43 protein-coding genes and 3 tRNA genes (1 of these 46 running past the window's edge) are annotated in these 57671 nt (G+C 65.7%); 27 read left to right on the top strand and 19 right to left on the bottom strand.

The genetic code is table 11. From position 1 onward, the window contains the following. Positions 1 to 80 precede the first annotated feature (80 nt). The 3 genes from N0B71_RS27540 to N0B71_RS27530 all read left to right on the top strand — a co-directional run bounded on the left by N0B71_RS27540 (position 81) and on the right by N0B71_RS27530 (position 422). Positions 81 to 156, top strand: a tRNA-Val gene (locus N0B71_RS27540). A 15-nt stretch (positions 157 to 171) separates the two neighbouring features. After that, positions 172 to 248 (top strand) — tRNA-Asp (locus N0B71_RS27535). 97 nt (positions 249 to 345) lie between these two features. Then, positions 346 to 422: transfer RNA gene (locus N0B71_RS27530), tRNA-Asp, on the top strand. Between the two features lie 252 nt (positions 423 to 674). Here the strand turns inward: N0B71_RS27530 and N0B71_RS27525 are convergent. Next, a complete protein-coding gene (locus N0B71_RS27525; RefSeq protein ID WP_259756263.1) occupies positions 675 to 1712 on the bottom strand; it encodes an AraC family transcriptional regulator in 1038 nt (345 codons plus the stop codon). Next, positions 1709 to 2827: a carbon-nitrogen hydrolase family protein gene (locus N0B71_RS27520; RefSeq protein WP_259756261.1), complete on the bottom strand. Its 1119-nt coding sequence runs from the start codon at positions 2825 to 2827 to the stop codon at positions 1709 to 1711. Before N0B71_RS27520 ends, N0B71_RS27525 begins: the two co-directional genes overlap by 4 nt. Positions 2828 to 3043: 216 nt before the next feature. Between N0B71_RS27520 and N0B71_RS27515 the strand changes: the two genes are divergently transcribed. The 3 genes from N0B71_RS27515 (at position 3044) to N0B71_RS27505 (ending at position 7801) form a co-directional block, all read left to right on the top strand. Then, positions 3044 to 5077, top strand: coding sequence for an NADPH-dependent 2,4-dienoyl-CoA reductase (locus N0B71_RS27515; protein ID WP_259756260.1), 2034 nt, complete (start codon positions 3044 to 3046; stop codon positions 5075 to 5077). A 308-nt stretch (positions 5078 to 5385) separates the two neighbouring features. Continuing rightward, on the top strand, positions 5386 to 6846 hold the full coding sequence (locus tag N0B71_RS27510; RefSeq protein ID WP_259756259.1) for a chromosome partitioning protein ParA: 1461 nt from the start codon (positions 5386 to 5388) through the stop codon (positions 6844 to 6846). Between the two features lie 10 nt (positions 6847 to 6856). After that, the gene (locus tag N0B71_RS27505; protein ID WP_442964636.1) at positions 6857 to 7801 is read left to right on the top strand and encodes a 1-aminocyclopropane-1-carboxylate deaminase/D-cysteine desulfhydrase; all 945 of its coding nucleotides are present in this window, start codon (positions 6857 to 6859) and stop codon (positions 7799 to 7801) included. On the opposite strand, the gene N0B71_RS27500 is transcribed toward N0B71_RS27505, so the two are convergent. Then, positions 7789 to 8727 carry a DUF1853 family protein gene (locus N0B71_RS27500; RefSeq protein WP_259756258.1) on the bottom strand — a complete coding sequence of 313 codons (939 nt, stop codon included), beginning with the start codon at positions 8725 to 8727 and terminating at the stop codon, positions 7789 to 7791. The two genes, N0B71_RS27505 and N0B71_RS27500, sit on opposite strands and share 13 nt — an antisense overlap. A 113-nt stretch (positions 8728 to 8840) precedes the next feature. On the opposite strand from N0B71_RS27500, the gene N0B71_RS27495 reads away from it, so the two are divergent. The 10 genes from N0B71_RS27495 (at position 8841) to N0B71_RS27450 (ending at position 23883) form a co-directional block, all read left to right on the top strand. Further along, the gene (locus tag N0B71_RS27495) at positions 8841 to 9728 is read left to right on the top strand and encodes an NAD(+) kinase (RefSeq protein ID WP_017519352.1); all 888 of its coding nucleotides are present in this window, start codon (positions 8841 to 8843) and stop codon (positions 9726 to 9728) included. After that, a complete protein-coding gene (locus N0B71_RS27490; protein ID WP_259756256.1) occupies positions 9728 to 10708 on the top strand; it encodes a metallophosphoesterase in 981 nt (326 codons plus the stop codon). The genes N0B71_RS27495 and N0B71_RS27490 overlap by 1 nt, the downstream gene beginning before the upstream one ends. Before the next feature lie 14 nt (positions 10709 to 10722). Continuing rightward, entirely contained in the window at positions 10723 to 11571 is an 849-nt protein-coding gene (locus tag N0B71_RS27485) for a rhomboid family intramembrane serine protease (RefSeq protein WP_442964697.1), read from the top strand. Between the two features lie 178 nt (positions 11572 to 11749). After that, complete coding sequence (locus tag N0B71_RS27480) at positions 11750 to 12010, top strand: YeaC family protein (RefSeq protein WP_259756253.1); 261 nt, start codon at positions 11750 to 11752, stop codon at positions 12008 to 12010. Continuing rightward, positions 12010 to 12837 carry a DUF2797 domain-containing protein gene (locus N0B71_RS27475; protein WP_259756252.1) on the top strand — a complete coding sequence of 276 codons (828 nt, stop codon included), beginning with the start codon at positions 12010 to 12012 and terminating at the stop codon, positions 12835 to 12837. The genes N0B71_RS27480 and N0B71_RS27475 overlap by 1 nt, the downstream gene beginning before the upstream one ends. 303 nt (positions 12838 to 13140) lie before the next feature. Then, positions 13141 to 15798, top strand: a complete 2658-nt coding sequence (gene pepN, locus N0B71_RS27470; protein WP_259756251.1) for an aminopeptidase N — start codon at positions 13141 to 13143, stop codon at positions 15796 to 15798. Between the two features lie 487 nt (positions 15799 to 16285). Then, entirely contained in the window at positions 16286 to 18253 is a 1968-nt protein-coding gene (locus tag N0B71_RS27465; protein ID WP_259756249.1) for a DUF1302 domain-containing protein, read from the top strand. Positions 18254 to 18309: 56 nt separating this feature from the next. Next, complete coding sequence (locus N0B71_RS27460) at positions 18310 to 19677, top strand: DUF1329 domain-containing protein (protein ID WP_259756248.1); 1368 nt, start codon at positions 18310 to 18312, stop codon at positions 19675 to 19677. 727 nt (positions 19678 to 20404) lie between these two features. Further along, the gene (locus N0B71_RS27455; RefSeq protein WP_259756246.1) at positions 20405 to 21487 is read left to right on the top strand and encodes a WD40/YVTN/BNR-like repeat-containing protein; all 1083 of its coding nucleotides are present in this window, start codon (positions 20405 to 20407) and stop codon (positions 21485 to 21487) included. Positions 21488 to 21501: 14 nt separating this feature from the next. Then, on the top strand, positions 21502 to 23883 hold the full coding sequence (locus tag N0B71_RS27450) for an efflux RND transporter permease subunit (RefSeq protein WP_259756244.1): 2382 nt from the start codon (positions 21502 to 21504) through the stop codon (positions 23881 to 23883). Positions 23884 to 24015: 132 nt separating this feature from the next. Here N0B71_RS27450 and N0B71_RS27445 read toward each other — a convergent pair whose 3' ends face one another. Further along, the gene (locus N0B71_RS27445; RefSeq protein WP_259756241.1) at positions 24016 to 24813 is read right to left on the bottom strand and encodes a cyclase family protein; all 798 of its coding nucleotides are present in this window, start codon (positions 24811 to 24813) and stop codon (positions 24016 to 24018) included. Between the two features lie 112 nt (positions 24814 to 24925). Between N0B71_RS27445 and N0B71_RS27440 the strand changes: the two genes are divergently transcribed. Continuing rightward, the gene (locus N0B71_RS27440) at positions 24926 to 25342 is read left to right on the top strand and encodes a carboxymuconolactone decarboxylase family protein (RefSeq protein ID WP_259756239.1); all 417 of its coding nucleotides are present in this window, start codon (positions 24926 to 24928) and stop codon (positions 25340 to 25342) included. 498 nt (positions 25343 to 25840) lie between these two features. Here N0B71_RS27440 and N0B71_RS27435 read toward each other — a convergent pair whose 3' ends face one another. The 8 genes from N0B71_RS27435 to N0B71_RS27400 form a co-directional block, all read right to left on the bottom strand. Beyond that, the gene (locus tag N0B71_RS27435) at positions 25841 to 26929 is read right to left on the bottom strand and encodes an alpha/beta hydrolase fold domain-containing protein (protein ID WP_259756238.1); all 1089 of its coding nucleotides are present in this window, start codon (positions 26927 to 26929) and stop codon (positions 25841 to 25843) included. A 37-nt stretch (positions 26930 to 26966) separates the two neighbouring features. Next, complete coding sequence (locus N0B71_RS27430; protein ID WP_259756237.1) at positions 26967 to 28610, bottom strand: BatD family protein; 1644 nt, start codon at positions 28608 to 28610, stop codon at positions 26967 to 26969. Next, positions 28607 to 30367 (bottom strand): VWA domain-containing protein, encoded by a 1761-nt coding sequence (locus N0B71_RS27425; protein ID WP_259756236.1) that lies wholly within the window; start codon positions 30365 to 30367, stop codon positions 28607 to 28609. The genes N0B71_RS27430 and N0B71_RS27425 overlap by 4 nt, the downstream gene beginning before the upstream one ends. Next, positions 30364 to 31398, bottom strand: a complete 1035-nt coding sequence (locus tag N0B71_RS27420; RefSeq protein ID WP_259756234.1) for a vWA domain-containing protein — start codon at positions 31396 to 31398, stop codon at positions 30364 to 30366. The genes N0B71_RS27425 and N0B71_RS27420 overlap by 4 nt, the downstream gene beginning before the upstream one ends. Beyond that, positions 31391 to 31888, bottom strand: coding sequence for a DUF4381 domain-containing protein (locus N0B71_RS27415; protein ID WP_259756232.1), 498 nt, complete (start codon positions 31886 to 31888; stop codon positions 31391 to 31393). Before N0B71_RS27415 ends, N0B71_RS27420 begins: the two co-directional genes overlap by 8 nt. Beyond that, on the bottom strand, positions 31885 to 32829 hold the full coding sequence (locus N0B71_RS27410; RefSeq protein WP_259756231.1) for a DUF58 domain-containing protein: 945 nt from the start codon (positions 32827 to 32829) through the stop codon (positions 31885 to 31887). The genes N0B71_RS27415 and N0B71_RS27410 overlap by 4 nt, the downstream gene beginning before the upstream one ends. A gap of 1 nt (position 32830) precedes the next feature. Beyond that, positions 32831 to 33790 carry an AAA family ATPase gene (locus N0B71_RS27405; protein WP_184589183.1) on the bottom strand — a complete coding sequence of 320 codons (960 nt, stop codon included), beginning with the start codon at positions 33788 to 33790 and terminating at the stop codon, positions 32831 to 32833. 61 nt (positions 33791 to 33851) lie between these two features. Next, positions 33852 to 34724, bottom strand: coding sequence for a DUF1353 domain-containing protein (locus N0B71_RS27400; RefSeq protein ID WP_259756230.1), 873 nt, complete (start codon positions 34722 to 34724; stop codon positions 33852 to 33854). A 308-nt stretch (positions 34725 to 35032) separates the two neighbouring features. On the opposite strand from N0B71_RS27400, the gene N0B71_RS27395 reads away from it, so the two are divergent. Continuing rightward, a complete protein-coding gene (locus N0B71_RS27395; RefSeq protein WP_259756228.1) occupies positions 35033 to 39895 on the top strand; it encodes an NAD-glutamate dehydrogenase in 4863 nt (1620 codons plus the stop codon). A gap of 443 nt (positions 39896 to 40338) precedes the next feature. Here the strand turns inward: N0B71_RS27395 and N0B71_RS27390 are convergent, their stop codons facing one another. Beyond that, positions 40339 to 40554, bottom strand: coding sequence for a hypothetical protein (locus N0B71_RS27390; RefSeq protein WP_259756227.1), 216 nt, complete (start codon positions 40552 to 40554; stop codon positions 40339 to 40341). A 199-nt stretch (positions 40555 to 40753) separates the two neighbouring features. Between N0B71_RS27390 and N0B71_RS27385 the strand changes: the two genes are divergently transcribed. Then, positions 40754 to 41284, top strand: a complete 531-nt coding sequence (locus N0B71_RS27385; protein ID WP_259756226.1) for a hypothetical protein — start codon at positions 40754 to 40756, stop codon at positions 41282 to 41284. Here the strand turns inward: N0B71_RS27385 and N0B71_RS27380 are convergent. Continuing rightward, the gene (locus tag N0B71_RS27380) at positions 41275 to 41487 is read right to left on the bottom strand and encodes a helix-turn-helix domain-containing protein (RefSeq protein ID WP_259756225.1); all 213 of its coding nucleotides are present in this window, start codon (positions 41485 to 41487) and stop codon (positions 41275 to 41277) included. The two genes, N0B71_RS27385 and N0B71_RS27380, sit on opposite strands and share 10 nt — an antisense overlap. A 121-nt stretch (positions 41488 to 41608) precedes the next feature. On the opposite strand from N0B71_RS27380, the gene N0B71_RS27375 reads away from it, so the two are divergent. After that, positions 41609 to 42022, top strand: coding sequence for a helix-turn-helix domain-containing protein (locus tag N0B71_RS27375; protein ID WP_331496133.1), 414 nt, complete (start codon positions 41609 to 41611; stop codon positions 42020 to 42022). Positions 42023 to 42029: 7 nt separating this feature from the next. On the opposite strand, the gene N0B71_RS27370 is transcribed toward N0B71_RS27375, so the two are convergent. After that, the gene (locus N0B71_RS27370; RefSeq protein ID WP_259756221.1) at positions 42030 to 42911 is read right to left on the bottom strand and encodes a DUF6685 family protein; all 882 of its coding nucleotides are present in this window, start codon (positions 42909 to 42911) and stop codon (positions 42030 to 42032) included. Between the two features lie 146 nt (positions 42912 to 43057). On the opposite strand from N0B71_RS27370, the gene N0B71_RS27365 reads away from it, so the two are divergent. Together N0B71_RS27365 and N0B71_RS27360 are read left to right on the top strand one after the other, a co-directional pair. After that, positions 43058 to 43279 carry a DUF2835 domain-containing protein gene (locus N0B71_RS27365; protein ID WP_259756219.1) on the top strand — a complete coding sequence of 74 codons (222 nt, stop codon included), beginning with the start codon at positions 43058 to 43060 and terminating at the stop codon, positions 43277 to 43279. A 53-nt stretch (positions 43280 to 43332) separates the two neighbouring features. After that, positions 43333 to 44358: a quinone-dependent dihydroorotate dehydrogenase gene (locus tag N0B71_RS27360; protein ID WP_259756217.1), complete on the top strand. Its 1026-nt coding sequence runs from the start codon at positions 43333 to 43335 to the stop codon at positions 44356 to 44358. 102 nt (positions 44359 to 44460) lie between these two features. On the opposite strand, the gene rmf is transcribed toward N0B71_RS27360, so the two are convergent. Beyond that, complete coding sequence (gene rmf / locus N0B71_RS27355; protein ID WP_081519407.1) at positions 44461 to 44679, bottom strand: ribosome modulation factor; 219 nt, start codon at positions 44677 to 44679, stop codon at positions 44461 to 44463. 483 nt (positions 44680 to 45162) lie between these two features. Between rmf and rlmKL the strand changes: the two genes are divergently transcribed. Both rlmKL and N0B71_RS27345 read left to right on the top strand, forming a co-directional pair. Then, positions 45163 to 47346, top strand: a complete 2184-nt coding sequence (rlmKL, locus tag N0B71_RS27350) for a bifunctional 23S rRNA (guanine(2069)-N(7))-methyltransferase RlmK/23S rRNA (guanine(2445)-N(2))-methyltransferase RlmL (RefSeq protein WP_259756215.1) — start codon at positions 45163 to 45165, stop codon at positions 47344 to 47346. 101 nt (positions 47347 to 47447) lie between these two features. After that, entirely contained in the window at positions 47448 to 49859 is a 2412-nt protein-coding gene (locus N0B71_RS27345) for a sensor domain-containing diguanylate cyclase (RefSeq protein ID WP_259756214.1), read from the top strand. Positions 49860 to 49897: 38 nt separating this feature from the next. Here N0B71_RS27345 and dacB read toward each other — a convergent pair whose 3' ends face one another. Beyond that, entirely contained in the window at positions 49898 to 51334 is a 1437-nt protein-coding gene (dacB, locus tag N0B71_RS27340; protein ID WP_259756212.1) for a D-alanyl-D-alanine carboxypeptidase/D-alanyl-D-alanine endopeptidase, read from the bottom strand. Between the two features lie 246 nt (positions 51335 to 51580). Between dacB and N0B71_RS27335 the strand changes: the two genes are divergently transcribed. After that, the gene (locus tag N0B71_RS27335) at positions 51581 to 51928 is read left to right on the top strand and encodes a YggL family protein (RefSeq protein WP_259756211.1); all 348 of its coding nucleotides are present in this window, start codon (positions 51581 to 51583) and stop codon (positions 51926 to 51928) included. Here the strand turns inward: N0B71_RS27335 and N0B71_RS27330 are convergent. Continuing rightward, the gene (locus N0B71_RS27330; protein ID WP_259756210.1) at positions 51909 to 52325 is read right to left on the bottom strand and encodes a response regulator; all 417 of its coding nucleotides are present in this window, start codon (positions 52323 to 52325) and stop codon (positions 51909 to 51911) included. The two genes, N0B71_RS27335 and N0B71_RS27330, sit on opposite strands and share 20 nt — an antisense overlap. Positions 52326 to 53128: 803 nt before the next feature. On the opposite strand from N0B71_RS27330, the gene N0B71_RS27325 reads away from it, so the two are divergent. Together N0B71_RS27325 and N0B71_RS27320 are read left to right on the top strand one after the other, a co-directional pair. Further along, a complete protein-coding gene (locus N0B71_RS27325; RefSeq protein ID WP_017519319.1) occupies positions 53129 to 53755 on the top strand; it encodes a response regulator transcription factor in 627 nt (208 codons plus the stop codon). Between the two features lie 65 nt (positions 53756 to 53820). Further along, positions 53821 to 57402, top strand: coding sequence for a transporter substrate-binding domain-containing protein (locus N0B71_RS27320; protein ID WP_259756208.1), 3582 nt, complete (start codon positions 53821 to 53823; stop codon positions 57400 to 57402). A 13-nt stretch (positions 57403 to 57415) separates the two neighbouring features. Here the strand turns inward: N0B71_RS27320 and N0B71_RS27315 are convergent, their stop codons facing one another. Then, on the bottom strand, positions 57416 to 57671 hold the end of the coding sequence (locus tag N0B71_RS27315; RefSeq protein WP_259756207.1) for a deoxyguanosinetriphosphate triphosphohydrolase. Its footprint extends 1076 nt past the window's final position; the window shows 256 of its 1332 coding nt (coding positions 1077–1332); its start codon lies beyond the right edge, outside the window; the stop codon is at positions 57416 to 57418.

Genomic DNA, 57671 nt, shown 5'->3' with positions numbered 1-57671 from the left:
TGAAGAAAATGAAAAAAATTTCAATCAGGGCATTGACTTAGGTTCTGCCGGCTGTAGAATGCGCCCCACTTCGAGACGAAGGGTGATTAGCTCAGCCGGGAGAGCATCTGCCTTACAAGCAGAGGGTCGGCGGTTCGATCCCGTCATCACCCACCACTCTCGCAGTTACGCGCAGCGGTAGTTCAGTCGGTTAGAATACCGGCCTGTCACGCCGGGGGTCGCGGGTTCGAGTCCCGTCCGCTGCGCCATTTCCCCCCTCCTTGGTTCCTAACCCGAACCGGCTTGTCGAGTGATTCACTCCAGGCGCCAGGAGGTTGCTGTACCGGACGAAAGTCCAACCGACACGCAGCGGTAGTTCAGTCGGTTAGAATACCGGCCTGTCACGCCGGGGGTCGCGGGTTCGAGTCCCGTCCGCTGCGCCATATTCGAAAGCCCTCAGGTAGCGATACCTGAGGGCTTTTTCGTTCTCGCCCGAAAAATCCTACTGCTGCGCTGTAAGACGCTGTCACAGCCCGTTCACCTTTGCCGTCTAGCTTTTTCCCCATGGTCTTTGCTAAAACCCGATCAAACGGTCAGGAGAAAAGCCAATGGACGACTATCAGGAAGAACTGCTGGAACAACATGCCGTGGAACAGGATCTGCCGGAGCCGGCCGACGACGCCACGGAGATGTGATCAGGCGCTGTGGCGCTGGGCGCGGCGGAATTCCCCGGGAGTCTGCCCGCTCCAGCGCTTGAAGGCGCGCTGGAAGGCCTCCGCGGAGGCGAAGCCGAGCAGGTAGGCGATCTCGCCGAAGGCCAGGTCCGTGTCGCGGATGTAGATCATCGCCAGGTCGCGGCGGGTATCGTTGAGGATGCTGCGGAACTGCGTACCTTCCTCGGCCAGCTTGCGCCGCAGTGTCCAGGTCGGCAGCTTTAGCCGCGCGGCCACTTCCTCCAGGTCCGGTTCGCGGCCGTTGAGCATCGGGCCCAGCAATTGGGCGACGCGCTCGCGCAGGCTGCGCGTACGGGTCAGCTGCTCCAGTTCCTTTTCGCAGATATCCAGCAATTGCCGCCAGGTACTCGGGCAGTGGTCCGGGTTGGCGCGCGCCAGCGCTGCCTGGTCCAGGCGCAGTTGGTTGTGCTGCGCAGCGAACTCCACCGGGCATCCGAGCAGTTCTTCGAAGCGCGAGGCCCAGGCGGGCGCCGGGTACTCGATCTCGATCTTCTCCGGGCGCAGCGGCTGCGCGCCGATGCTGCCGAGCATGCTGACCCATCCAGCCAGGACCGAGTCCACCACGAAGCGGTTATAGGCGTTGTACGGGCTGATGGAATAGAAGCGCAGCCAGGCGCCGCCGGCATCCTCGATGAAGCTGCTCTGGCCGCGGTAGTTCTGTGCGTACAGCGGCTCGAAGCGGATCAGCGCTCGGGCGGCGGCGCGCAGGTTGGGGGCCTGTGCGGCGGTGACGCCGGCCAGACCGCTCTGGCTCGGCCGGCTCAAGCGCCCCATGCGCAGGCCCAGGGCCGGGTCGCCACTCTGCTGGATGGCCGCGTGGCCCAGGCGCATGTAGCGGGGGATCGACAGGCGCGCGCCGGGTTCGCCCAGGCGCGCCACGTCCAGGCCGTATTGTTCCAGCAGCGGCTGCGGGGCGACGCCGCTTTCCGCCAGCGCGTCGGCGAGGCTGTGAACGAAGCCCACCGAGAGGTCGCCAAGGCGCATCGTCGCGCGGGTCATAGCCAGAGGTTGATCAGGCGCGCGCCGGGGCCGTCAGGCGCCAGGGCATGGCCGTCGCCGTCGACGACCAGGCTGCGGCCGTCGCTGCCCAGGTCCCAGAGGTGCCCCCGCAGGAATACGGTGATACCGGCATGGGCGCCGCTTGCCTTGAGCCGGCCAGCCAGGGCCAGGCGCTCCCAGGCTTCGCCTTCGGAGAGCGCGCCGGGCTTGAGGCTGACGTCGCCGGGCGTGGCGCCGCCGTTGTAGCCCTTCCACGGCTTGCTCCAGCTGCCGTTGCCGGTGAGGAAGGCGGGCACCGCAATGATGTCGGGCTTGTTCGATGCCAGCGCGCTGTAGCTCGCCGGGTACCAGCTGTCGGCGCAGACCAGCACGCCCAGGCGGCCGGCCGGGGTCTGCAGCACTTGCAGATCGTCGGCATCGCCGCCGCGGGTGAAGCCTTGCTCCGCATCGATGGGGAACAGCTTGCGCTGCGGCTTGCCCAGCGGCAGGCCGTCGCTGCCGAAGACCTGGGTGACGTTGTAGAGCCGGCCATTGCCGGTGCGGATCTGCCCCTCGACGATGCGCGGGTTGGGCAGCACGATGGAGCCGGCGACGATGGTCACGCCGAACTCCTTCGCCAGGGAGCCGAACAGCGTCTGGTAGTCGTGGGCCATGTCCACCGCCTTCATGCGGAACAGGGCGTCGGCCATGCGGTCCTCGCCCTTGGCGCCGAGCCAGCCGCGCGCCAGTTTCAGCGGGTTGCTGGCGGCCATCCATTCCATGGCCTCGGTGAGGTGTTCGGTCTGGTAGACCTCGGGCTTCTCGCCGGCGGCCACCAGCCAGGTGCCGATGTGCTCGGGGAATACCACCACGGTGCGCGGGTTGATCAGCCCCTCGTCGCGGGCCTTGGCCAGGTAGGCATGGAACTTCAGGCGCAGGCGCTCGACGCTCTGGTAGTCCTGGGTGAACAGCTCCGGCTGCACGCCCAGCAGGTTGCCGCGCTCGGCCGGCTGGCCCTGGTTGAGCACGACCTGGCTGCGCAGGTCGGACAGGTAGTGGCCCACCGGGCGGCGCTCCGCCCAACCGGCATAGCCGGCGAAGAGGATCACCAGGACGAGGAAGATCAGCTTGCGCATAAAGGACGGGTACTCATGGAATGCACCACAGGGTAGGGGTTGGGCCGGGCGTTGCCAAGCTGGGGTGTCATCTTGGGTCAGTAACTTGTCATTTTCGATCATTGAGCGGCGAGGGTGCGCTCCTTAGAGTCTGCCCCATACCGACCGCGCCCCATGCCCCGCCGTTCCGCGAGCGCAGGCTGAGGGCGCGGCATCATCGTGAATGCCGGAGGAATCATGACCGCCACTTACCCGCACCTGCTCGCACCGCTGGACCTGGGCTTCACCACCCTGCGCAACCGCACCCTGATGGGCTCCATGCACACTGGCCTGGAGGAAAAGCCGCAGGGCTTCGAGCGCATGGCGGCGTACTTCGCCGAGCGCGCCCGTGGTGGCGTCGGCCTGATGGTCACCGGCGGCATCGGCCCGAACGAGGAGGGCGGTGTGTATGCCGGCGCGGCCAAGCTGAGCACCGCCGAGGAAGCCGAGAAGCACAAGATCGTCACCCAGGCGGTGCACGAGGCGGGCGGCAAGATCTGCATGCAGATCCTCCACGCCGGCCGCTATGCCTACAGCCCCAAGTCCGTCGCACCCAGCGCCATCCAGGCGCCGATCAACCCGTTCAAGCCGCGCGAGCTGGATGAAGAGGGCATCGAGAAGCAGATCGCCGACTTCGTCAACTGCTCCAGCCTGGCCCAGGTCGCCGGCTACGACGGCGTCGAGATCATGGGTTCCGAAGGCTACTTCATCAACCAGTTCCTGGTCGCCCACACCAACCACCGCACCGACCGCTGGGGTGGCAGCTACGAGAACCGCATGCGCCTGCCGGTGGAAATCGTCCGCCGCGTGCGCGAGGCCGTGGGCCCGAACTTCATCATCATCTATCGCCTGTCGATGCTCGACCTGGTGGAAGGCGGCAGCACCTGGGACGAGATCGTCCTGCTGGCCAAGGCCATCGAAAAGGCCGGCGCGACGCTGATCAACACCGGCATCGGCTGGCACGAGGCGCGTATCCCGACCATCGCCACCAAGGTGCCGCGCGCGGCCTTCACCAAGGTCACCGCCAAGCTGCGCGGCGAGATCGGTATTCCGCTGATCACCACCAACCGCATCAACACCCCGGAAGTCGCCGAGCAGGTACTGGCCGAAGGCGACGCCGACATGGTGTCGATGGCCCGCCCGTTCCTCGCCGACCCGGACTTCGTCAACAAGGCCGCCGAAGGCCGCGCCGACGAGATCAATACCTGCATCGGCTGCAACCAGGCCTGCCTGGACCACACCTTCGGCGGCAAGCTGACCAGCTGCCTGGTGAACCCGCGCGCCTGCCACGAGACCGAGCTGAACTACATCCCGACCACCCACGTGAAGAAGATCGCCGTGGTCGGCGCCGGCCCCGCCGGCCTGTCCGCTGCCACCGTGGCGGCCGAGCGCGGCCATGACGTCACCCTGTTCGACGCGGCCGGCGAGATCGGCGGGCAGTTCAACGTCGCCAAGCGCGTACCGGGCAAGGAAGAGTTCTACGAGACCCTGCGCTACTTCAAGCGCAAGCTGGAGACCACCGGCGTCGACCTGCGTCTGAACACCCGCGTCAGCGTCGACGACCTGGTCAAGGGCGGCTTCGACGAGATCATCCTGGCCACCGGCATCGTGCCGCGCACGCCGGCCATCCCCGGGATCGACAACGCCAAGGTGATCAGCTACCTGGACGCCATCCTCGAACGCAAGCCGGTCGGCCAGCGCGCGGCGGTGATCGGCGCCGGCGGCATCGGATTCGACGTGTCCGAGTACATCACCCATGCCGGAGAATCCACCAGCCTGGATCGCCATGCCTTCTGGCAAGAGTGGGGCATCGACGAGAAGCTGGAGGCCCGTGGCGGCATCGCCGGCATCCAGGCGCACCCGCACGCCGCGGCACGCCAGGTGTTCCTGTTGCAGCGCAAGAAGTCCAAGGTCGGCGACGGCCTGGGCAAGACCACCGGCTGGATCCACCGCACCGGCCTGAAGAACAAGCAGGTGCAGATGCTCAACAGCGTCGAGTACCTCAAGGTCGACAACGATGGCCTGCACATCAGCATCGCCGGCGGCGAGCCGCAGGTGCTGCCGGTGGATACGGTGATCGTCTGCGCCGGCCAGGAACCGCTGCGCGAGCTGCACGACGGCCTGGTGGCGGCCGGCCAGCGCGTCCACCTGATCGGCGGCGCCGACGTGGCGGCCGAGCTGGACGCCAAGCGCGCCATCAACCAGGGCTCGCGCCTCGCCGCCGAGCTGTAAAGTGAGGCGGCCCATGGCCGGTCCAGCTTCGCGCTGCGTCGGCTGAGGGCTGGATCACAAATCCGGGCCCGGAAAAGTTCCCTTCCGGGCCCGGATATCCTTTCGAAAATCCAACCGCGTCACAGAATTATCCAGCCAGTTAACCGCCCGGCACCACTGCCGGATCGGGTGCCAACCGAGTCACATTGCCTGCGACATTAATTCCCCTAGACTTGCTCGGATGTCGGGATTTTCCCGCCGTCTGGGTGCTGCATTTCTGACAGACCCTTTTCTCAGACTTCCTCCCGCACTAGCCCAGAGGTCAATCGATGAGCATGCAGAAGAAGCCTCAAATGGTGGAAGCCGTGGTCTTCTTCAATGACCGTGGCGTCTGCAGGGAAATGCTCTATCCCGAATTCGAGGCGCTGCTCGACAACGTCGTGCAGATGCCGGAATACGCCGATCAGCAGATGCAACTCGCCTACGTGCTGATCAACCCGCGCCTGCTGGTCAAGGCGGTGGTGTTCTTCTACCTGGATTTCGACGAAAAGGGCGAGGCCGACCGCGGCTGGAACCTGCCGCTACGCAACCTCGCCGACCGCGCCGGGCGCGGCCCCGACATGGGCGCCGGGCCGATCCGCCTGGCATGCCGCAGCCAGTGCCCGGTGTCCTGGCACCAGATGCACCTGTGGGACCCGACCCTGGAGGCCGGGCAGAATCACCTGGTGCAGCTGCGTGAGGCGATCAAGCGCAACAACCTGGGCGTGCTGGTGGAAGAGGAACCGGCCGCCGTGGAACCGGCGCGCCTGCAGATGGCCGACGAGCACCAGTGGTACGCCCCCACCGATGAGTCCCGCGAGGAGGCCGAGAAGCTGGCCCGTGCGCTGCTCGAGGAGCATCAGCAGAAGACTGCCGAACTGCTCGGCCAGCACGAGAGCCGCCTGTCGCAGATCAGCCAGCAGCACGAGCAGGAGCTCAACCGCCTGAAGCTTGGCGCGCAGGAGCAGGTCAAGGTCCTGCAGGCCGAACTCGCTGCGTTGCGCGAGGGCCTGAAGCGCGAGGAAACGATCAACGCCGGCCTGCGTCGAGAGCTGGACGGCCAGGCCAATGGCTTCCAGCGCGGTCGCGAGGAACTGACCGCGCAGCTGCGGCACATCGAACAGAGCGGGCGCGACGAGCTGGAGCAACTGCGCCAGCAGATCGAGGAAGAAGCCCGCACCCGCATGGCCAGCCTGGAGGCGCGCTACAAGGAGCAGATCGCCGTCCGTGACGTCGAGCTGGGCTACCGCAACGAGCTGGACCAGCAACTGCAGCAGGAAAACCAGCAACTGCGCCAGGAGGCCGCGCATTTGCGCGAGGAAACCGCGCAGCTGCGCCAACTGGCTGCGCAACTGCAGCAGAGCGCCGAAGGGTTGCGCCTGGAACTGGATGCCCTGGCCGCCAAGGCAGCCGACGGCTCGGTGCTGGAGCGCCTGGCCGGGATGGGAGTGATCTTCGTGGTGTACCATCCCGGCGCCGGTCATCTGACCCTGTCGCTGCAGGATGTCGCCCGTTACCAGGAAAACCCCATGGCCTTCGCTGCCGCCAAGTGCTTCGTCGCCGAAGACCAGTACCGCAGCTGGCTTGCCCACTACCAGCAACCCGCCTGCGAAGGACGTCTGTCCAACGGCGAGCGCTGCGCCATGCCCATCGACCGGGTGGAGACCCCCGGCCGCTTCGTCGAGGGCGACAGCAACTGCTGCTCCCGGCACAAGACCGCCGGCCGACTGCGCAGCGTCACCACCGGCTGACCGGGGCGCCTTGCAGTTTCCCGACTGGCGCCCCGACGCACCGCTGCACCGCCTTCACCTGGAATGGCTCGACCGCGCCGGCGTCGAGCTGGCGCTGTTGCGCCTGGACCAGGTGGATGCGCTCGTTTCGGGCAACAAGTGGTTCAAGCTCGCGCCCTACCTCCGACAGGCCGCCGATCTTGGGCTGAAGGGCGTGATGACCCTGGGCGGCGCCCATTCCAATCACCTTCACGCGGTGGCGGCTGCCGGCGCGCGGTTCGGCTTCGAAACCGTCGGCTTGCTGCGCGGGGACGAACAGGACAACCCCACGATCCGCGACCTGCGTCAGTTCGGTATGCACCTCCACTGGCTCGGCTATGGCGGCTATCGCCGGCGTCATGACGCCGATTTCTGGGAGCCCTGGCGCGCGCGCTATCCCCGCCTGCTGGCGGTCGGCGAGGGCGGCGGCGGGTTGCCCGGCGCGCGGGGCTGCTCGTCGTTGGTGGCGCAGGTTCGCCAGCGGCTCGGCGATCTCGGCTGGGGCGATTACCAGCAGCTCTGGGTCGCCTGCGGCACCGGCACGACCCTGGCCGGCCTGGTGCTGGGCGAGCGCGGTGCGCATCCGGTGATCGGCGCCCTGGCGGTGCCGCCCGGGCACGGCGTCGAATCCCAGGTGCCTGAGCTGTTGCACGAAGCCGGTGTCGCCGACGCCGGTTATCGCCTGATCGACGCCAGCCGTGGCGGCTTCGCCAGGGTCGACGCGACGCTGGCGCGTTTCATCCTCGCCACCGAGGCCGCGGGCGGCGTGCCGCTGGAGCCGTTGTACACCGGCAAGCTACTGCTCGCGCTGCACGATGAAGTCGCCGCCGGACGCCTGGCGCGCGGTACGCGCATCGTCGCGATCCACAGCGGCGGCTTGCAGGGGCGTCGGGCCCTGGGCGCTCGGCTCAAGGCGTTGGCCGCTCAGCGCGAATAGCCGCTGTGCACCCGCGGCCAGCGGTCACCTACCAGGAACAGGCGCTCCTGCTCGCGCCAGCGCCCCGCGTGGAACTCCATCCGCACCAGCATCTGCGGGAAGCCGTCTTCGGGCAGTTGCGCCAGCCAGGTGGCGAAGCGTTCCGCGCTCCAGCTGTCGTCTTCGGCGGCGGGAGACAGCCAACCCTTGCGTGACAGAACTTGCCAGCCCTGCGGCTGCAGTGCCTGGTAGGCCGGCCAGGCGCGCCGGTGCAGCCAGCGGCCACGCTGGTGGTTGTCGCTGGCGCCGGCGGGCGGTGGGCAGGCGGTGGGCCAGGCGTAAAAGAGGTAGCCGCCCAGCCAGAGGCCGGGTGAGGGCAGCGCCGCGCTGTGCTCGCGCACCACGGCGAGGCCTTCGGCGGTGGAGGAGAGCGGCAACTGGTGCTGGTAGAAATGTTCGATCTTGCGCAGCAGATGGTCCTCGGCGCCCGGGCCGAGCCAGGAGTCGGGGCCGTCCTCGCTGGGGCCGAGGTAGAGCTTGATGGCCAGTTCCAGGTGATGCAGCCCGTCGTCGTCCTCCAGCAGCAGGTCCAGTTCGCCCAGGGTCTGGCCCTTGTCGCGCACCGGCAGGTTGGCCGCCAGCAGGCGCAGGTCCGGTGCGCGCTGCAGGGCGTATTGCCAGAGGCGTTCGTAATAGCGGCCCAGGCGCTGGTGCGGGGCGGATTCGAGCTCGGCCAGCAACTCGCCGGGAGAATGCTCCTGGGCGCGCAGCCAATCGGCCAGCAGCGACGGCTGCGCGTACCAGCGGCTGGCGGTCAGCGGATGGCGCAGCGCGGGGCTCCCAGGTTGCAGCAGGGGCGGGGAGAGCAGCGTCCAGGCAAGGTCGCGAACCTGCGGCTGGCGCAGGTCGATCAGCAGTTCATCGAGCAGGGCGGTGAAGTCGGTCATGGGTGAATCCTAGCCGGTGCCCGGCGGTTGCGGTGACGCTGCGGTTTGCCGCTGCTTCGGCCTTTCGCCCATAATTCCGACATTCGAGCACCCGCAACGCCGTCCGGAGTCCCATGGAACCCTTTCGCAATATCGGCATCATCGGCCGCCTGGGCAGTACCCAGGTCCTGGAAACCATCCGTCGGCTGAAGAAATTCCTCACCGAGCGCCACCTGCACGTCATCCTCGAGGACACCATCGCCGAGGTCCTGCCGGGCCATGGCCTGCAGACCTGTTCGCGAAAGATCATGGGCGAGATCTGCGACCTGGTGATCGTGGTCGGCGGCGACGGCAGCATGCTCGGCGCGGCCCGCGCGCTGGCTCGGCACAAGGTGCCGGTGCTGGGGATCAACCGCGGCAGCCTGGGCTTCCTGACCGACATCCGCCCCGACGAGCTGGAGACGAAAGTCGCCGAAGTGCTCGGTGGCCAGTACATCGTCGAGAGCCGCTTCCTGCTCGATGCGCTGGTACGCCGCCACGGCGAATCCATCGGCCAGGGTGACGCGCTGAACGATGTGGTGCTGCACCCCGGCAAGTCCACGCGGATGATCGAGTTCGAGCTGTACATCGACGGCCAGTTCGTCTGCAGCCAGAAGGCCGACGGCCTGATCGTCGCCACCCCGACCGGCTCCACCGCCTACGCGCTGTCCGCCGGCGGGCCGATCATGCATCCCAAGCTGGACGCCATCGTGGTGGTGCCGATGTACCCGCACATGCTGTCGAGCCGGCCCATCGTGGTCGACGGCAACAGCGAGCTGAAGATCGTCGTCTCGCCGAACATGCAGATCTACCCGCAGGTGTCCTGCGACGGCCAGAACCACTTCACCTGCGCGCCGGGCGATACCGTCACGGTGAGCAAGAAGCCGCAGAAGCTGCGCCTGATCCACCCCATCGACCACAACTACTACGAGGTCTGCCGGACCAAGCTGGGCTGGGGCAGCCGCCTCGGGAGCAGCGAGTGATGGAACTCGACCCCGCACGCGGCTATGACCTGATCGGCGACATCCACGGCTGCGCGCACACCCTCGACCACCTGCTGGAACGCCTGGGCTATCGCTCCCAGGGCGGAGTGTGGCGGCATCCGCGGCGCCAGGCGCTGTTCCTGGGCGACATCATCGACCGTGGCCCGCGCATCCGCGAGGCGCTGCACCGCGTGCACGACATGGTCGCCGCCGGCGAGGCGCTGTGCATCATGGGCAACCATGAGTTCAACGCCCTCGGCTGGTCGACGCCTGCCGCGCCGGGCAGCGGTCGCCAGTACGTGCGCGAGCACACGCCGCGCCACGCCCGGCTGATCAAGGAGACGCTGGATCAGTTCGAAGGCCACCCGGCGGACTGGCGCGACTTCCTCGGCTGGTTCCAGGAGTTGCCGCTGTTCATCGATGCCGGGCACTTCCGCATGGTCCACGCCTGCTGGGACCACGACGTGATCGATGCACTGCGCCGGCAATTCCCCGACGGTCGCATCGACGAAGGCTTCCTCAAGGCCACCGCCGAGCCGGGCAGCTTTGCCCAGCAAGCCTGCGACCGCCTGTTGCGCGGCACCGACATGCGTCTGCCCAATGGGCTGACCCTGACCGGCAGCGACGGCTTCACCCGCGCCTTCTTCCGCACCAAGTTCTGGGAAGAGGACCGCGCGCCGGAGACCTACGGCGATATCGTGTTCCAGCCCGATGCGCTGCCCGACGAAGTGGCCAGCGAACGCCTGAGCGACGAGCAGAAGTCGCGGCTGCTGACCTACGGCGCCGACGAGCCGCTGCTGTTCGTCGGCCATTACTGGCGCCGCGGCACCCCGGCGCCGATCCGCCCGAACCTCGCCTGCCTGGACTACAGCGCGGTGATGTACGGCAAGCTCGTGGCCTATCGGCTGGACGATGAAACGCGGTTGGACCGCAACAAGTTCGTGTGGGTGGATGTGAAGCGTCCGGAGGGCGACGAGTGAGCGCGATCGAAGCGATGCGGCTGCCGGCGGCGGTGGACCTGGGGCAGTTCGTCACCCTGTTGCAGCGGCTGAACGTGCCCTTTCGGGTCAGCGAGGAATCCGGCGAGCAGGTGCTCTGGGTGCCCAGCGCGCAATTGGCGGAGCAGGTCCGCACGCTCTACGAGCGTTATCCGCAGGGCGACCCGCAGTTCACCCTGCAGGCCGAGCCGCAGCGCCGGGGGCCGGGCTTCGTCCAGCAGTTGAAGATGAGCCGGATGACCGCGGCGGTGCTGCTGGTGACCTTCGTGGTGGCCGCGATCACCCTACTCGGTACGTCGCCGGAGACGCTGCGCTGGTTCACCTTCCAGAATTTCCAGCTGGTCGGCGAGGACCGCGCGCTGTTCCAGCCGTTGTCCGATTCGCTGGCGCAGGGGCAGTGGTGGCGGTTGTTCACGCCGATGTTGATCCACTTCGGCTGGCTGCACCTGGCGATGAACGCCATGTGGTACTGGGAGCTGGGCCGGCGCATCGAATACCGCCAGGGCGCCTGGATGCTGCTGGGGCTGAGCCTGGGCTTCGGCCTGGTGTCGAACCTGGTGCAGTACAGCTGGAGCGGGCCGAGCCTGTTCGGCGGCCTGTCCGGCGTGCTCTACGGCTTGCTGGGCCACTGCTGGATCTTTCAGCGCATGGCGCCGACCCCAGCCTACCACCTGCCCAAGGGCGTGGTGGGGATGATGCTGATCTGGCTGCTGGTGTGCCTGTCGGGCGTGATCGACCTGCTCGGCTTCGGCTCCATCGCCAACGGCGCCCATGTCGGCGGGCTGGTGGCGGGTTGCCTGAGCGGCCTGGTCGGCGGGTGGCTGGCGCGGCGTCGCGTGGCCTGAACCTGTAGGAGCGAGCTTGCTCGCGAACCGCCCAGCGCCGCAGCGTCCGGCGAGCTTGTTCGCGAGCAAGCTCGCTCCTACAGGGAGGCGGCTGTGGAACCGATTGACCGCCGTTCGTGCGCGCCGGGCGTTCGCCCGGTAGAATGCCGGCTTCGTTTTCCCCAGCAGGAGCCGGCCCATGTCGTCCTTCGCCGAAATGATCCAGAACATCACCCCCGAGATCTACGAGAGCCTCAAGCTGGCCGTGGAAATCGGCAAGTGGCCCGACGGCCGCAAGCTGTCCCAGGAGCAGAAGGAGCTGTCGCTGCAGGCCATGATCGCCTGGGAGATCGACAACCTCCCCGAGGACCAGCGCACCGGCTACATGGGCCCGCAGGAATGCCAGTCCCACGCCGAGCCGATCCCGAACATCCTCTTCTCCTCCAATTCGCTGCACTGATGCAGGAACTTGGACGCGGCGCCCTGGACAAGATGTCGGCGCGCCTTGAAAGCCCCGTGCAATACGCCTTCCGCCTGGGTGATGCGCAGGTCCCGGTCAACCCGCTGATCGGCAAGACGGTGCGCCTGGAATACCTGGGCTCGATCTTCTGCAGCCACTGCGGGCGGCAGACGAAAAAGAGCTTCGCCCAGGGCTACTGCTACCCGTGCTTCACCAAGCTGGCGCAATGCGACAGCTGCATCATGAGCCCGGAGAAGTGCCACTTCGAGGAAGGCTCCTGCCGCGAGCCGGAGTGGGGCGAGCGCTTCTGCATGACCGATCACGTGGTGTACCTGGCCAATTCCTCGGGAGCGAAGGTGGGGATTACCCGCGCCACCCAGGTGCCGACCCGCTGGATCGACCAGGGCGCACGCCAGGCGCTGCCGATCATGCGCGTGGCGACCCGCCAGCAGTCCGGCTTCGTCGAGGACCTGCTGCGCAGCCAGGTCACCGACCGCACCAACTGGCGCGCGCTGCTCAAGGGCGAGGCCGAGCCGCTGGACCTGGTGGCGCTGCGCGAGCAGATCTTCGACGCCTGCGCCGAGGGCATCGTCGCGCTGCAGCAGCGCTTCGGCCTGCAGGCGATCCAGCCGGTGATCGACATGGACCCCATCGAGATCAGCTATCCGGTGGAGGCCTACCTGGCCAAGATCACCAGCTTCGATCTGGACAAGACGCCGGTGGTCGAGGGTACCCTGCAGGGTATCAAGGGCCAGTACCTGATCTTCGATACCGGCGTGATCAACGTGCGCAAGTTTACTGCGTACCAGCTTGCCATCAGCGCCTGAGAATCTGTTTACGATCTGCTGCGCGTCGGCCGTAGGGCGTTGAAAAGCGCCCTCAGATGCTCATTTACAGCACGTAAACTCCGCTCTTCGGGCACTTTTCGCCTACTACGGCTCTAGCTCGCAAGATCGTAAACAGGTTCTATCGACGCGGCATTGAATTTCCGGCCCAGGGCTCGCATCTAGAGAAGGACGCATCCACGGATAGATGCGTCCTGCGACTCGCCCGCGCCGTTCCCAATCGCTAGAGTCAGTATTCCTCCGGCCGGCCCATCCTGCCTGCCGCCTTCCAAGGGGCCAAAAGCCATGCGTACCGAGCAACCGAAAGTCATCTACCTCAAGGATTATCAGGCGCCCGAGTACCTGATCGACGAGACCAACCTGACCTTCGAGCTGTACGAGGACCACACCCTGGTCCACGCCCAGCTGGTGATGCGCCGCAACCCCGAGCGCGGCGACGGCCTGCCGCCGCTGGTGCTCGACGGACAGCAGCTGGAGCTGCTGTCGGTGGCCCTGGATGACCAGGCCCTCGAAGCCGGCCAGTACCAGCTCGATGAGAACCACCTGACCCTGCAGCCGACCGCGAACACCTTCACCGTCGACAGCACGGTGCGCATCCACCCGGAAAGCAACACCGCGCTGGAAGGCCTGTACAAGTCCGGCAAGATGTTCTGCACCCAGTGCGAGGCCGAAGGCTTCCGCAAGATCACCTATTACCTCGATCGTCCGGACGTGATGAGCAGCTTCACCACCACGCTTTCGGCCGAGCAGCACAAGTACCCGGTGCTGCTGTCCAACGGCAACCCGGTGGCCAGCGGTTCGGAAGAGGGCGGGCGCCACTGGGCGACCTGGCAGGACCCGTTCAAGAAGCCGGCCTACCTGTTCGCCCTGGTCGCCGGTGATCTCTGGTGCGTGGAAGACCAGTTCACCACCATGAGCGAGCGCGACGTCACCCTGCGCATCTATGTCGAGCCGGAAAACATCGACAAGGTCCAGCACGCCATGGACAGCCTGAAGAACTCTATGCGCTGGGACGAGAAGGTCTACGGCCGCGAGTACGACCTGGACATCTTCATGATCGTCGCGGTGAACGACTTCAACATGGGCGCCATGGAGAACAAGGGCCTCAACATCTTCAACTCCAGCTGCGTGCTGGCCAAGGCCGAGACCGCGACCGACGCCGCGCACCAGCGGGTCGAAGGCGTGGTGGCCCACGAGTACTTCCACAACTGGTCGGGCAACCGCGTGACCTGCCGCGACTGGTTCCAGCTGTCGCTCAAGGAAGGCTTCACGGTGTTCCGCGACAGCGAGTTCTCCGCCGACATGAACTCGCGCACCGTCAAGCGCGTCGAGGACGTGGCCTTCCTGCGCACCAACCAATTCGCCGAGGACGCCGGCCCCATGGCGCACCCGGTGCGCCCGGATTCCTTCATCGAGATTTCCAACTTCTACACCCTGACCGTCTACGAGAAGGGTTCGGAAGTGGTCCGCATGATCCACACCCTGCTGGGCGCCGACGGCTTCCGCAAGGGCACCGACCTGTACTTCGAGCGCCATGACGGCCAGGCCGTGACCTGCGACGATTTCGTCAAGGCCATGGAAGACGCCAACGGCGTCGACCTCACCCAGTTCAAGCGCTGGTACAGCCAGTCCGGCACCCCGCGCCTGGCGGTGGAGGAGCGCTTCGACGCCGCCGCGCAGAGCTACACCCTGACCTTCCGCCAGAGCTGCCCGGCCACCCCGGGGCAGAGCGAGAAGCTGCCGTTCGTCATCCCGGTGCAGATGGGCCTGATCGACAAGCTGGGCAACGCGCTGCCGCTGCGCCTGCAGGGCGAAGAGCACGCCCACGGCAGCGACCGCGTACTGCAGGTCACCGAGGCGGAGCAGTCGTTCACCTTCGTCGGCCTGGCCGAGAAGCCTCTGCCCTCGCTGCTGCGCGGTTTCTCCGCGCCGGTGAAGCTGAGCTTCCCGTATGACCGCGACCAGCTGATGTTCCTCATGCAGCACGACGAGGATGGCTTCAACCGCTGGGAAGCCGGCCAGCAGCTGTCCGTGCAGGTCCTCCAGGAGCTGATCGGCCAGCACCAGCGCGGCGAGAAGCTGGCGCTCGACGAGCGCCTGATCTCCGCTTTCCGCACCCTGTTGCTGGATACCGGGCTGGACCAGGCCATGGTCGCCGAGATGCTCTCGCTGCCCAGCGAGGCGTACCTCACCGAGATCAGCGACGTGGCGGATGTCGAGGCCATCCACGCCGCCCGCGAATTCGCCCGCCAGCAGATCGGCGCGGCGCTGCACGAGCAGCTGTGGGCGCGTTATCAGGCCAACCGCAAGCAATCCCGCGAGACCGCCTACGTTGCCGAGGCCACTCACATTGCGCGCCGCAGCCTGCAGAACATCGCGCTGTCCTACCTGATGCAGAGCGGCAAGGCCGAGGTGCTCGCGGCCTGCCAGGAGCAGTACAAGGATTGCGACAACATGACCGAGCGCCTGACCGCGCTGGCCGTGCTGGTCAATTCCTCGTTCGAGAAGGAGAAGGCCGAGGCGCTGGCGATGTTCGCCGACTACTTCAAGGACGACCCGCTGGTGATGGACCAGTGGTTCAGCGTCCAGGCCGGCTGCACCCTGCCGGGCGGGCTGGAGCGGGTGCAGGCGCTGATGAGCCACCCGGCCTTCACGCTGAAGAACCCGAACAAGATCCGCGCGCTGATCGGCGCCTTCGCCAACCAGAACGCGGTGAACTTCCACCGCGCCGATGGCGCCGGCTACCGCTTCCTGGCCGACCAGATCATCACCCTCAACGCGCTCAACCCGCAGATCGCTTCGCGCCTGCTGACGCCGCTGACCCGCTGGCGCAAGTACGCGCCGGCGCGCCAGGCGCTGATGAAGGCCGAGCTGGAACGCATCCTGGCGTCCGGCGAGCTGTCCAGCGATGTATACGAAGTGGTCAGCAAGAGCCTCGCCTAACGCACCCGCCGCGCCCCGTCCCCGGGGCGCCTGCCACTGTCGAAAAGGTGTTACCAGCGCTGGCTGGTAACACCTTTTTGTTACCTATCGAAATTGATCGACGTCTCGCTTATCGCTTTGCGCTATTGGGCAGAAAAGCCCGATGTGTCTACGCCGGGCTTTCAGGGGCGGATTGCGCCAACCGGGTGGGCAAATGGCGCAATCGGTCACTTGATTTGGTCAGTGAACGACCAGTCACAAAAAGTAGCGCACCATTTCTTTATTTTTTGTAAGCAGATTCGGATACAGCCCTGCTCTTGGCACTGGGGTTGCACCGCCGGACCCGCTTTGCCTTTGCCCGTCCGATGGGGCGGGAGGCGTGTCGAGCACCTTTGGGGGAGTTTCCTTCAGATCGACGACAACAAGGCCGTGGAATAACGGCTGACACGGTGAACCGCCCGCAGTGGCGGCGCCGCCAAAGAATGATCAGTCCATGGAGTGAGTCCTAATGGAAATCCCAGTTCGCAAGCCCGTCTTGCGTTATGCGCCTGCTCGTGCGGGCTTTGCCCTGGCAGGCATCCTGCCGCTGCTGATGTCCGCCCCGGCGGCCGCCGTCGAGTTCAGCTTCCTCGACAACGAAGTTTCCGGCTCGCTGGACAGCACCATTTCCTACGGCGCCCTGTGGCGCGTCCAGGGCCAGGACAAGACCAACAACGACATCAACAGCAACGACGGCAACCGCAACTTCAGCACTGGCCTGGTTTCCGAGGTGTACAAGATCACTTCCGACCTGGAAGCGACCTACAAGAACTACGGCCTGTTCGTGCGTGGCTCGGCGTTCTATGACACCCAGATCATGGACAAGCGCAACGACTACTACGACCACAACCAGCCGGCCCAGCCGAGCCAGACCTACCCCAACAGCGACCGCTTCACCAGCGAGACCCGCGACGCCGCGGGCAACCGCGCCGAGATCCTCGACGCCTACGTCTATGGCAACTGGGACGTGGCCGACCACCCGCTGACCGCGCGCCTGGGGCGCCAGGTGTTCAACTGGGGCGAGGGCATCTTCTACCGCGGCGGCGTGAACACCACCAACCCGGTGGACGCGGCCAAGTTCCGCCTGCCCGGTTCCGAGCTCAAGGAAGTGCTGATGCCGGTGGAAGCCGCGAGCTTCAACATCGGCCTGACCGACAACCTGTCGATGGACGCCTTCTACCAGTGGAACTGGAAGGAAACCCGCATCGACCCGGTCGGCACCTTCTTCTCCGAGACCGACCTGTTCGCCGATGGCGGCAACACCGCCTATACCACCGTCAGCGCGCTGTCCAACCCGCTGTTCCAGAGCCTCTACCCGCAACTCTCCGCGGCCCACGTGGGCGGCCTGCAGGGCACCGGCTACCTGGACTCCAACGGCGTGTTCAAGGTCGCCAACGTCGGCAAGGACATCAACGCCAAGAACGACGGCCAGTTCGGCGTGGCCTTCCACTATGTGGCTGAAGAGCTGAACTCCACCGAATTCGGCTTCTACTTCGTCAATTACCACTCCAAAGAGCCGACCATCTACGCCGACCTGAACAGCGATTATGCCGGCGTGAACCTCGACCAACTGGCGGGCGTGGGCGGCTTTGGCTCCTACGACCAGCTGGTATCGGCCGCCGGCAGCGGCAACGCCCTGGCCGGGCAGGTGCTGAGCCTGGTCAACGGCGCCACCTCCGTGGACGTCGCCAACCAGGTCAATGCCCGCCGCGAGTACGTCGAGAACATCCGCATGTACGGCTTCAGCTTCAACACCACCGTGGGCGATGCCTCGGTATTCGGTGAGCTGGCCTACCGCCCGAACCTGCCGATCGGCATCGCCACCACCAACGACCTGCTCGGCGACCTGCTGGTCCAGGCGCCGGGGCTGGCCAGCGGCAAGACGGTGAACATCGGTGGCGGTCAGGTCTCGATGAGCGACCAGATCCACAACTACGAGCGCGTCGAGGCCTTCAACACCTCCCTGGGCACCATCTACAACTTCGGCCCATCGCTGTCCTTCGACTCGCTGATGGGCGTGGCGGAGCTGGCTTCCGAGCACCTGCGCGGCAGCGACCTGAAGTACACCGCGTACGACGGCAGCACCCGCTACTACTCCGGCCGCAGCAACGGCGCCTACATCTCCGGCTACGACCGCGACGACCAGGTGAACAAGAACGCCTACGGCTACACCCTGCTGCTGTCGGGTACCTGGAACGACGTGTTCGCCGGCGTGAACATCTCGCCCTACGCCGTCTACAAGGACGACTTCGAAGGCAACTCCTACCAGACCGGCAACTTCATCGAAGGCCGCAAGGCCTACACCCTGGGCGTCAAGGCCACCTACCTGAATGCCCTGGAAGCCGAGCTGCAGTACACCGAGTTCTACGGCGCCGGGCAGAACAACGCCGCTCGCGACCGCGACAACGTCGGCTTCAACGTCAAGTACTCCTTCTAACGATCATCCCGCGCCGGGCGCGATGCCGCCCGGCGTGAACCTCACGGAGATTCACCATGCGCAACATGCGTACCCTGGTCGGCGCCGCGGTGGCCCTGGCCCTGTCCGCCGGCAGCGCGCTGGCGGCGGTTTCCCCGCAGGACGCGGCCAAGCTGCAGTCGAGCCTGACCCCGCTGGGCGCGGAAAAGGCCGGCAACGCCGCCGGCACCATCCCCGCCTGGACCGGTGGCATCACCCAGGCCCCGGCCGGCTACAAGCCGGGCCAGCACCACATCGACCCGTTCGCCGCCGACAAGCCGCTGTACACCATCACCAAGGCGAACCTGGACCAGTACAAGGCCAACCTGACCCCGGGCACCCTGGCGCTGTTCGCCACCTACCCGGATACCTTCCAGATGCCGGTGTACCCGAGCCGCCGCAGTGGTTCGGCGCCGCAGTGGGTGTACGACAACACCTTGAAGAACGCCACCAGCGCCAAGCTGGCCGAGGGCGGCAACGGCTTCGTCGATGCCTTCGGCGGCATCCCGTTCCCGATCCCGCAGAACGGCGTGGAAGCGGTGTGGAACCACATCGCCCGTTACCGCGGCACCTACGTCGTGCGTCGCGCCTCCGAAGTGGCGGTGCAGCGCAACGGCGACTATTCGCTGGTGACCTCGCAGCAGGAAGCGCTGTTCAAGTACTACATCCAGGGCAAGAGCTTCGCTGACCTGAACAACCTGCTGTTCTACTACCTGTCGTTCACCAAGAGCCCGGCGCGCCTGGCGGGCGGCGCCGCGCTGGTCCACGAGACCCTGGACCAGGTGAAGGAGCCGCGCCAGGCCTGGGGCTACAACGCCGGCCAGCGCCGCGTGCGCCGTGCGCCGAACCTGGCCTACGACACCCCGATCGCCGCTGCCGACGGCCTGCGCACCGCGGACGACACCGACATGTTCAACGGCTCGCCGGATCGCTACGACTGGAAGCTGGTGGGCAAGAAGGAAATGTACATCCCGTACAACAACTACAAGGTGTCCAGCCCTGAGGTGACGTACAAGGATCTGCTGACCCCCAACCACCTGAACCCCAAGTACACCCGCTACGAACTGCACCGCGTGTGGGTCGTCGAAGGCACCCTGAAGCCGGGCGCGCGCCACATCTACTCCAAGCGCGTGCTGTTCCTCGACGAGGACAGCTGGGGCGCCGCCGAGGTTGATCAGTACGACGGTCGCGGCGAGCTGTGGCGTGTGTCGCTGGCCTACCTGAAGAACTACTACGAGCTGCCGACCACCTGGACCGCCCTGGATACCTTCCACGACCTGCAGGCCCGTCGTTACCACGTGCAGAACCTGGACAACGAAGAGCCGAGCACCATCGACTTCGGCCAGGCCGTCCCGGACGACTCCTACTTCAGCCCGTCGGCCCTGCGTCGCCGCGGCACTCGCTGAGCCGGTCGACCCAATCAGTAGGGCGCGCAGGCGCGCGATCGCGGGCATGGCCCGCCCTACGAGATGTATCTGCGCTCGGGTTGGCCCTCACCCTAACCCTGGCTGCGCGCCCCGCTCAGAGGGAGAGGGGATCGTTCGTAGCAGGATCAAACCGTGGCGTCAGCCGGTTCGGACTGCCCCCTCTCCCAGAGGGAGAGGGGGCGTTCGGCGCAGGATGAAACCTTGGCGTCAGGCGGTTCGGACGGCTCCCTCTCCCTCTGGGAGAGGGCTGGGGTGAGGGGGATGCATCGGCACGGCCCCCCCCAGAAGAAGACAGTTGCCCCACCTGCAAAGCCCCGCTTCGGCGGGGCTTTTTTATGGGCCACCGGCAACGGTGTAGGAGCGAGCTTGCTCGCGAACCCGCCCACCGCCGGAGCTACCGGTCGGGTCGTTCGCGAGCAAGCTCGCTCCTACACACAGCCATTTGGGGCCGGGCGAAGTTTTACCGGGAGGGCCGAAGACTGGAGGCCGCCCGTTTGAATAGAAGCAAAAAGTGTTACCGCTCCACTCGCCGCAACCCCTCAGCCGCGCACCTTTCGGGGGAGGTGGCCAATGGCAGTCATCCTTTGGAGTGAGGCGCCCGGGGCTTAACAAAAGATAACGTGCCGTGAATTGTCAGCCCCGGAAAAGGCTGGCTATATACCCCGAAACTACATACCGCCTGCATAAGAAAAAGAGGTAAAGGCATATGCGTGAGCCCCTGTGGCGCACTTCGAGCGAGCAGCCCGTTTCGGGAGTGCGACGCTCCTTCCCGATGTCGCGCAAGACGGTTTCCCTGCTCGGCGCGTTTTCCTTTCTGATGATGTCCCTGGCTCCGCTGCACGCCGTTGCCGCAACGGAGGCCGCCAGCGATTCCAACGCGATCATTTCCGCCAAGGCTTCCAGCAGCCTGCTGCTGAGCATTGCCCACGCCGGCAAGCGTCTGGTCGCGGTGGGTGATCACGGGCACATCCTCTACTCCGACGATGCAGGCAAGAGCTGGACCCAGGCCACCGTGCCGACCCGCCAGTTGCTGACCTCGGTGTTCTTCGTCAACGACAAGAAGGGCTGGGCCGTTGGCCACGACGCCCAGGTCCTGGCCACCACCGACGGCGGCACCACCTGGGTGCGCCAGTTCGAAGACCTCAAGCGTGAAGCGCCGCTGCTGGACATCTGGTTCCAGGACGAGAACCACGGCATGGCCGTGGGCGCCTATGGCGCGCTGCTGGAAACCACCGATGGCGGGCAGCACTGGGAAGACGCCAGCGACCGTCTGGACAACGAAGACCAGTACCACCTCAACGCCATCACCGCGGTGAAGGATTCCGGCCTGCTGGTAGTGGGCGAGGCGGGCAGCATGTTCCGCTCCAAGGACTGGGGTGCGACCTGGGAAAAGCTCCAGGGCCCCTATGAAGGCTCGCTGTTCGGCGCCACCGGCACCGCCCGCGCCGGCACCGTCCTGGCCTACGGCCTGCGTGGCCACCTGTTCCGCTCCACCGATTTCGGCGACACCTGGCAGCAGGTCAGCCTGCCGACCGCCAACGGCGGCGAGCTGGAATTCGGCCTCTCCGAAGGCAGCCTGCTCGATGACGGCACCATCGTCGTCGTCGGCCATGGCGGCAGCGTGCTGGAGAGCAAGGACGACGGCGTCAGCTTCAGCGTCGTCAACCGCCCGGATCGCCTGTCCCTCGCGGGCGTGAGCGCGGCCGGCAATGGCAACCTGGTGCTGGTCGGCCAGGGCGGTATCCACCTGGCTTCGGCGACCGGCGCCGAGCTGACAGAACAACAATAAGCCGGGGAGCCGCAATGAACGCTCTGAACAAGCATCAACAGGACAAGGCGACTTTCCTGGAACGCATCATCTTCACCCACCGGCCGTTCGTGATCATCGCGTGCCTGCTGGTGACCCTCTTCCTCGCCTGGTCGGCCACGCAGGTGCGCCCGTCCACCAGCTTCGAGAAGATGATCCCGCTGCAGCACCCGTTCATCCAGAACATGCTGGAGCACCGCAACGACCTGGCCAACCTCGGCAACACCGTGCGCATCTCGGTGGAAGCGGTGAACGGCGACATCTTCACCAAGGAATACATGGAGACGCTGCGGCAGATCCATGACGAGGTCTTCTACATCCCCGGCGTCGACCGTTCCGGCATGAAGTCGCTGTGGAGCCCGAGCGTGCGCTGGACCGAGGTGACCGAGGAAGGCTTCGCCGGTGGCGAAGTGATCCCGCAGACCTACGACGGTTCCGCCAAGGCCCTGGACCTGCTGCGCAACAACGTGCTCAAGTCCGGCCAGATCGGCCGCCTGGTGGCCAACAACTTCAAGTCGAGCATCGTCGACGTGCCGCTGCTGGAGGTCTACCCGGACCCGAAGGACCAGGGCAAGCTGATGAAGCTGGACTACCGCCAGTTCTCCCATGAGCTGGAAGAGAAGATCCGCGACAAGTACCAGCTGCAGAACCCCAACGTGAAGATCCACATCACCGGCTTCGCCAAGAAGGTCGGCGACCTGATCGACGGCCTGCTGATGGTGGTCGGCTTCTTCGGTATCTGCTTCGTCATCACCCTGGTGCTGCTGCTGTGGTTCACCAAGTGCGTGCGCTCCACCATCGCCGTGCTGTCCACCACCCTGGTGGCGGTGATCTGGCAGCTGGGCATCCTGCACCTGATCGGCTTCGGGCTGGACCCGTACTCGATGCTAGTGCCGTTCCTGATCTTCGCCATCGGCATTTCCCACGGCGTGCAGAAGATCAACGGTATCGCCCTGCAGTCCAGTGACGCGGAAACCCCGCTGCTGGCCGCCCGCCGCACCTTCCGCCAGCTGTTCCTGCCGGGCATGATCGCGATCCTCGCGGACGCCGTCGGCTTCATCACCCTGTTGGTGATCGACATCGGCGTGATCCGCGAACTGGCCATCGGCGCCTCCATCGGCGTGGCGGTGATCGTGTTCACCAACCTGATCCTGCTGCCGGTCGCCATCTCCTACATCGGCATCAGCAAGAAGGCGGTGCAGCGCAGCAAGGAAGACGCCGTGCGCGACCATCCCTTCTGGCGCGCACTGTCCAACTTCGCCAGCCCGTCGGTGGCGCCCATCTCCGTGGTCATCGCCCTGGCGATGTTCGCCGGCGGCATGTGGCAGGGCCATCACCTGAAGATCGGCGACCTCGACCAGGGCGCGCCGGAACTGCGTCCGGACTCGCGCTACAACCTGGACAACGACTTCATCATCCGCAACTACTCCACCAGCTCCGACGTACTGGTGGTGATGGTGGCGTCCGAGGCCGAAGGCTGCTCCACCCACCGCACCCTGTCCGCCATCGACGAGCTGGCCTGGCGCCTGGAGAACACCCAGGGCGTGCAGTCGGCCATCTCCCTGGTCACCGTCTCCAAGCAGATGATCAAGGGCATGAACGAAGGCAACCTGAAGTGGGAGTCGCTGTCGCGCAACCAGGACGTGCTGAACAACTCCATCAGCCGCGCCGAAGGCCTGTTCAACAGCAACTGCTCGCTGGCGCCCCTGCTGGTGTTCCTCAACGACCACAAGGCCGAGACCCTCGACCGCGCCGTGGCCGTCGTGCAGGATTTCGCCAAGGCCAACGAGAAGGACGACCTGAAGTTCAAGCTCGCCGCCGGTAACGCCGGTATCGAGGCCGCCACCAACGACGTGATCAAGCACTCGGAACTGACCATCCTGATCCTGGTGTACATCTGCGTGGCGGTGATGTGCCTGATCACCTTCCGCTCCTTCGCCGCGACCCTGTGCATCGTGCTGCCGCTGATCCTCACCTCGGTGCTGGGCAACGCGCTGATGGCCACCCTGGGCATCGGCGTGAAGGTGGCGACCCTGCCGGTGATCGCCCTGGGCGTGGGGATCGGGGTGGACTACGGCATCTACATCTATACCCGCCTGGAGTCTTTCCTGCGCCAGGGCCTGTCCCTGCAGGAGGCCTACTACGAGACCCTGAAGTCCACCGGCAAGGCCGTGCTGTTCACCGGCCTGTGCCTGGCCATCGGCGTCGCCACCTGGATCTTCTCGGCGATCAAGTTCCAGGCCGACATGGGCCTGATGCTGACCTTCATGCTCCTCTGGAACATGTTCGGCGCGCTCTGGCTGCTGCCGGCGCTGGCGCGCTTCCTGATCAACCCGGAGAAGGTGCGTCAGAAGAAGGCGTCGATCCTGGTGCACTGATCGACGCTCCAGCCATAAAAAAACGCGGCCTTCGGGCCGCGTTTTTTTATGCTCTTCGTAGGAGCGAGCTTGCTCGCGAACAGCTTCGCTGCAGCGGCTGGTTCGCGAGCAAGCTCGCTCCTACAAACGCTGTCACGGCAGTATGGCAAACACCCGCGCCGGGAAGCCCGTGCCCTGGGCGATCTTCGGGAAGCTCACCACCGCCAGCGCGCCCGCTTCGGGCACCTGGTCGAGGTTGGCGAGCAGCTCGATCTGGTAGTGGTTGGTGCCCAGGATGTAGGACTCCAGCGAATAATCGTCCTTGGTGGTGGCGATGCCCGGATCGGTGTCGGTGGTCTCGTGCCCGGACGCGGTGATCTTGCGCGTCTCGTACAGGTACACCAGCGCCTCCTTGCTCCAGCCCGGATAGTGCGCCACGCCCTTGGCGTCCTGGTTCTGCATCTTCGCCTGGTCCGGCCAGCGCTTGGACCAGTCGGTGCGCAGCGCCGCGAAGGCGCCTTCGGGTACCGCGCCATGCTTGGCTTCCCAGGCCTTCACGTCGGCCAGGGTGAGCACGTAGTCGGGGTTCTTCGCCACCTGCTCATGGATGTCGAACACCACCAGCGGCAGGAACTGCTCCTTCACGTCGATCTGGTCGACGCTGCGCAGGCCCTTGTGGAAGTGCACCGGCGGGTCGACATGGGTGCCCCACTGGCCGACGTGGCTGTACAGCTCCACCTGGAAGCCGTCCTTGTCCACGGTGTAGAGCGTCTTGCGGCCCATGGGCTCGAAGCCTTTCCAGTGCGGGGTGTCGCTGTCGAAGGAGTGGGTCAGGTCGACCCAGTTGTGTTGCTTGAGGCTGGCGTAGGTATCCCACAGGCCGGGCTGGGCGGCCTGGCTCGCGGCAGGCAGCAGGGCGGCGGCGAAGAGCAGGGCGGGGAGGCGTTGCATGGGTCTGATTCCTTGACGGGGATGGGAGAAAGCGCCTTATCTTTCTCCATCGCTCGACCCGCCTACCAATTCTGAATTCTGCTTTTCTTATTCCTTTTCGTTAGGAGATACCATGTCCTTCCAGCTCATCGAATACGCCGACGCCAGTCCCGAAGTCCGGGCCGTCTATGACGACATCATGGCGACCCGCAAGATCGACTGGGTGAACAACTTCTGGAAGGCCCTGGCCAACCATCCGCAGACCCTCCAGCGCACCTGGGAAAGCCTCAAGCAGGTGATGGGGCCGGGGCAGCTGGACCCGCTGGTGAAGGAGCTGATCTATGTTGCCGTCAGCGTCACCAACAACTGCAACTACTGCATTGGCTCCCACGGCGCAGCGGCGCGCAAGGCCGGCATGGACGACGCCATGCTTGGCGAGCTGATGGCGGTGGTGGCGATGGCCAACGAGACCAACCGACTCGCCATCGGCTACCAGGTGCCGCTGGACGATGTGTTCAAGGGCGCGGTGATGGAGAACTCTGCCGGCTGATGGGATCGGTTCCGCCCCCGGCGACTCCCCTGTAGGAGCGGGCCACGCCCGCGATCCGCCGGCAGGGCCGGCGCTTTCTCTTGCTCCGGTGTTGCAGCTTGCTGCGTCGACTGGGGTGTTTTCTGCGTCGCTTCGGCGTACGCGCAGGTTCCGTGTTTCGCCCCCTCGGGCGAGTCACTTCTTCCAAACGCCGAAGAAGTAATCAAGAAGGCTTGCCCCGACATCCGGTTTTTCGCTTGGGGCGAAAAATGCCCTCGCTCCAGCGAAGTTTCAGGGGCGCGCGTCGAAGGGCCATCCCTGGCCCATCGCCGCTCTCGCGGCATCCATGCCGCTCAACCCCTGAAACTCCGCTTCCGCTCGGCCTCCTGAACGGGGCATTCGGCGCGTGCGGACATTTCTCTGGAAGTCGCTAAGAGCCAAATCCGGATCGGTTGGGCTCTTCGTAGGAACGAGGGGGCGCCTGGCCCTTGCTCGCCAACCCACCAGGCGCCCGGAACATCAGGGGGCGGATTGGGACAACCGCTGAATCGCCTTCACCGGCGTCCCGTCGCTCCAGCGTCCCATGGACAGCTGGGCCGGCCCGCCGCCCAGGGCGTAGTCGCGGTCCTGGCCGTAAAAGGCGGTGTCGCACAATGCATCGAACAGCTTCCAGGGCCCGAACCAGTCCATTGCGTCGGTGGCCAGGGCATTGTGCGCCGAGGGCTGTCCCTGCTTGAGCCGTTGCTTCACACGTTCCTGCACACGATTGAGCAGCCAGCTGGAGGAGTCGCTGGGCGGGTAGCGCGGGTCGAAGCGCGGGGCGGTGGGGGCGGCGTGATTGGCCAGCAGCGGCGGGCTGCCGTGGCGGTCGCTGCGCAGCAGGAGCAGGTCCTTGTCGCGCGCCGCGACCTGGGTGCTTTCTCCGTAGATGCGGCGGGCGTCGTCGCAGGCGACGCGCTCGTCCTCGTCGCCACAGACCGCCAGCAACAGGGTGCCGGTGGGAATGTCCGCCAGCGGCTCCAGCGGCACCTGTCGCCAGCGCTGGCCGCTGCTCCTGCCCGGCTCCACGGCCATCAGCGCGCGCGGCGTGGGCACGCCCAGACGTTGCCAGGACGCCGCCAGGCCGCTGGCGATCAGCCCTCCCGCGGAGTGCCCGAGATAGGCCACGTGCTCCAGCTCCGGCTTCACGCCCAGCTTGCCTGCCCGCAGATCGGCCACGGCGTGGCGCACGGCGTCGGCGGCGTTGGGCAGGAACTCCGCGGCCGGTGTCTTCAGGGTGGCCTGGTAGCGTGGGTAGATGAGGATGGCGCCACGGCGGACGATGTGCTCGATCCAGGCGCGGTACAGGTCCGGCTGCATCACGCTCCAGCCGTGGGTGAACACCACCACCGGCGCGCTGGACGGGGCGGGGCGGTCCGGGGTGAATACCCAGTATTCGTTGCCGTCGGCCGCGAAGTGCCACTGGCGCACATCGGCGTGGGCATAGTGCGAGCCGCCGGGGCCTTGCAGCGGCTGGGGCGGCGGCAGGATCTGGGCGGCGTTCAGGGAGAGAGTGCAGATCGACAGCAGGCCGGCGGCCAGCGTGGAAATCAGCCGGTTGCAACGCATGGAGGCACCTCGGACGGGGATGCCTCCAGCATAGCCGTCAGCGCGGGTACAGCGTCGGCAGGCTGCTGGCTTCCGCCGCTGGCGGGGTGTCCGGATCGGCGCCGGGCAGGGTGCGGATGGCGCGCCAGAGGTCCTCGCCCTGCCAGTTGCGCCCGCCTTCGCTGTCGCTGTAGAGCGCACCGTTGAGGCCGTCGAGCGCATCGGACAGCGGCACGAAACGCGCCGCCATGTCGGCCAGGGTTTCCGGTTGCTGCCGTGCCCAGGCATCCAGGGCCTGGCGGGTGGCGTGCGGGTCGTTGGCCTGGCAGGCGCGGCGCAGTTCATCCAGCAGCGTGCGGGTGCTCGGGCCGGCTGGCGCCACGCGGATCACCGCCGGCTGGCTGCGGGCGCGCCACCAGAGGCCGAAGCCGAGCAGGGTGGTCAGGCTGAGCAGCGCACAGGCGAGCTGCCAGGGCCACAGCAGTACATCGCTGACCGTCGTTTCGCTGGGGGCGGCGGGGGTGTCGGTGTGCTCTTCCAGTTGCGCGTTCGCGGCCACCTGCAGGGTGCGCGCCGGCAGGCTGGTGCGCTCGACGCGGCGCTCCTGGGTATTCCACCAGACCACCTCCACCGGCGGCAGCTCCACCGGCCCGGCCTTGTCGGCGATCAGCGCCTCGCGCTCCTCGCGGCTGCCGATCATGCCCTGGTCGCTGGCTTCATTGGCCAGCTGTGGCTGGTCCGGGTAGTGGCGCAGATTGTCGGGCAGGCTGATCGGCAGCGGCGGCAGTTGCGCGCTGGACAGCCCCTCCACGCGCAGCATGATGTTGCGCGTGAGCGACTCGCCGGCCTTGGCTTGCTCGGGCTGCGGGCTCCAGGTTTCGCTCAGGCTGAGCGAGCGGGCCGGCAGCCAGGGGGCGTCCTTCGGGTAATCGGCGGGCTTGGGGTCGACCTCCAGGGGGATGCTCGGCGAGATCACCCGCACCTGCTTGCCCGGCGGCGGGCCGAAGGGGTTGTAGGCGTCGTTGCGGCCCTGGGCGACCTGGGTGGCGTTGAAGGTCTGACCGGGGATTTCCAGCGTGCCGCTCTTCTGCGGGAAGATCGCGTAGCGCACCTCGATCACGCCGTGGCGCACGCCGTTGATGACTTTTTCGTAGGTGCGCGGCTCGCCCAGCTGCTCGACGCGGGCGTCGTTCATGCGCAGCGGGCTGAGGCTGCTGTCGTCGTACAGCGACACCGAGTGGTAGATGCGCAGGGTGAGAATGACCTGGGCCTGCACCCAGCTCTGCTCGCGGTCGACGCTGGCGTCGATGAACACCGGGGCGAGCTTCTGGCCATCGGCAGTGTCCTCGGCCTTGAGCACCTCGAGGCTGATCGGCTCGCTGGTGTTGCCGCCCAGGTGGATCGGCGGGATTTCCACCTTGCCTTCGCTGCGCGGCTGCAGCGTGATGATCCAGCGCGTGGTGGCCTGGGCCTTGCCGTTGAGCGTGGTGAGGCGGTTGACCTGGCGCGTGCCGAGCACCACGAAGCGCTCGTCCAGCGGCTTGAGGTCGGGCTTGCCGAACAGCGTGGGGTCGTCCGACTCCAGCGTCAGCTCGACGCTCTCGCCCTGGTTCAGGCGCGCACGGTCGACGCTGGCGGTGAAGCTGGCCTCGGCGCGGAACGCGGCGAGGCAGAGCAGGGTCAGGCAGATCAGCCGTTTCATGGGGTGGGTTCCTGGCGCTGCTGCTGTTGCTGGTACCAGAACTTGCGGCGCAATAGCTCGGACGGGTCGTCGGGAATCTGCCGCAGCCACTGTTCCAGGGCCTGACGGCGCTCGTCACCCAGTGGACCGGCATCCTCCGGGTTGGTTTCGGCTTCTTCGCGAGCGTCCTCGCCGGGCCTGTTGCTCTGGCTGGCGGCGGGGCGGTCGGCATCCTGCGATGGGTTCTGCGCCGCCGGCGCCGGCTGCGAGTCGCGTTCGCCGGAGTGCTCGTCTTCCTGCTGCTGGTCTTGAGGCGCGGCGGCCTGGGGATCGCTGCTCTGCGCAGGGTCCTGGTTGTGCGGCGGCGGCTGGTCGCTGTTGCTGCCGGCGGGGTTGTCCTTGCGCTGGCGCAGCAGGTCTTCGAGCAGGGCCTTGTTGCGCCGGGCGGCTTCCAGTTCGGGGTCGCGCTCCAGCGCCTGGTCGTAGGCGTCGATGGCGGCTTCCAGCTCGTTCTGCCGGGCCAGGGCATTGCCGCGGTTGTAGTGGTCGGCGGCCTCGTCGCCCTGGGCGAACGCCTGGGCGGCGTCGACATAATCGCCGGCGCGGTACAGCGCCAGGCCCTTCCAGCGGAAATCCTCGAAACGCTCGGCAGCATCGGCGGGGCGCCCGGCATCGAGCAGGCGCTGGCCCTGCTGGTCGGGGCGCAGCCACAGGTCGTTGAGCTCGAAGGCGTTGGCATCCTGCGGGGGCGCCCACAGCAGCGGCAGCATCAGCGGCAGGCTGAACAGCCAGCCGCGCCGGCCCGCGCAGGCGGCGAGCAGGAGCAGCGGCAACAGCAGCCAGTAACCCTGGTCGGCCCAGCGTTGCAGGCGCAGCAGGGCGTCCTCTTCGCTGACTTGCAGGCCCTGGGTGCTGTCCAGCAGGCCGAGGGAGCGCAGGTCGCCGCTGTTGGCGCGCAGGCGCTGGAAACGGCCGCCCAGGTCGGTGGCGAAGGCGCGCAGCGAGCCTTCGTCCAGGCGCGGAACGAGGATGTTGCCCTGGTCGTCCTTGAGGAAGGTGCCGTCCTCCTGGGCGATGGGCGCGCCGCCAGGGGTACCCACGGCGAGCAGCAGCAGGTCCTTGCCCTTGCCTTTGAGCGCCTGGCGGATGCCCTGGCGTTCACGGGCGTCCAGCGCGCTGGTGATCAGCAGGATGCGGCCGTTGCCCTCGGCGCCGTTGTCCAGCAGGCGGCGGGCCTGGGCCACTGCGAGGTCGGCGCGCTGGCCGGGCTCGGGCATGATCGATGGCTTGAGCGCGTCGAGCAGGTTGCGCGCGGTGCCCAGGTCATTGGACAGCGGTACGAGCGTGTGGGCGCTGCCGGCGTAGACGACGATGGCCGTCTGCGCGTCGCTGCGGCTCTGCAGCAGGTCCAGCAGTTTGTGCCGCGCCTGCTCCAGGCGCGTGGGCTTGAGGTCGGTGGCGAGCATCTGCGGAGTGAGTTCCAGCACCACCACCAGCGGGTCGCTGCGCTCCAGGGTCGGTTGCTCCACCTGCTGCCAGCTGGGGCCGAGCAGGGCGAGCACGGCCAGCAGCCAGGCGATGCCGAGGTAGACCCACGGGCGGCGTTCATGCCGGCCACTGCCGCCGGCCAGCAGCCAGGGGTGGAAGGCCGGGGGCAGCAGCAATTGCCAGCGGCCGGCGCGGCGTTCGCGGTGCCAGAGCTTCCACAGCAGCCAGCCAAGGGGCAGCAGCAGGATCAGCCAGAGCGGGTGCAGCAGGTGCGGCCAGGCGTGGCTCATGGCCGGCGCTCCTTCTGCAGGCGCGTGATCCAGGCCGGCCAGCGCCACTCTTCGGGCGGCCACAGGGTGCCGATGACCAGCGCGGCGCTGATCAGTACCGCCAGCAACAGCGGCCAGCGGTACAGGGCAATGGCCGGGCGCGCCTGGGTCGGTTTCTGTTCCACCGGTTCGAGCTGGTCGAGGCTGTCGGAGATGCGTTGCAGCTCTTCGCCGTTGCGCGCACGGAAGTATTCGCCGCCGGTGCTCTCGGCGATGGCCTTGAGCGTCGGCTCGTCCAGGTCCAGCCCCGGGTTGAGGCCGAACAGGCCGGCGACGCCACCCTGTTTCGGGTCGGCGCCGATACCGATGGTGTAGACCTTCACCTGTTCTTCGGCGGCCAGCTTGGCGGCGGTCTGCGGCGATATCTCGCCGGCAGTGTTGGCGCCATCGGTGATCAGCACCAGCACGCGGCTCTCGGCGGGGCGCTGGCGCAGGCGCTTGACCGCCAGGCCGATGGCGTCGCCCAGGGCGGTGTCCTTGCCGGCGATGCCGATCAGCGCTTCGTCCAGCCAGATGCGCACGGTGTGACGGTCGAAGGTCAGGGGTGCCTGCAGGTAGGCGCGGGTGCCGAACAGGATCAGGCCGACCCGATCCCCCCGGCGGCCCTCGATGAAGTCGCCGAAGAGTTTCTTCACCAGGTCGAGACGGCTGAGGTCGGCGCCATCCCAGGTCATGTCGGCGTAATCCATGGAGCCGGAGACGTCCACCGCCACCAGCAGGTCGCGGCCGGTGGCAGGGATCGGCAGCGGCTCGCCGACCCACTGCGGGCGCGCGCCGGCCAGCAGCAGGCACAGCCAGAGCAGGGCGAAGGGCGCCTGCTGGCGCCAGGCCGGCAGGCGCGCGCGGGCGCGGCGACCGGCGAGGCCTTCGAGTTCCTTGAGGAAGCTCACCTTGATCGCCGCCTCGCCGCTGTCGGCCGGCGGCAGGATGAAGCGCATCACCCAGGGCAGCGGGGCGAGCAGGAAGATCCACGGCCAGGCGAACTCAAACATGCTTGCGCACCCAGGTTTCCACCGCGGCGGCGAGGCCGTCGATGGCCTTGTCGTCCAGCTTGCATTCGGCGCGGTAGCCGCCTTCCACCAGGATCATCCAGCGGGTCAGGCCGGCGGCCGGGCAGCGGGTGTCGAGGAACGCCAGCCAGGCGCGGCCGCTGAGGGTGTGGCTGTGGCTGTCCGGCCAGCGGGCGCGCGACAGCCGCTTGAGCAGGCCGTTGAGCGCCTGCAGCCAGGGGCCGGCCGGCGCGCGGTCGTAGGGGCGCGGCAGGCGCTTGAGTTCTTCCAGCGCGGCTTCGCGCAGCGGGTCCAGCGGCACCTCGGCGACCACCTTGGCCTTGCGTTTGGGCAGCCAGCGCCGGCGGTTGCGCCACAGCGCCCAGAGCAGCAGCGGCACCAGCGCGGCGAGCAGCCACCAGCCCGGCGCCGGTGGCCACCAGGGCACCGCGGCGGGCTCGATCAGCGGTTGCAGCTGGTCGAGGGGATTCATTGGGCGTACCCCGGCTGGTGCTGTTCCAGCAGGTTGCGCAGCTGTTCCACCAGTTCTTCCTGGGTGGTCAGCGGCAGCAGCGGCACGCCCAGGCGCAGGGCCAGGCGTTGCCAGCGTTCGCGGCGGGCTTCGCCGAGGGCGCGGTAGGCCAGGCGCTGCTCATCAATGTGGGTGTCCAGTTCCAGTTGCGCCTGGCCTTCGGCAAATCTCAGCAGCCCGGCGGCGGGCAGGGCGTGGTCGAGCGGGTCGGACACCGGCAGCAGCACCAGGTCGGTGTGCCGCGCCAGCAGGGAGAGTTGCTGCTCGGCCACCTCGCTCAGGGCGCGCTCATCGCACATCACCATGATCAGGCTGCCGGGGCGCAGCACCTCGCGGGCGCGCCGCAGGGCCATGCCGAAGCCGTCGCCGCTGTGGCTGAGGTGGGAGCCGGCGAGCAGGGCGTTGTTGGCCCGCACGATCAGGTTGAACAGTTGCAGCAGGCTCTGCTTGCTGCGCCGGGGCTTGATCTCGTGGCATTCGCTGTCGGTGAAGACCAGCCCGCCGATGCGGTCGTTGTGCGCCAGCGCGGCCCAGCCGACGAAGGCGGCGGCGCGGGCGGCGAGCACGGACTTGAAGCTCAGGCCGGAGCCGAAGAACAGCCGCGCGCTCTGTTCGACCAGGACGAAGACCGGGCGCTCGCGCTCTTCATGGAACAGCTTGGTGTGCGGCTCCTGGGTGCGCGCGGTGACGCGCCAGTCGATGGTGCGCACGTCGTCGCCGGCCTGGTACACGCGTACCTGGTCGAAGTCCACGCCGCGGCCGCGCAGGCGCGAGTGGTGCAGGCCGATCAGCGGGCTGCGCCGCGACGGCGTGGAGAACAGCTGGACTTCGCGCAGGCGGTGACGAATCTCGATCAGCTCGCCGAGCGAGACGGCCACGCCGGGCGCCAGGACGTTGTGCATGTCAGGCGACGGCGACCACGTCGAGGATGCGCTGGACCACGCGGTCCTGGTCGATCCCGGCGGCTTCCGCCTCGAAGGTGAGGATCAGGCGATGGCGCAGCACGTCGAAGAGCATCGCCTGGATGTCTTCGGGGCTGACGAAATCGCGCCCGGCCAGCCAGGCGTGGGCGCGCGCGCAACGGTCCAGGGCGATCGAGCCGCGCGGGCTGGCGCCGTAGGACAGCCACTCGGCCAGCTCGGCGTCGTACTTGGCCGGGGTGCGCGTGGCCATGATCAGTTGCACCAGGTACTCCTCCACCGCGTCGGCCATGTACAGGCCGAGGATTTCCTGGCGGGCGGCGAAGATGGCTTCCTGGGTGACCCGGCGCTCGGGCTTGGTCTCGCCGTGCAGCGCTTCGCCGCGGGCCTGCTGGAGGATGCGGCGCTCCACGGAGGCTTCCGGGTAGCCGATCTTCACGTGCATGAGGAAGCGGTCGAGCTGGGCCTCGGGCAGCGGGTAGGTGCCTTCCTGCTCGATGGGGTTCTGCGTCGCCATCACCAGGAACAGCGGCGGCAGGTCGTAGGTGCTGCGGCCCACGCTGACCTGGCGCTCGGCCATGGCTTCGAGCAGGGCGGACTGCACCTTGGCCGGCGCGCGGTTGATCTCGTCGGCCAGCACCAGGTGGTGGAAGATCGGCCCCTGCTGGAACACGAAGCTGCCGTTCTCCGGACGATAGATCTCGGTGCCGGTGATGTCGGCCGGGAGCAGGTCGGGGGTGAACTGGATGCGGTGGAACTCGGCCTCAAGGCCCTCGGCCAGGTCTTTGATCGCCTTGGTCTTGGCCAGGCCCGGCGCGCCTTCCACCAGCAGGTGGCCGTCGGCGATCAGGGCGATGAGCAGCCGCTCGATGAGCTTTTCCTGGCCGAGGATCTGGCTGGAGAGATACTGGCGCAGTGCAAGGAGCGACTCACGATGTTCCATCGCGTGGATTTCCTGGACGAAGGGTGGGGCTGTCGGGGCGCCTACTTTACTGCATCGGCCATCACTCTTGCAGCGCTGCGCTGCGAGCCTTGTGCGGCGCTACCGGTTCCGGCGGCGGCGCGATGCCGGGCAGGGGCGTCAGGCAACGCAGCGTGCTGTTGGGGTTGCGCTGATGGCGCATGTCGCGCGCGCCGCCGTGGACCACCGCGAAGCGGTAGACCCAGGCCACCAGGCGCGGCATGCCGGCGCGCAGCAGCATGCGGTGGAACAGCTCGTCCGCCTCGGCCTTGGTCACCGGGGCAACGTTGAGGAACTGATACAGCGCGTCGTGCACCAGGCTGGCGTGGTGCGCCACCGGCCAGAACATCACGCGTTCCTTCTGCTGGCCGTGGCGCAGGCACTGCACGCTTTCCAGGTGCTCCCACCAGTCCGGCGTGCCGAGGGTGGCGACCCAGAAGAACGGTACTTTCGGGGAGCAGCCATCCCAGGCGTAGGTGCGCGTGCAGCCGAAGTCGTAGCCGACGGTGCCGGCGGCGAGGTCGACGCTGGCCGGGCCCGGGTTGATGATGATGCGCCCGTCGTGCACCACCAGCCACTCGCTATAGAAGAAGCGGCCGTTGAATACCGGGTCCTCGCAGACCAGCGGGAAGTCGATGTAGTTGATCCACGGGCCGTTGCGGTCGCGGCTGCAGAAACCCCACTCGCGCACCGAGCGTTCCCGCGCGGCTTCGACCCGGCGCAGGCGTTCGTCGCGCCCGACGATGCGCGGCAGCAGCACGCCGAGGTAAACGGGCACGGCGCCGATCAGCAGCGGGCGCACGGCTTCATCGAGGAACAGCCAGGCGAGCACCAGCAGCGTCGCGCCCAACAGGGTGACCAGCAGGTTGTCGAGGTGGCGCAGCAGTGGGCGGTGCAGGGGCGGGTGGCGTTGCATGGCATCCATTCCAGGGCAGGGATGGCCATGATAGCGCTATGACATTTCCTGCGGCAGATGCGGAACGATCGTACTGCGAAATCGCTTGTTTCCAGATGGGCGCACGGCCTGCATGCCGTTGACCGAATATGTCGCAGCTCCGTAAGCCAGCGCCGGGTGACTCCCGATAAGCTCGGCGGCATCGGTGACTGTCCGGTCGGGCTGTCAATCGAGGGTCACACTGCCCGGATATATCTGTGCCCCACCTGATGTACGGCGAGAAGCGATCTACGCTCAATCCAACAAAACGAGCCCAGCGGAGTAACAACATGGCGTTCTTCACCGCAGCCAGCAAAGCCGACTTCCAGCAACAACTGAAAGCGGCCCTGGCGCAGCACGTCGACGACAAGGGTCTGCCACAAGTGGCCCTGTTCGCCGAGCAGTTCTTCGGCTTCATCTCCCTCGACGAATTGACCCAGCGCAGGCTGTCCGACCTGGTCGGCTGCACGCTGTCTTCCTGGCGCCTGTTGGAACGCTTCGACCCCGCCCAGCCCATCGTGGCGGTGTACAACCCCGATTACGAAAAGCACGGCTGGCAGTCCACCCACACCGCCGTGCAGGTGCTGCACCCGGACCAGCCGTTCCTGGTCGACTCGGTGCGCATGGAGCTGAATCGCCGCGGCTATAGCATCCACACCCTGCAGACCAACGTGCTCAGCGTGCGCCGCAACGCCAAGGGCGAGCTGCTGGAAATCCTGCCCAAGAACAGCACCGGCAAGGATGTGCGCCAGGAATCGCTGATGTACCTGGAGATCGACCGCGTCTCCCAGGCCGGCGAGCTGCGCACTCTGGAAAAAGCCCTGCTGGACGTGCTCGGCGAAGTCCGCCTGGCGGTTGCCGACTTCCCGGCCATGCGCACCAAGGCCGAGGAGCTGCTGGCCTGGCTGGGCAAGTCCAAGGCCAAGGCCCGCGCCGAGGAAACCGCCGAAGTTCGCGCCTTCCTCGAGTGGCTGCTGGACAACCACTTCACCTTCCTCGGCTATGAAGAATTCACCGTGCAGGAGGAGGCCGACGGCGGCCACCTGGTGTACGACGAGAAGGCCTTCCTCGGCCTGACCAAACTGCTGCGCGCCGGCCTGAACAAGGACGACCTGCACATCGAGGACTACGCGGTCGCCTACCTGCGCGAGCCGGTGCTGCTGTCGTTCGCCAAGGCCTCGCAGCCCAGCCGTGTGCACCGCCCGGCCTACCCGGACTATGTGTCGATCCGCGAGATCGACGCCAAGGGCAAGGTCGTCCGCGAGTTCCGCTTCCTCGGCTTGTACACCTCGGCGGTCTATGCCGAGAGCGTATTCGACATCCCGTTCATCCGCGGCAAGGTCGCGCAGGTGCTGAAGAACTCCGGCTTCGACAGCAAGGCGCACCTGGGCAAGGAGCTGGCGCAGATCCTCGAAGTGCTGCCGCGCGACGACCTCTTCCAGACCCCGGTGGACGAGCTGTACACCACCGCGATGTCCATCGTGCAGATCCAGGAACGCAACAAGATCCGCCTGTTCCTGCGCAAGGACCCGTACGGCCGCTTCGCCTACTGCCTGGCCTATGTCCCGCGCGACATCTATTCCACCGAAACGCGGATGAAGATCCAGCAGGTGCTGATGGAGCGCCTGAAGGCCAGCGACTGCGAGTTCTGGACCTTCTTCTCCGAGTCCACCCTGGCCCGCGTGCAGTTCATTCTGCGCGTCGATCCGAAGAACCGCATCGACGTCGACGCCGCCCAGCTGGAGCAGGAAGCCATCCAGGCCTGCCGTTCCTGGCAGGACGACTACGCCGCGCTGGTACTGGAAAACTTCGGCGAAGGGCAGGGCAACAACCTGCTGGAAGACTTCCCCAAGGGCTTCCCGGCCGGTTATCGCGAGCGCTTCTCCCCGCATTTCGCGGTGGTCGACCTGCAGCACCTGTCCAGCTTGTCCGACAGCCGCCCGCTGGTGATGAGCTTCTACCAGCCGCTGGCGCAGGGTGAGCAGCAACTGCACTGCAAGCTGTACCACGCCGACACGCCGCTGGCGCTGTCGGACGTTCTGCCGATCCTGGAGAACCTCGGCCTGCGCGTGCTCGGCGAGTTCCCCTACCGCCTGCGCCACACCAACGGCCGCGAGTACTGGATCCACGACTTCGCCTTCACCTACGCCGAAGGCCTGGACGTCAACATCCAGGAGCTCAACGAAACCCTGCAGGACGCCTTCGTCCACATCGTCAACGGCGATGCCGAGAACGACGCCTTCAACCGCCTGGTGCTGACCGCTGGCCTGCCGTGGCGCGACGTGGCCCTGCTGCGCGCCTACGCCCGCTACCTCAAGCAGATCCGCCTGGGCTTCGACCTGGGCTACATCGCCAGCGCGCTGAACGCCCACGTGGACATCGCCCGCGAACTGGTGCGCCTGTTCAAGACCCGCTTCTACCTGGCCCGCAAGCTCACCGCCGAGGACCTGGAAGACAAGCAACTGAAGCTGGAGCAGGCCATCCTGGCGGCGCTGGACAACGTCCAGGTGCTCAACGAGGACCGCATCCTGCGGCGCTACCTCGACCTGATCAAGGCGACCCTGCGCACCAACTTCTACCAGCCGGACGCGGCCGGGCAGAACAAGAGCTACTTCAGCTTCAAGTTCAACCCCAAGGCCATCCCGGAAATCCCCCGTCCGACGCCGAAATTCGAGATCTTCGTCTACTGCCCGCGCGTGGAGGGCGTGCACCTGCGCTTCGGCGACGTGGCCCGTGGCGGCCTGCGCTGGTCCGATCGCGAGGAAGACTTCCGCACCGAAGTGCTGGGCCTGGTGAAGGCGCAGCAGGTGAAGAACGCGGTGATCGTGCCGACCGGCGCCAAGGGTGGCTTCATCCCGCGTCGCCTGCCGGTGGGCGGCAGCCGCGATGAAATCCAGGCCGAGGCCATCGCCTGCTACCGCATCTTCATCTCCGGCCTGCTGGACATCACCGACAACCTCAAGGAAGGCAAGGTCGTGCCGCCGGCAAACGTGGTCCGCCACGACGCCGACGACCCCTACCTGGTGGTGGCGGCGGACAAGGGCACCGCAACCTTCTCCGACATCGCCAACGGCATCTCCGCCGAGTACGACTTCTGGCTGGGCGACGCCTTCGCCTCCGGCGGCTCGGCCGGCTACGACCACAAGGGCATGGGCATCACCGCCCGGGGCGGCTGGGTCTCCGTGCAGCGCCACTTCCGCGAGCGCGGCATCGACGTGCAGAAGGACAGCGTGACCGTCATCGGCATCGGTGACATGGCCGGCGACGTGTTCGGCAACGGCCTGCTGATGTCCGACAAGCTGCAGATGGTGGCGGCCTTCAACCACCTGCACATCTTCCTCGACCCCAACCCGGACCCGGCGGCGAGCTTCGCCGAGCGCCAGCGCCTGTTCAACCTGCCGCGCTCCAGCTGGGCCGACTACGACACCTCGCTGATCTCCGCGGGCGGCGGCATCTTCCTGCGCAGCGCCAAGAGCATCACCCTGACCCCGGAAGTGCGCGCGCGCTTCGACATCGACGCCGAGCGCCTGACCCCGACCGAGCTGATCCACGCGCTGCTCAAGGCGCCGGTGGACCTGCTGTGGAACGGCGGCATCGGCACCTACGTGAAGTCCAGCGATGAAACCCACGCCGACGTCGGCGACAAGGCCAACGATGGCCTGCGCGTGGACGGCCGTGAGCTGCGGGTGAAAGTAGTGGGCGAGGGCGGCAACCTCGGCATGACGCAGCTGGCACGGGTCGAATTCGGCCTCAACGGCGGCGCCTGCAACACCGACTTCATCGACAACGCCGGTGGTGTGGACTGCTCCGACCACGAGGTCAACATCAAGATTCTGCTCAACGAGGTGGTGGCCGCCGGCGACATGACCAGCAAGCAGCGCAACAAGCTGCTGGCGGAAATGACCGACCAGGTGTCCGAACTGGTGCTGGGCAACAACTACAAGCAGACCCAGGCGCTGTCCCTGGCCGAGCGCCGCGCCCGCGAGCGCATCGCCGAGTACAAGCGCCTGATGAGCGATCTGGAAGCCCGCGGCAAGCTGGACCGTGCGCTGGAATTCCTGCCCACCGACGAGGCGCTGGCCGAACGCATCGCCGCCGGCCAGGGGCTGACCCGCGCCGAGCTGGCCGTGCTGATTTCCTACAGCAAGATCGATCTGAAGGAGCAACTGCTGGGCTCGCTGGTGCCGGACGACGACTACCTGACCCGCGACATGGAGACGGCCTTCCCGCAGACCCTGGTCGATACCTTCGGCTCGGCCATGCGCAAGCACCGGCTGAAGCGCGAGATCGTCAGCACGCAGATCGCCAATGACCTGATCAACCACATGGGCATCACCTTCGTGCAGCGCCTGAAGGAGTCCACCGGCATGACGCCGGCTAACGTGGCGGGTGCCTATGTGATCGTGCGCGATGTCTTCCACCTGCCGCACTGGTTCCGCCAGATCGAGGCGCTGGACTACCAGGTGCCGGCGGAAGTGCAGCTGACGCTGATGGACGAGCTGATGCGCCTGGGCCGCCGCGCGACCCGCTGGTTCCTGCGCAGCCGTCGCAACGAGCAGGACGCCGCCCGCGACGTGGCGCACTTCGGTCCGCGCATTGCCGCCCTGGGCCTGAAGCTCAACGAACTGCTCGAAGGCCCGACCCGCGAACTGTGGCAGGCACGCTACCAGGCCTACGTCGACGCGGGCGTGCCGGAGCTGCTGGCGCGCATGGTCGCGGGTACCAGTCACCTCTACACCCTCCTGCCGATCGTCGAAGCGGCGGACGTCACCGGCCGCGACCCGGCCGATGTGGCCCGCGCCTACTTCGCCCTGGGCAGCGAGCTGGAACTGACCTGGTACCTGCAGCAGATCAGCTCCCTGCCGGTGGACAACAACTGGCAGGCGCTGGCCCGCGAAGCCTTCCGCGATGACCTGGACTGGCAGCAGCGAGCGATTACCGTGTCCGTGCTGCAGATGCAGGACGGCCCGGCGGAGATCGACGCGCGCGTGGCGCTCTGGCTGGAACAGCACGCCCCGATGGTCGCCCGCTGGCGCGCGATGCTCGCCGATCTGCGGGCGTCCACGAGCACCGACTACGCCATGTACGCCGTGGCCAACCGCGAACTGCTCGACCTGGCGCAGAGCAACCAGCCAGGAACCAACCCGGCCTGATGCTCAACGCCTGGCAAACCGTTTGATGCTCCAGCCCCGCCTCGTGCGGGGCTTTTTTTCGCCTGGATACCAGCAACCCTGTAGGAGCGGGCCATGCCCGCGACGTGAGTCCCCGCGCACGGACCTCCCGCCGAGCACCCACGCAGGATGGTGCTGGATGCAGCGATGTCTACCGATTGGGGTAGGGCGAGTCGTCGGGCCAGTGCTCTATTGAGAAAGCGGCAGAACTCGGTTCGCGAGCAAGCTCGCTCCTACAGCTCGCCCTTGGTCGAAGCGCTCTTCGTAGGAGCGAGCTTGCTCGCGAACAGCACGATAAGTGACCCATCGCCACACTCGCCGGGCACGGGGCTGTATCGCTGGCCTTCAGAGGCAAAAGGGAAAACGCGTTCCGCCGCGAGGGGCTTAGCGGAGATGCTCTGCTTGTCCGGATACGGCGTGGATGTTCAGCTCCCGCTCCGCCCATCCTCATGCGGCTCGGTCAGTGCCCGGCGGTACTTGGCGTACAGCTCGTCGGACATGTTGCTGGCGCCCAGCATCTTCAGCGCGAAGGACTTCACTTGCTCATCGCTGTAGGGCTCCTGGTGCGGAGCCGGCTGGTTGGCGCAGCCCACCAGCCACAGGGGCAGGGTCAGGGAGAGAAGGGCAAGGGCACGGTTCATGGTTTTCACACGCAGGCTGGTCCGGGATGCTGGTCAGGCTATCAACCGCTCGAGGCGAGCAGAAATCATCCCGTTCAATAGTGGTTATCGTTTCTGGCGACTTCGGACGCCTTTGTCCGTCAGAAAGTTCCCTGCCTGCGGTGTTTTACAGCGAATACGGATATGCTTTCCGGCTGTTCACTCTCTTCAGGATTACCCCATGAATGCGCAACTCGTCGAACTCCTCACGCTGATCAGCTCCGGCTGCCTGGGGGAAGAAGAGATCCAGCAGATCGCCGACGAGGCGTCCCAGGCCTACGCGGACCCCGCGGCCTTCCTCGCCGCCAATCCGGACATCAACTACGACGACAGCTTCCCGATCCCCCTGGGCGAGTGGGTGGTGGTCGGTAGCCTGCCGGAAATCGTGCTGTTCATGGGTGACAGCTACGAGGAGCTGTTCGGCGAAATTCGCGCCTCCTTCGACCCGAGCGTGAGCTTCGTCCTGCAGGCCAAGCAACTGCGCAAGGCCGAGCCGCTGGCGGCGCTGAATCGCATTCAGACCCAGCTCGGCGCGCTGTATCCGGAGAAGGGCGGCTACGTCCTGGTGGACTTCAGCGAGCCGCTGGATACCGAGCTGCAGTGCGTGCTGGTCTATCGCAACGACCTGGAACGCGTCATGGCGCTGTGCGTGGAGATCGGCATTCCGGCAGTGCCGGCGCTGCAAGCGGCACAGCAAGCGGCTCAGGAATGACCAGGCGGCGCCTTGCTGAGCAGGGCGCCCAGGTCCACCAGGAGCTGCCCGCCAATGCAACGGCTCGGCAGCTCTCCCTGATCGATCCAGCCGTGCACAATGCTTTGGCGATCCCCCAGACCGATCAACTGCGCAAAACGTTCGGGCGTCACGTAATAGCCACCTGCGCGCAAGTCCGGGGTGAATCCACTTCCCTCTTTCATGCTTCGTCCAGCACCATCCAGCCCCTCTAATCCACAGCTTTCGCCGTGGTCCGGATGATGAATCTATCCCAACTGTTAGGGCGTTTATCCGGACTTGAGCGGTCTCGGAAATGGACGACACATGATGAAGAAGCGTTTCCTGTTCACCGCAGGAGAAAGGCTACGGGCGCTTCGCTCGTTGACAGGCCTGTCACGCCGCGCCTTTGCAGAAACAGTCGGCATGAAGCCCAAGGATGTGGAAAACATCGAGTACGGCAACCAGCGCATGCGCGACATGGATTTCCAGAAGGTCTGCAGCGTCTACCCGGATTTCAGCCGCTGGATCACCTACGAGGGCCCCATCGACCCGGCCGAAGTGAGCTGGAAGGTCGAGGACTCTGCCCAGCGTGCGGCGGTCTATCTGGTCAAGAGCAATCCCCAGTTGCTGACCACCCTCGGCCTGACCCTGGAGCAGTGGCAGGCGCGGCATCAGGAGGTGCTGGAAAGTCTCGACCATGAAGAGCGCCGGCTGCGCGAGGACCCCGCCGACGTGTGAAGGCGGCTCAGGCCGTGCCGCCGGTGCGACGCAGGTAGGCGATCACGTCGGGCGCGCCGGCTTCCCGCAGGCCCAGGCCGAAGGCATCCGATTGCGGATGGTCCCTGGGCAGCAGCAGGCTTTCCGGGGTCTCCGAATTGAACAGGCCGAAGCGCGCGTAGGGCATGCCGGTTTCCAGCAGCAGCTCCATGAACGCCGCTTCGCTCCAGGCCTTGGCCGGCATGGCGAGCATGTGGAAGTCCCGGGCCAGTTCGTCCAGCACGACGCTGTCCAGCGAAAAGCGCTGGATAGTCGCCGGCAGGATGATTTCCAGGCCGCGGCGCCTTGCATACACCACCGCGTTGGCCAGTTCGCAGGGGTGGTTGTCGTCGTCCCAGAACAGCCGCGCGCCGTGCCAGCCGGCGCTGCGCAACTGCAACGGCGCCTTGCGCTCGAAGCCGGGCAGGGCTACACCCAGCACCTTGGTGAAATCGTTGTAGCTGATGATCCGCACCTTGCGGCACTGCTCGCAGTTGGACAACTCTTCCAGCCCGGCCAACGGGCTGTCGAGCAGGCTGCGGCAGCACAGGCCGTCGATGCTGCGCACATCGACCGCCGGATGCGCCTCGCGGACGCTGGTCACCAGGCGCTTGAGCACCGCGTGGATGCGTGCCTTGTCTTCCTGCACGGGGCCGGAGAGCGCGCCGCGCGGCAGGTCGATCAACCGATACAGCGGCGGGCCGGATTGCCAGCCGAGGCCGGCGGGCCAGTCGGGCAGGGGCTCGAAGGGCAGCGACAGGCTCCGGCTGCGTTCGGCGATATTCCGCCCCTCTGTCGCGCCGATGCCCAGACGTTGGGCAAGGGCTGCCAGCCGGCTGGTCACGCTGCGGGGGCGAGGTGGTTGACTCATGGACGACGCAAGGCTCCCGAAGGCTGGCTGGGCAGTGCAGGAAGCGCCGGGCCGGCGCGGCGAATTGCCCTAAGCATAGAAAACCCTGGCGCCGTTTGGCGCATGCGTTGTGGCAAAATTCTGTCCTTCATTTCCAGGAGGCCTCCATGGCGTGCGTTGTGCTGGATATTTCCCTGTCGGCGGATCGGCTTCAAGCGCTCTACCGCGGGCACGCCAACCGGGTCCAGGTGACCAGTCGCGACGGTCGGCAGGTCAATTTGCCGGCGTATCACCTGCGCCCATTCGTCACTCATTCCGGAGTGCACGGCAGCTTCGAGCTGGAATTCGACGATTCCGGGCGGCTGCTGGCGCTGCGTCGCCTCGCCTGAGCGAGGGCGGACTGGCTATAATAGCGCCCCATTTTGCCGACCGATGCCCGACCATGTACAGCCTGGCCCGCGAGCTCCTGTTCAAGCTCTCCCCGGAAACTTCCCATGAATTGTCCATCGACCTGATCGGCGCCGGTGGCCGCCTGGGCCTCAATGGCCTGCTGACGCAGGCCCCGAAGAGCCTGCCAGTGAAGGTCATGGGCCTGGAATTCGCCAACCCGGTGGGCCTGGCGGCCGGCCTGGACAAGAACGGTGATGCCATCGATGGCTTCGCCCAGCTGGGCTTCGGCTTCGTCGAGATCGGCACCGTCACCCCGCGCCCGCAGCCGGGCAACCCCAAGCCACGCATCTTCCGCCTGCCGCAAGCCACCGCGATCATCAACCGCATGGGCTTCAACAACCACGGCGTCGATCACCTGATCGAGCGGGTCAAGGCGGCGAAGTACAAGGGCGTGCTGGGCATCAACATCGGCAAGAACTTCGACACGCCGGTCGAGCGCGCGGTGGACGACTACCTGATCTGCCTGGACAAGGTCTACGCCCACGCCAGCTACGTCACGGTCAACGTCAGCTCGCCGAATACCCCCGGCCTGCGCAGCCTGCAGTTCGGCGATTCGCTCAAGCAATTGCTCGAAGCGCTGCGCCTGCGCCAGGAAGACCTGGCCGTGCAGCACGGCCGCCGTGTGCCGCTGGCGATCAAGATCGCCCCGGACATGAGCGACGAGGAGACGGCGATGGTCGCCGCGGCGCTGATCGACGCGGGCATGGACGCGGTGATCGCCACCAACACCACGCTCGGCCGCGAAGGCGTCGAGCACCTGCCGTTCGGTAACGAGGCGGGTGGTTTGTCGGGGGCTCCGGTGCGCGAGAAGAGCACTCACATCGTGAAGGTGCTGGCGGGTGAACTGGGCGGTCGCCTGCCCATCATCGCGGCCGGCGGTATCACGGAGGGCGCGCACGCGGCCGAGAAGATCGCCGCCGGTGCCAGCCTGGTGCAGATTTATTCGGGCTTCATCTACAAGGGCCCGGCGCTGATCCGCGAAGCGGTGGATGCCATTGCGGCAGCCCAGCGCGGGTAAGACAGAAGGCAGAAATAAGTAGGGCTCCTTTCGGAGCCCTGGGGCTTGCGCCCTTTTCCGCCCGGATGGGGCGGCTTGGGGAAGTCGGGGGTGACCCTGGATTCAGCCTGTTGCGTGCTGCAATTGGTTCACTCGTTGAATACCGGCGGCGCCGGTCAAACCATCCCAGTTGTCGCCGCGGCCCTCACGCCAGCCGTTGAGCCAGGATTGCCGGGTGGTGGGATGGGTAAACGGACAGAGGTCGCGAGATTTTCCAGTAATGCCGTGCTGATAACCACGCAAAAAGGCTCTTTCCAACGGATCACGCTTAAGTCTTCTCATAGGGTATTGCCCTCACTTGTTGACTGTTATGTCCCGTTGGCCCCCCAGGGAGGCCGGGCGGAAATTTCCGCCAATGGAGCGCATTGCCGGCGTGACGCGCCCCGCCCGACACCGTTGCGGTGAAGGATTAACCCGAGTTCTATCGAAAGGTTCCGGGGCTGTGAATGACCAATTTGTCATAAGGACGTAACTCTTATGGGTTCAAGCCATAAGGTTCGTCGGGTTTGCAAAATGCCAGTACGGCATAACCCGCCAGGGGCGGGAGCTTGCCGAGGATCAAGAGGAATGTGTGTCTAATTGAGACCACCTCTCGTTCCGACGAGTGGGATGGCTTTCTGCGACGCGAGGCCGCAGGCCGGCGCGCCGACCCATCCCTGAAAATGACGATACGGGCCACCTTTGCGTTTGCGCGGATGAACAAAAGGTGGCCGACAAGGCCGTAAGCGGCTTTGCTGAAAGGGCTTGGGCCCAGGAACTATTTGCATGGCGGATTTGCACGATCTCTTCCTCACCTGCCCGAAAGGGCTCGACGGCCTGTTGCTGGAGGAAGCCCAGGCGCTCGGGCTGACCGAGGCGCGCGCCCAGGTTTCGGCCATTCGTGGCAAGGGCGACCTGGAGACGGCCTATCGCCTGTGCCTGTGGTCGCGTCTGGCCAACCGCGTGCTGCTGGTGTTGTCGCGCTTCCCGGTGAACAACGCGGAGGATCTCTACCTGGGCGTCAACGCCGTGCCCTGGAGCGACCACCTGGACGCCGGCGGCAGCCTGGCGGTGGAGTTCAGCGGCAAGGGCTCGGGCATCGACAATACCCACTTTGGCGCGCTGAAGGTGAAGGACGCCATCGTCGACAACCTGCGCGCGGAGTTCGGCAAGCGCCCGACGGTGGACAAGGTCAACCCGGATATCCGCGTGCACCTGCACCTGGATCGCGGCCAAGCCGTGCTGTCTCTGGACCTTTCCGGCCATAGCTTGCACCAGCGGGGCTACCGCCTGCAGCAGGGCGCCGCGCCGCTGAAGGAAAACCTCGCGGCCGCCGTGCTGATTCGCGCCGGTTGGCCGAAGATCGCCGCTGAAGGCGGCGCATTGTCCGATCCAATGTGCGGTGTCGGCACCTTCCTCATCGAGGCTGGCCTGATGGCCGCCGATATCGCGCCGAACCTCAAGCGCGAGCGCTGGGGCTTCAGCCACTGGCTGGGCCATGTGCCGGCCATCTGGAAGAAATTGATCGAGGAAGCCCAGCAGCGTGCAGAAATCGGCCTGGCGAAGACTCCGTTGTGGATTCGTGGCTACGAGGCGGACCCGCGGCTGATCCAGCCGGCGCGCAACAACATCGAACGCTCCGGCCTGGCCGAGTGGGTGAAGATCTACCAGGGGGAGCTGGCCACCTTCGAGCCGCGCCCGGACAAGGGCCAGAAGGGCCTGATCATCTGCAACCCGCCCTACGGCGAGCGTCTGGGTGACGAAGCCAGCCTGTTGTACCTCTATCAGCACCTGGGCGAACGCCTGCGCCAGAGCTGCCTGGGCTGGAGCGCCGGCGTGTTCACCGGTGCACCCGAGCTGGGCAAGCGCATGGGCATCCGTAGCCACAAGCAGTACGCCTTCTTCAACGGCGCGCTGCCCTGCAAGCTGATCATGCTGGACGTGGAGCCGCGCCAGTTCGTGACCGGCGAGCGGGGTGAACGCAGCGAAGCGACTGCTGCGCAGGGCCCGGCAGTGATCGAACAGGCGCGCCTGAGCGAAGGCGGGCAGATGTTCGCCAACCGCCTGCAGAAGAACGTCAAGGCGCTGGGCAAGTGGGCGCGCAAGGAAAAGATCGAGTGCTACCGCGTGTATGACGCCGACATGCCCGAGTACGCCCTGGCCGTGGACCTTTACCGCGACTGGGCGCATGTGCAGGAATACGCGGCGCCCAAGTCCATCGATCCGGAGAAGGCACAGACCCGTTTGCTTGACGCGCTCGCCGCGCTGCCGCAGGCGCTGGGCATTCCCACCGAGCGCATCGTGATCAAGCGCCGTGAACGCCAGACCGGCAAGAAGCAGTACGAGCGGCAGAACGCCGAAGGCCGCTTCATGGAGGTCGAGGAGGGCGGCGTGAAGCTGCTGGTCAACCTGACCGACTACCTGGATACCGGCCTGTTCCTCGACCACCGGCCGATCCGCCTGCGCATCCAGCGCGAGGCGGCAGGCAAGCGCTTCCTCAACCTGTTCTGCTACACGGCCACGGCCACCGTGCACGCCGCCAAGGGCGATGCGCGCAGCACCACCAGCGTCGACCTGTCCAAGACCTACCTGGATTGGGCGCGGCGCAACCTGTCGCTCAATGGTTTCTCCGACAAGCAGCGCCTGTTGCAGAGCGACGTGATGGAGTGGCTGCGCGAGGACCGCGGCGAGTACGACCTGGTGTTCATCGATCCGCCGACCTTCTCCAACTCCAAGCGCATGGAAGGGGTGTTCGACGTGCAGCGTGACCATGTCGAGCTGATCGACCTGGCCATGGCGCGCCTGGCCAAGGGCGGGGTCCTGTACTTCTCCAACAACTTCCGCAAGTTCGAGCTGGATGAAGGCCTGGCCGCGCGTTACCAGGTCGAGGAAATCAGCGCGCAGACGCTGGACCAGGATTTTGCCCGCAACAGCAAGATCCACCGCGCCTGGCGTATCACCGTACGCTGATGCCCGGGCGGCGTGCGGCCTTGGCCGCGCGTCGCGCCAACGCTGGGCAAATGGCCATCGGCTGCTATAAAAACTGAGTACTCCTGAGAACGGGAAACTCCATGACTCAGTTGCCGGCCTACGAGCAGTTGCCCGCCGCTCAGGGAGTCGCCAGCCATAGGAAGGCCCTGCGTGCCGCCGCTGTGGTGCTGGTGGCGGGCCTTTTGCTGACGGCGCTGCTGGGCTGGAATGTCTGGCGCAATGCCCGCATGGCCCTGGAGCAGCAGTTCGTGCTCACTGCCAATGAGCGTATCGACCGGGTGCGCGAGCGGTTGTCGACGCAACTGAGCGAACTGGAGTCGATCCAGCGGTTTTTCGAGAACTCCCAGGACGTTTCCCGCGAGGAGTTCGAACACTTCGTCAGTCCGTTGCTCGGCGATACCTTGGGGTATGCCTGGCTGCCCCGTGTCGATCAGGGCCAGCGCGACGCATTCGAGGCTCGCGCCCATGCTGCCGGCATGCTCGACTACATGTTGTTCGAGCTGGACCTGCAGGGGCGGCCGATTCCGGCACAGGTTCGCGAGCGCTACTTTCCTGTCCTGTATGGCGCCTCCGAATATCTGGAGGAGATGCCCCTGGGGCTGGACCTCAACTCCACCCTGCCGGGGCGCGAGCTGACTCAGCGGGTGATGAAGACGCGCGCGGTGGCCGCCTCGATGCCGGTGGTGTTGCCCGGCGCGCCACCGGCGGATTCCACTGGCCTGCTGCTGGCGGCCCCCCTCTATCGCAACAGCGCGATGTCCAGCCCGACGGCGGAGACGCGCGTCGGCATCCGGGGCATCCTGCTGGCGGCGATCAGCTACCGTCTGCTCATCGAGCAGGGCTCGCAAGTGCGGGGCGAGCAGTTGGCGCTGACCCTGCGCGATGCCGGCGATCCCCGCCCGGACGTGCCGCTTTATCGCAGCCCGGTGCTGGCGGACCAGACGGCAGGTCTGGTCTCGGAGCGCCACCTGCCGTTCGCCGGCCGCGACTATCTGGTGCGTGTCGAGCCTTCCAGCGACTTCCTCCGGCGCAACCAGGGGCACCCGCAATGGTGGGTGGTGTTTGCCGGCGGGCTGACCTCGCTCCTGCTGGCCGGCTACGTGCTGACGCTGCTCGGCCAGCGCCAGCGCGCCCTGCAGCTGGTGGCCGAGCGCACCGCCGAGCTGCGGGCGAACCAACTGGAACTGCAGGAGAACCAGGCGCGCCTGCACTTCGCCATGGATAGCGCCGGGCATGGCGTCTGGGACTGGAGCCTGGATACCGGCAACGTCTTCTATTCCCACGCCTGGAAGGCCATGCTCGGTTATCGCGACAGCGAGGTGGGCACGTCCACCGATGAGAGCCTGAGCCGCGTCCACCCGGACGACCAGGCGGCGCGCTGCGATGCGTTGCGCCGGCACCTTCGCGGCGAATCCTCGCTGTACCAGAGCGAACACCGGCTGCGCTGCAAGAGCGGGCGCTGGCTCTGGGTGCTCGATCGCGGGCAGGTGGTGGAGCGCGACAACAGCGGCGCGCCACGACGGATGATCGGCACCCAGACCGACATCAGCTCGCGCAAGGCGGCCGAGCTGGAGCTGGGCGAGGTGAACAGCCGTCTGCACGGCCTGCTCGATGCGGCGACCCAGGTGGCCATCGTCTCCACCGACCTGCGTGGCTTCGTGCGCAGTTTCAATGTGGGGGCCGAGCGCATGTTCGGCTACAGCGCCCATGAGGTGATCGGGCGGCCCGTGCCGGAAAATGTGTTCGTCAAGGACGAGATTCGCCGCCGCGCGCACGAATTGTCCAGCGTGCTCGGGCGCGAGATTCGCGGGTTCGACGTGGTCGGTGCGCTGGTGGGCGAGGGCCATGAAGAGCACGAGTGGACCTGTATCCGCCGCGATGGCCGGCAACTGAAGATCAACCTGATCATCACCGGCGTCCGCGATTCGGCCGGCCATACGACGGGCTACCTGGGCATCGCCACCGACATCACCCGGCGCAAGGAGGCGGAGCTGGAGCTGCGGCGGCTGTCGGTCACCGATGCGCTCACCGGGATCCATAATCGCCGCTACTTCAAGGAGCAACTCGACCAGGCCATGGCGCGCTGCTCCCGTAGTTGCGAGCCACTGTCCCTGGTGATGTTCGACATCGACCATTTCAAGAACATCAATGACCGCTTCGGCCACGAGGCCGGTGATGTCGTGCTGGTCACCTTGTGCCAGCGGATCGCGCAGCGTCTGCGCAAGGTCGATGTGTTCTGCCGCCTGGGCGGCGAGGAGTTGGTGGTGCTTTGCCCGGGCAGCACCGCGGACCAGGCCTGGCAATTGGCCGAGGCGTTGTGGCAGGCCCTGCGCAGCCAGCCGATGGAGGGGGTGGGGATCGTGACAGCGAGCTTCGGCGTGGCGTCCTGGCGCCCTGGAGAGAGTGCGGACGACCTGATGCGCAAGGTGGATAGGGCGGTCTACCGTGCCAAGCGGCTCGGGCGTGATCGGCTGGAGCGGGTGGAAGCCTGATGCGAAAACCCCGGCCATCGGGCCGGGGTTCGCGTGGGTCAGTGCTTGGTGCTGTTGTAGAGGTCCAGCAACACCTGGTCCAGGATCGAGGACGCGCCCCACGGCCGGTTGCTGTTGAGGATCGCCACCACCACCCAGGTGCGGCCGTTGGCGTCGCGGCTGAAGCCGGCGAGGGCGCGCACGGTGTTCAGGGTACCGGTCTTCACGTGGGCTTCGCCGGCCATGGGCGTGCCACGCAGGCGTTTACGCATGGTGCCGTCTTTGGCCACGATCGGCAGCGAGGAAATGTATTCCGCGGCGTAGGGGCTGTGCCATGCGGCTTGCAGCATGGCCGCCATCTCGCGGGCGCTGACGCGTTCGTCGCGGGACAGGCCCGAGCCGTTTTCCATCACCAGATGGCTCGCGGTGATGCCCTTGCGCGCCAGCCACTGGCGAATCACCCGCTGCGCAGCCTGGGCGTCGTCCGCGTCGGCGCCGTTGCGGTACTGGCGGCCGACCGAGAGGAACAGTTGGCGGGCCATGGTGTTGTTACTGTACTTGTTGATGTCGCGGATGATCTCCACCACGTCCGGCGACATCGCGCGGGCGACCAGGGTGGCGTTCTTCGGCACCGCGCCTTCGCGATCCTTGCCGAGGATGCTGCCGCCCAGCTCCTGCCAGATGCCGCGCACGGCGCCAGCGGTGTACGCCGGGTGCTCGAGCAGCGACATGTAGGTCTGAGCGCTGCACCCCTGGGGAATCTGCCCGGTGGCGACTAGCGACGTGCCGTCGAACTGGGTCACCGGGTTGAAGCGCAGTTTCGGCCAGGCCGGGCACGCTGCGGCCTTGCTCACCTGGATCTGGTTATCGATACGAACGTTCGCCAGCGGCGGATCCATCAGCACAGTGGCCTTGCTGCCTTCGGTGCGGATCACCAGGCGCACGCTCTTCAAATTGACCATCAGCGAGTCGGGGCCGACCAGGAAGGGCTTGTTGTCGTCGCCGCCGTCATCGTTGAACACCGGCAGCTGCGGAATGTTGAAGTAGCTGCGGTCCAGCACCAGATCACCCGTGACGGTGCGTACGCCATTGGCGCGCAGGTCGCGCATCATCAGCCAGAGCTTTTCCAGGTTCAGCTTCGGGTCGCCGCCGCCCTTGAGGTACAGGTTGCCGTTGAGGGTGCCGTCCTTGAGCTGGCCGTCGGTGTAGAACTCGGTCTGCCACTGGTAGGTCGGGCCGAGCATTTCCAGCGCGGCGTAGGTGGTGAACAGCTTCATGGTCGACGCCGGGTTCACCGAGACGTCGGAGTTGAAGTAGGTCGCGTTGCCGGGGCCTTCCAGCGGAATCATCACCAGCGACAGGGCATCGTCGGTGAGCTTGCTGGCCCGCAGCGCTTTCTGTACGCGTTCGGGCAGGGTGGTGTTGATCTGGGCAACGGCCGGCAAGGCGAAGGGCAATAAGGTAGCGAGAGCGAGGACGCGCAGAGACTTGAACATAGAAAAGGTGACATCCCAGTGGTCGGGCATTGACTTGAAAAAATGAAAAGATGAAGCGCAACACTACAGATGAAATACTCCCTGTTGGACCGGGAGCTGCGGCACATTATGCCGCAAGCCGTTCCAGGATGCGCAGACCTTCGAATACCGATCGTCTCGGGAAAAACCCTGCAGGACAGCGTTTGGGCAAGTTCTGGAAACGCAACTACATCGAATAGCGGATGCTGCTATTGAGGAGAGAGTCGGATGGCCACCCAACGTTCCCGTCGTTTACGCAAGAAGTTGTGTGTCGATGAATTCCAGGAGCTCGGATTCGAGTTGAGCTTCAACTACAAGCAGGGGCAGAACGAGGAGACTATCGGCGCATTCATGCAGCGTTTCGCGGCCGACGCCGTCGAGCCGAATGATCTGGTCTACAGCGGTTGTGACGAGTACGGATTCATTTGCCTGGCGCGGCGCGGCTCAGTCACTGCGCAGCAGCGGGATTGGGTCGAAGGGTGGTTGAAACAGCAGCCCGAACTGGCGGAGGCGACTGTCGGTCCGCTGGTCGATGCCTGGTACCCGGACCAGCCGGTCAATCCGCCGGGCCAGTGAGTGCAAGGCTCTCGTCCGCTTCCAGGACGCGCATTAGCGCCCATGGATCGAGCGGTTTGGGCAGGCACGCGAGCACCGGCAGGCCGCGCGCTCTGAGTGTCTCCAGCAGGGCGAGCAGTTCTTCTTCGTCACGGCAGCTCAACAGGACTGCCTGACGAATGCTCCCCGCCTCGGCCAACTCGCAGACCAGTTCGATGCCATCGGTGCCGGGTAGGTTGATGTCGCATAGCAGCAGATCGAACGGCTCGCTGCGACGCGCGCACTCCTCGCGTGCTTCGCTGGCATCCAGTGCCGGGGACAACCTGAAGAAACCCAGCCGGTTCAAGTGCATTTGCGCGGCGATCAGTTGGAAGGGGTGGTCTTCGACAACCAGAATGCTGAATTTATTATTTTGCACAGATGGGGCTCCAGGAAGTTGCAGGTCGCCATCGGGTGTTGCCAACTTTTCAACTCACCTGTGGCGCAAATTGCTTCTGTTGGGCTTTCGCGAATACTGAGTTAAGCCAATTCGCCGGTATGCGCTTGCTGGGTCTTCTGCTTTTTAATGCGTCAGTGGAAATTGTGCGCGGATTTGCTTTTCGGTTTTTACTTTCGTGTTTGTCAGTCTGGATTAATGATTGGCTAACTTGATTGCTGTTCGCGAGTTCCTTCGGTCCCAACTGTAGCGTTGCGATTTTCTCTACCTTGTTTGACAGGCGGGGAGAATAATTACCTTGCCCTGTGGGGATTGGCTGGTAGTGAATGTGATGGAAGTCAGCTATCTGCGAACACCCTGTCGTTATCCCATTTTCTAGGATGGCGGCGCCCAGCATTCCTGCAACCTTAGGCTTCAGCTGGAATGTTCCAGTGCCGGGGTTTTGACCGGGTGCCATTGTCGCTATGTGATGAACGATAAAACCTGATTGTAAAGAGAACTTCGGGAGCATGGTGGCGGAATAAAAGGTGGGATGTGCAGAGATAAGGACGAGTTTTTTCAGGAAACAGAGTCAGCTTATCTATCGTCGGGTGTCGGAATCTTCTTGCTATAGGGCTGAAGATGCCGGGTCGCTTAGGGTTACTTGTAGGAATTATTTAGTTGTTGTGTAGGAAATTCCTCTAATCGCAATTATTGAGGGTGGCCAATCTCGACAGAATAGAAGCGGCCTATATCTTACCGATGACGAAGGAAATCCATTTCGACGGGTCTGAGGAAGGAAGCTGATGAGCAAAGTTCTAATTGTCGATGATCACCCAGTCATACGCATGGCGATGCGTGTGCTGTTGGAAAAGGAAGGCCACGTCATCGTTGGTGAAACCGACAACGGTGTGGACGCGCTTTCGCTTGTCAAGGATTTGGTTCCTGACTTGGTCGTTCTGGATATTGGCATCCCCCGGCTCGATGGCCTGGAGGTGATCAGCCGTATCTCTGCCTTCGAGCTGCCGCTCAAGGTGCTGGTGTTGACCGGCCAGAGTGCCTCGCTGTTCGCCATGCGTTGCATGCAGGCTGGCGCCTCGGGTTTCGTCTGCAAGCAGGGTGGCCTGGCGGAACTGATCAGTGCGGTGAATGCGGTGGTTGCCGGTTACAACTATTTCCCCAGTACGGCCGTTCGACAGACCCGCCGCAATAACGGGCAGATGGATGATCAGGAGCTGATCCAGCGCCTGTCGGACCGTGAGATGGCGGTTCTCCAATATCTCGCCAACGGTTATTCGAACAAGGAAATCTCGGAGCAGATGTTCATCAGCAACAAGACGGTCAGCACCTACAAGACCCGTCTTCTGCTGAAGCTCAACGCGCATTCGCTGGTCGACCTGATCGAGTTCGCCAAGCGAAACGCGCTGGTTTGAGGTGTGTGATGTGCCGCTTCCGCTTCCTCGTTGGTGTATTGCTACTCATCTGTTGCGGATGGGGAATGGCGGAGCAGCGCGATTGGACCTCGATGAACCTGCTGGCTCGTTCGACGGACGGGCCGGTCAAGGTGCATCTGAACGATGCTGACTGGCAGTGGTTGCGTGACAAGCGTGTTCTGCGCCTGGGCGTGACCGCCCCGGACTACGCGCCATTCGACATCACCGCCAGCGGCACGGACCTCGAAGGCATTACGGCAGACTTCGCCGGCGTCATCGCCGACACGCTCAATATCCATGTGGAGGTGCGCCGCTACCCGGATCGGGATTCCGCCCTGGGAGCACTCGAGCGGGGCGACATCGACATGCTCAGCCGCTCAACCGGTTATGAGGCGACGCATCCGGATGTTGCCCTGTCCCACCCGTATTTCTCCAATCAGCCGGTGGTCATCGGCCCGCAGGGCCTGCGTCTGGACAGCGCCGAGCAGTTGTCGGGAAAGCGTATCGCGGTGGTGAGCGACTACTTCTCGGTGGATGAGCGGGACAAGTACCTGTCCGGGGCGACCATTCAAAGCTATCAGTCGGTGCGCCGCGCGCTTGAGGCTGTGGCTTTCGGCCAGGCAGATCTGTACGTCGGCGATGCGTTCAGCGCGCAGTACCTGATCAGTCAGGGATACCTGTCGAATCTCAAACCGCTCAACTTCGCGGGTTTCGATCGGGAGGGCTTCAGCTTTGCAGTAAAGGCGTCTGCCGCCGAGTTACTGAACATCCTTGATCGCACCCTCGTCGCCATTCCGCCCCAGGCCCGGGCTACCATCCAGCGGCGTTGGAGTCCGGGTGGGGCCTTCTCGATTGCCAACCAGCGGCTGATTCTCACCCCCCGGGAGCAGCGTTGGCTTGAGCGTAATCCGCGTCCGGTAGTGGCCATCGACCAGGCACTGGCCCCGGTATCGTTCATCGATGCCCAGGGACAGTTCCGCGGTATTGCCGCCGACCTGCTGGATCTCATCCAGAGCCGCACCGGCCTCGAATTCGAGGTGCGCCCGCAGCCCAGTGTCACTGCCATGATGGACGAGGTCCGCGCGGGCAAGGCCGAGATCATCGCCGGTTTGACGCCGACCCCGGAGCGTGAGGAGTGGTTCGGTTTTACCCGTCCCTACATGACTGCTTCCTTCGTGGTCGTGGTTTCCGGGAAAAGCCACTGGTTACGTTCGCTGAGTGATCTGGACGGGCACCGGGTGGCGGTGCCCAAGGGCTCGTTCCTGGCGAGCTTCCTGCGCGAGCACCATCCCCTGGTGAAGCTGGTGGAGGTCGAGAACAACGTCGATGACCTGGCGATGATCAGCGAGGGCAAGGTGGATGCGGGCATTCATTTCCTGTCGTCCGCCAACTACCTGATCTCGCATTACTACCCCGACCTGCGTGTGGCGCTTGGCCTGGATATGGAGCCGGGCCAGTTTTCCATGGCGGTATCCCAATCGTCCCCTGAGCTGCTTGGCATCCTGAACAAGGCGATGCTGGCGATTTCCCCCGAGGACATGAGCAATATCGTCACGCGCTGGTCAGCCAGCGTGGAAAAGCCCGATAGCATCTGGGAAGGCTACCGCACTCAATTCATCCAGTTCGCCTGGGGCGCGGCAGTGCTGTTGCTCTTGCTGCTGCTGTGGAACTGGTGCCTGTGGCTGAAGGTTCGTCGCCGCCAGGACTCCGAGCGCGAGCTCAACTACCGCCTCGAATTCAAGCGCGCGCTGATCGATGGGATTCCCCAGCCGGTGGCTGTGCGTGACCGGGATGGGCGACTGGTCACCTGCAATATCGGTTTCCTCAAGGAGACCGGCATGGCTAGCGAGACTGTCGTCGGGACTCAGGTGGGCGACAGCCCATGGCTGGACCCGCAGGACGCCAAGGTGATCCAGCAGATCCATCAGCAAGCGATGGAGCAGGATGGCAAGGTGGCCTCCGATCTGATTCTGCCGATTCGCGAGGATGTGCGTGAAATCCATTACTGGGCTACGCCCTATCATGGCCCGGGCGGCGAACTGTCCGGCGTGGTGACGGGCTGGATCGACGTCACCGAACGGGAGCGGCTGCATCACCAGCTCGAGGCTGCCAAGGAGCAGGCCGAAGAGGCGAACCGAGCCAAGAGCACGTTCCTCGCCACCATGAGCCACGAGATCCGTACGCCGATGAACGCGGTCATCGGCATGCTGGAGCTGGCGCTGACCCGTGCGGACCAGGGGCACTGGGAGCGTGAGCCGGTCGAAGTGGCCTACGATTCGGCGCGTTCCTTGTTGACCCTGATCGGCGACATTCTCGATGTCGCCAAGATCGAGTCAGGCCGTTTGACCCTGATGCCCGAGCGTGCCCACCTGCGGGAGCTAGTGGAGTCGGTTGCCCGGGTGTTCGATGGGCTGGCCCGGCAGAAGGCGCTGGAGCTCAGGTTGGAAATCGAGGCCGAGGCCGCCTGCGATGTGCTGATCGATCCGTTGCGGTTCAAGCAGATCCTATCGAACCTGGTGAGCAATGCCATCAAGTTCACCGACATCGGACATGTGAAGATCCGCGTCTGCGGCGAGCGGGTCGCCGGCGAGCGCCTGGCTCTGGAAGTCAGTGTGCAGGACAGCGGGATCGGCATTTCCGAGGATGAACAGCGCCAGCTGTTCGAGCCCTTCAGTCAGGTCGCCCGCAGTGGCGACACCAGTCGTGGCGGCACCGGGCTGGGACTCACCATCTGCCGCAAGCTGGCGGAGATGATGGGGGGCACAGTGCGCATGGAAAGTTGCCCGGGCGAAGGCACCACGGTCACGGTGCGGCTGTTGCTCCAGACCCTGGAAAGTCTGCCGGAAGGCGATGCGGTACAGGCGCTGGTCGTGCCCAGGACGACTCATTCACTGAAGGTGTTGGTGGTCGACGATCACGTCGCCAACCGGATGCTGTTGTCGCAGCAACTGGAGCACCTGGGGCACCAGATCGAAGTGGCGGCCGATGGTGTGCAGGCGTTGCAGCTATGGCATCCGGACGATTTCGACCTGGTGATCACCGACTGCAACATGCCGGTGCTCAACGGCTATGATCTGGCCAAGCGGATTCGTGAGCTGGAGCAGGAAATGGAAGCCAAGCCCTGCGTGATCTACGGCTTCACGGCGAACGCCCAACCCGATGAGGTCGAGAATTGCCGGCGTGCCGGCATGGACGACTGCCTGTTCAAGCCCATCGGCCTGGACAACCTGCGTCTGCGGCTGGAGGCAGTGCCGAAGATCTCGACACCCGATACTCCGCCGGTAGTGGAGCAGCGGACCGAGGGCTTCGACCTGCGGTCCCTTAAGGAGATGACCGGTGGCAATCCCGGTCTGATCCGCCGGCTGCTGGAAGAGCTGTACAGCAGCAACCAGGTCGACATCGATCAGGTCCAGCCGCTATGGGCGGCCGGTGACTGGAAGCAATTGGGCGACCTGGCCCACCGCATGAAAGGTGCGGCGCGGCTGGTCAACGCCGACGCGCTCCAGGAGCTGTGCGGCAAGCTGGAAGGCGGCTGCAAGGACGGTCTGGACAGCCAGGAAGTGCTCACCCGCGCATTGGCGGTGGAGAAAGCCATGGCTTCCCTGCAGGACGATCTCCTGCACCAGTTGCGCAAGCTCGCCGCCTAACCCCTGGAGCGCTTCAGCTCGGGCTGGAGCGCCCCGTCATCTCGCGAGCCATTTCGGTCGCGTAGCTGTCGGTCATGCCCGCGATGAAATCGATGACGCGCAGGAACGCGCGGTACAGCGTCCAGTCGGGATCCGGCGCATTGTTACCGAGCAGATCGAGAATGCGCTGGTTCTTGAATGATGGGGTGCTCTGGCGGTACTGCTCCAGCGCGGCGCCGCAGAAGGAGTTCAGCAGGATTTCCAGGGTGGTGTAGGCGCCGATTTCGTGC

Source organism: Pseudomonas sp. GCEP-101 (assembly GCF_025133575.1).
In the GTDB taxonomy this organism is placed as follows: Bacteria; Pseudomonadota; Gammaproteobacteria; order Pseudomonadales; family Pseudomonadaceae; genus Pseudomonas; species Pseudomonas nitroreducens_B.
Note: the sequence above shows the minus strand (reverse complement) of the source record. Positions and strands in the feature narration are given on the sequence as shown.

Bases quoted from the DNA above. Each gene is read 5' to 3' on its own strand.
- N0B71_RS27515 (WP_259756260.1), top strand. From the start codon at position 3,044: ATGACCGCCACTTACCCGCACCTGCTCGCACCGCTGGACCTGGGCTTC.
- N0B71_RS27365 (WP_259756219.1), top strand. From the start codon at position 43,058: ATGGCGTGCGTTGTGCTGGATATTTCCCTGTCGGCGGATCGGCTTCAA.
- N0B71_RS27380 (WP_259756225.1), bottom strand. From the start codon at position 41,487: ATGAAAGAGGGAAGTGGATTCACCCCGGACTTGCGCGCAGGTGGCTAT.
- N0B71_RS27500 (WP_259756258.1), bottom strand. From the start codon at position 8,727: ATGACCGACTTCACCGCCCTGCTCGATGAACTGCTGATCGACCTGCGC.
- N0B71_RS27450 (WP_259756244.1), top strand. From the start codon at position 21,502: ATGAACGCTCTGAACAAGCATCAACAGGACAAGGCGACTTTCCTGGAA.
- N0B71_RS27385 (WP_259756226.1), top strand. From the start codon at position 40,754: ATGAATGCGCAACTCGTCGAACTCCTCACGCTGATCAGCTCCGGCTGC.
- N0B71_RS27520 (WP_259756261.1), bottom strand. From the start codon at position 2,827: ATGCGCAAGCTGATCTTCCTCGTCCTGGTGATCCTCTTCGCCGGCTAT.
- N0B71_RS27445 (WP_259756241.1), bottom strand. From the start codon at position 24,813: ATGCAACGCCTCCCCGCCCTGCTCTTCGCCGCCGCCCTGCTGCCTGCC.
- N0B71_RS27345 (WP_259756214.1), top strand. From the start codon at position 47,448: ATGACTCAGTTGCCGGCCTACGAGCAGTTGCCCGCCGCTCAGGGAGTC.
- N0B71_RS27475 (WP_259756252.1), top strand. From the start codon at position 12,010: ATGCAGGAACTTGGACGCGGCGCCCTGGACAAGATGTCGGCGCGCCTT.
- N0B71_RS27325 (WP_017519319.1), top strand. From the start codon at position 53,129: ATGAGCAAAGTTCTAATTGTCGATGATCACCCAGTCATACGCATGGCG.
- N0B71_RS27460 (WP_259756248.1), top strand. From the start codon at position 18,310: ATGCGCAACATGCGTACCCTGGTCGGCGCCGCGGTGGCCCTGGCCCTG.
- N0B71_RS27420 (WP_259756234.1), bottom strand. From the start codon at position 31,398: ATGTTTGAGTTCGCCTGGCCGTGGATCTTCCTGCTCGCCCCGCTGCCC.
- N0B71_RS27335 (WP_259756211.1), top strand. From the start codon at position 51,581: ATGGCCACCCAACGTTCCCGTCGTTTACGCAAGAAGTTGTGTGTCGAT.
- N0B71_RS27390 (WP_259756227.1), bottom strand. From the start codon at position 40,554: ATGAACCGTGCCCTTGCCCTTCTCTCCCTGACCCTGCCCCTGTGGCTG.
- N0B71_RS27465 (WP_259756249.1), top strand. From the start codon at position 16,286: ATGGAAATCCCAGTTCGCAAGCCCGTCTTGCGTTATGCGCCTGCTCGT.
- N0B71_RS27415 (WP_259756232.1), bottom strand. From the start codon at position 31,888: ATGAATCCCCTCGACCAGCTGCAACCGCTGATCGAGCCCGCCGCGGTG.
- N0B71_RS27395 (WP_259756228.1), top strand. From the start codon at position 35,033: ATGGCGTTCTTCACCGCAGCCAGCAAAGCCGACTTCCAGCAACAACTG.
- N0B71_RS27510 (WP_259756259.1), top strand. From the start codon at position 5,386: ATGAGCATGCAGAAGAAGCCTCAAATGGTGGAAGCCGTGGTCTTCTTC.
- N0B71_RS27360 (WP_259756217.1), top strand. From the start codon at position 43,333: ATGTACAGCCTGGCCCGCGAGCTCCTGTTCAAGCTCTCCCCGGAAACT.
- N0B71_RS27400 (WP_259756230.1), bottom strand. From the start codon at position 34,724: ATGCAACGCCACCCGCCCCTGCACCGCCCACTGCTGCGCCACCTCGAC.
- dacB (WP_259756212.1), bottom strand. From the start codon at position 51,334: ATGTTCAAGTCTCTGCGCGTCCTCGCTCTCGCTACCTTATTGCCCTTC.
- N0B71_RS27405 (WP_184589183.1), bottom strand. From the start codon at position 33,790: ATGGAACATCGTGAGTCGCTCCTTGCACTGCGCCAGTATCTCTCCAGC.
- rmf (WP_081519407.1), bottom strand. From the start codon at position 44,679: ATGAGAAGACTTAAGCGTGATCCGTTGGAAAGAGCCTTTTTGCGTGGT.
- rlmKL (WP_259756215.1), top strand. From the start codon at position 45,163: ATGGCGGATTTGCACGATCTCTTCCTCACCTGCCCGAAAGGGCTCGAC.
- N0B71_RS27320 (WP_259756208.1), top strand. From the start codon at position 53,821: ATGGCGGAGCAGCGCGATTGGACCTCGATGAACCTGCTGGCTCGTTCG.
- N0B71_RS27425 (WP_259756236.1), bottom strand. From the start codon at position 30,367: ATGAGCCACGCCTGGCCGCACCTGCTGCACCCGCTCTGGCTGATCCTG.
- N0B71_RS27370 (WP_259756221.1), bottom strand. From the start codon at position 42,911: ATGAGTCAACCACCTCGCCCCCGCAGCGTGACCAGCCGGCTGGCAGCC.
- N0B71_RS27430 (WP_259756237.1), bottom strand. From the start codon at position 28,610: ATGAAACGGCTGATCTGCCTGACCCTGCTCTGCCTCGCCGCGTTCCGC.
- N0B71_RS27440 (WP_259756239.1), top strand. From the start codon at position 24,926: ATGTCCTTCCAGCTCATCGAATACGCCGACGCCAGTCCCGAAGTCCGG.
- pepN (WP_259756251.1), top strand. From the start codon at position 13,141: ATGCGTACCGAGCAACCGAAAGTCATCTACCTCAAGGATTATCAGGCG.
- N0B71_RS27495 (WP_017519352.1), top strand. From the start codon at position 8,841: ATGGAACCCTTTCGCAATATCGGCATCATCGGCCGCCTGGGCAGTACC.
- N0B71_RS27455 (WP_259756246.1), top strand. From the start codon at position 20,405: ATGCGTGAGCCCCTGTGGCGCACTTCGAGCGAGCAGCCCGTTTCGGGA.
- N0B71_RS27410 (WP_259756231.1), bottom strand. From the start codon at position 32,829: ATGCACAACGTCCTGGCGCCCGGCGTGGCCGTCTCGCTCGGCGAGCTG.
- N0B71_RS27375 (WP_331496133.1), top strand. From the start codon at position 41,609: ATGATGAAGAAGCGTTTCCTGTTCACCGCAGGAGAAAGGCTACGGGCG.
- N0B71_RS27490 (WP_259756256.1), top strand. From the start codon at position 9,728: ATGGAACTCGACCCCGCACGCGGCTATGACCTGATCGGCGACATCCAC.
- N0B71_RS27485 (WP_442964697.1), top strand. From the start codon at position 10,723: ATGCGGCTGCCGGCGGCGGTGGACCTGGGGCAGTTCGTCACCCTGTTG.
- N0B71_RS27435 (WP_259756238.1), bottom strand. From the start codon at position 26,929: ATGCGTTGCAACCGGCTGATTTCCACGCTGGCCGCCGGCCTGCTGTCG.
- N0B71_RS27480 (WP_259756253.1), top strand. From the start codon at position 11,750: ATGTCGTCCTTCGCCGAAATGATCCAGAACATCACCCCCGAGATCTAC.
- N0B71_RS27525 (WP_259756263.1), bottom strand. From the start codon at position 1,712: ATGACCCGCGCGACGATGCGCCTTGGCGACCTCTCGGTGGGCTTCGTT.